Below are 57671 nucleotides of genomic sequence, written 5' to 3'. Positions count from 1 at the left end.
GGCTGCCAGACCACGCCCGTGCACGGCCTGACGGCCGAGCAGATCGCGGCGCTGAAATCTGAAGGCTTTACGCAAACCGAAGACGGTTGGGAGTTCGGCTTGTCCGACAAGGTGTTGTTCGATACCGACGAGTTTGTGATTCACGATGCGGCGCGCCAGACAGTGGCTCGCATCGGCCGCACGCTCCTGAAGGTTGGCCTGAACAGCGTGAGTGTCTATGGTTATACCGATTCAGTGGGCAGCGATACCTACAACGAGCAGCTTTCCGCCCGCCGCGCCGACGTGGTGGCCAACGTGCTGGTCGAGGCGGGCATGCAGCGTGCAGCCATTCAGACGATCGGGGCAGGCAAGCGCAATCCCGTTGCGGATAACAGCACGGCGACCGGCCGCGCCCAGAACCGGCGTGTTGCCATCGTGATCTCCACGCGCTGAGCGACGACACATCCCGTTTCGCTCTGCCAAACCTGGGGGGCCGTGGTCCCCTCGGTAGTGACGTCAACCTTTGCCAGCGACCACAATCAGGCACAATGGCGGCTGCCGCCGGGCGATTCCGGCTGAACTGCCCACGTTGTCCCGATGCTCCCGACGTTTCTGATTTCCCGGTCTTCCGCTGCCGACGGTATGCCTGCCCGCCTGCGCCGTGCGCGACCTGTTGTCCTGATCCGTGCACTGCTCGCTATCGTGGCGACGGCTGCGGCGACGACGGTCTTCGCGCAGAACGCGCGCGTCGGCGTGTGGGCGACGGCACCGCAAGCGGTGGCGCAACATCCAGCGGCGCCGTCGTTCAACCGAGCGCCGGCCGTGGGCGGGCGTACCGTGCGTCAGATCGTCTATCCAACACTCTCGGGCAGTGAAGTCCGCGTGCGTTTTTCGAACGCTTACGGCACGCAGCCGCTGGTGATCGAGCGGGCGAGCCTCGCTGTGGCACTACGCGGCGCGGCTGTCGATGCCGGTAGTCTGCGCGAGATGACGTTCGGCGCTCAGCCGACGGCGCGGATCGCACCGGGGGCCTCGCTCGAGAGCGACCCGTTGCCGTTCGCAGTTCGCGCCGGAACGCCACTGGCGGTCAGCCTGTTCACGCGCGAAGCCACCCCCCCGACGACTTGGCACAAGATTGCGCAGGAGACGGCGTTTCTGAGTGGCGCCGGTGACTTTGTCGATGCGGCACAGGCATCGGCTTATCCGAAGCGCTTCACGAATACACTTTGGCTGGCCGGCGTCAGCGTGGTGCCGGAGCGGCCCGCACAAGCGATCGTCGCCATCGGCGACTCGATCACGGACGGCATGCGCAGCACGCTGAATGCGAATCGGCGTTGGCCGGATGGGCTGGCGCGGCGGCTCGAGAATGCCGGACGGCGCGATATTGCCGTGCTCAATCTCGGCATCAGCGGCAATCGCCTGCTGCACGATTCGGCCTGCTACGGCGAGCGGCTCGTCGCTCGCTTCCGGCGCGACGCGTTGGAACAGCCCGGCGTGCGAACCGTCGTCGTGCAAATCGGCATCAACGATATCAATTTCGGTTACGTGCCGCCCCATGCGGGGCTCGACTGCGATGTGCCGCATGTGATCGTGACCGCACCCGAGATGATCGCGGGGTATCAATCGCTGATCGCCGCCGCGCGCTCGCGCCACGTTCGCATCCTCGGCACGACCATCCCGCCGGGCAAACTGCCGCCCGAGCGCGAGGCGGTGCGTGACGCCGTCAACCAATGGGTGCGAACGAGCGGGGCCTTTGACGGCGTCATCGATTTCGACGCCGCGCTGCGCGATCCCGCCCAGCCCACGCGCATGTTGCCGCGTCTCGATAGCGGCGACGGCACCCACCCCAGCGATGCGGGCTACGCCGCCATGGCCGACGCCGTGCCCCTGCCGCTGGTCCTCGGCGGGGCGAAGTAAGCGCAAGACAACGCGTTGTCAGCCCTCACGCCTTACGCCGATCGTGATGTGTTGCAAGCGCTCGACATCGGGCGAATGCAACCACGCCGGATGAGCGAGGCAGTGGCGGAACAGCGCAGTCGCGTCGTCTCCCCAATACAGCACCCCGTCGAACGCGAACGTCGGTACGCCAAACACGCCTGCGGCCATCGCGGCGTCAGTGTTTTCGCGCAAGGCGGCCTTGACCGCCGGAGCTTCCGTCAGGGCGACGGCTTCGTCGGCGCGCAGCCCAAGGCGTTCGCTTAGATCCTGCCAGCCCTGCGGGTCGGTGACATCGCGCCCTTCGGCCCAAATGAAACGGTAGATCGTACGCACCACGTCATGGGTCGCGCCGAGCGCTATCGCCAGGCGCAGTACACGGATCGGATGAAATGGGTGGACGGGCGGCATTCGGTACTTAATGCCGTCTTGCTCGGCGCGGAACTGCGCCATGCGGTACGTGAAGAGGCGTTTGTGCGGTGTCTCTGCCGGCCCCTGCGTTTGCAGATGCGCAAGGATCGCGCCGAGCACGATCGGCTTGAGGTCGATGTCGAGCCAGCGCGGCAGCGTGTCGAACCGCTCGAATTGCAGGTACGAGAAGGGGGATGCGAAATCGAAATACCACTGTGCGCGGCGCGCGGGGGTGTTGGCAGCTTGCGACATGGGGCTCGGTCTCCGGGGTAGGGGGTCTGATCGACGCTTCTCGGGTTTCGGAGAGTGTAGCGGCTCACGGCAGGGGTTGGCTTGCGGTGTCATGCGCCAGTGCAGGCGCAAACGCGGGGGGAACAGCGCCTTCGATTCGGGACGTGACGTGCGGCGGGGATAATTATCGCAATTTTAGATAATTCGTATCCGATATAACGATTTTTATTATTGAATAGACGTTCGTAGACTTGTAGTCATTCCAGAAGAGAGGCTGCGATGACAACAAAAACCGATACGACTCACCCCCCCACGGCCAGCCGTCCCAACGCGCTGGTACCGGATCGTCAGAATCCGTGGGCAGGTCTGATTCTCTCGACCGTCATCGCATTTGTCGCGCTGTTGCTGGGGCGTCAGATGCCGTTGGTCGGCGGCCCCGTGTTCGGCATTTTGCTGGGCATCGTCGTTCGTAACGTGTTCTCGCCCGGTGCACGCTATGAAGCGGGTATCCGGTTCGCCTCGAAGTATGTGCTTCAGTGGTCGATCATCGCCCTCGGCTTCGGCCTGAGCCTGTCGCAGGTCGCCCATACGGGACTGGAGTCCCTGGCAGTCACGGCCGTGACGGTCACCGCCGCCGGTCTGTCGGCCTGGGCGCTGGGCCGCGCACTGGGCGTGGGCGGCAAGCTCAAGCTGCTCATCGGCATCGGCACGGCGATCTGCGGCGGATCGGCCATCGCGGCCGTCACCCCCATCATCAAGCCGGACGACCACGAAACGGCGTTCGCGATCTCGACGATCTTCCTGTTCAATATTGCGGCCGTGGTGCTGTTCCCGATGCTCGGTCACCTGTTGCATCTGTCCGATCTGGGATTTGGTATGTGGGCGGGTACGGCGATCAACGATACCTCGTCGGTGGTCGCTGCCGGTTACAGCTACAGCAAGACCGCAGGCGACTACGCGACCATCGTCAAGCTCACGCGTGCCACGCTGATCATCCCTATCTGTCTGGCGCTGGCAGCGATTGTGGCGTACCGCGCCAAGCGTGCCGGGGCCGCCAACTTCAGCCTCGCCCGCATCTTCCCGTGGTTCATTCTCGGCTTCCTGGTCGCATCGGGGGCGCGCACGGCAGGGTTTGTGCCGGCTGAACTGCAACCCTGGATTCACGATGCGGCCGAATTCCTGATCATTGTCGCCCTCACGGCCATTGGCCTGTCATCGAACCTGCGTCGCATGGCATCGACCGGCCTGCGTCCTATCCTGCTGGGGCTGGGCGTATGGGCCGCCGTGTCGGTGAGCAGTCTGGCGGTGCAGCTGGCCATGGGGCAGCTCTGACGCGCCGGCAGACGGACGTCATGCTCAAGTAGGGCGGATCCGGCGGTCGAGCCGGGTTACGTCGCCTAGAATGGAATCACGGACGGCCGCGGGTCGTCCGTGATGCCTTTCGGGAGGCCGTCATGACAACGTCTTTTGGTGAGATGTGGTACACGATCGGTGCCCTGGCCGTGATCGTGCTGCTGGCCGGGATGGTGTGGGAGTTGGGGCTGTGGTGGACACGTCACCCCAATCATCGCGCGGTGCAGCGAGTCGAGCACGCGTGGGCGAGAATTCGTCACCCTCGGCATTGATGGTCGGACATTCGGTGTTTCGGACCATTCGCGCTGGATTCACGCCCGTCGGCTGACGTGCGTCGGCCGACGGGCGGGCGTTGGCTGCGCCGCTCAGTCCAGCTTCAAATGCTGCGGCACGTTGGGGTCCCAGCGTTCGAGATCTTCGAGCGGATAAGGCTTGCTGCCATGCAGCGCGCGCTTGATGCGGCTCTTGCCGCTGGGGCGGGGGACGTTAGGCAGCGCGGCACCGGCCGGCGTACCGGCCAGATCGAGGTAGTCGCGCTTGAACTCGGCCTGCGTCATCCCCCACTTCATCAAGAACTCGCGACTGCCGCGATTCTTCACCACACGTCCGGTCGAGCGGCAGCCGAAGTGATACACGACGCTTTTGCCCACGATACGGAAGGTGCGGCAGCCGAGGAGCCACAACTTCATCAGAAAGTCGTCGTCGCTGCTCATGCCCGGCCCGAATTCGATGCTGTAGCCGCCGACCAGATGCCATAGCCCGCGGCTCACCAGCGTGGGCTGCGTGGGCACGCCGTTCACGTCGCCGCGGTTCAGCGAGGCGGCGAAGGCCAGCAGGGCGGTTTCGTCAAACGACTGCGGGGTCGTGCCGAAGTCGTGCGATACCACTTGTTTGCTGACGCCGGCGTTCGGTTCGATCATCACCGACGAGAGGTAATAGATCGGCGTGTCGAGCGTACGGGCGGCGTCGATGAGCGCGGTGTCCCAGCCGGGGGTGACGAACATGTCGTCGTTCAGGAAGAGCAACTGATCGTGCGATGCCAGTGGCGCAAGCTGATTCAGCGCGAGGCAGACCCCCACGTTGCCGACGCTGTGCGTGTGACGCAAGCCCTGTTCGCGCACCCACGCCAGCGTGCCGTCGCTCCCATCGTTGACGTGCACGAGGATTTCATGCGCCTCGCCGGAATGACGGCGAACGCTATCGATGCAAAGCTTGAGGAACGGCAGGTTGTTCCAGGTCGGGATCAGGATGCTTAGCATGGGGGAGGGCGTGAATGCCGGGCGACTGAGGCCTTGTCGTTGGCCGTGTCGACCGAAGGGTCGACAGGATAGGCGAAGGCTGCGAACAACGCCAACATCGTCGAGTAGAAACCGACGGTGACCTTCAGATTGAACGTCTCGACGGTCAAGCCGAAGATGGCAAAGGCAACGGCGGTCATCAGTCCCATGAGGGCGGCTCGCTGCTCGGCATGACCTTCGCGAACTCGTGCGGCGCGACTGAAGAAATAGGCAGGGCCAAGGTAGACCCCAAGAATGCACAACACACCCAGCAAGCCGTAGTCAACGGCGTAAGCCAGGATCTGATTGTGAACCTCGCCCTTGCCGTAGTCGGCCGCCAGCGGTGTCAACGTACCCGCCGCTGCCATCGCGGGCATGGCGTCTCGATAACCATGCGCGCCTAATCCCAGCACCGGTCGCTCCTCAATGAGCTTGCCCGCCGCTTTCCATAACTCAAGCCGGATGCCGACGGACGTATCGGGTTTGCCGGCCGCCAGACTGATCAGGTCCGTCCGGACCTCTTCAAACCGATCGCGAACCATTTGCGACGCGAAGGTGCTCGCCAGCAATAGGGCGACGACGAGCGCGATCCCACGTCGACGTGACAGGCTGGACGGATGCCTATGCCATAGTGTCCAGACGGCCAGCAAACAAGGCAACGCAATCCATCCTCCTCGGGATTGGCTGGCCCAGGATGCGTATCCGCCCGCGGCGGCACCGAGCACCTTGAGGGCGACGATCCACGGCCTGTCATGCGATAGCCAATGAATCGAGACCAACGAGAGACTGCCAAGCAGCAACGCGATGTCGCCGAAATGAATCGGGTTCAGAAATGAGCTCTCGGCGCGTGCGGCGAGGAGGTCGGTCGTCGAGTACAACGCGAGGATGGCCGCCGCAATGGCCCCAACGCCGAAGGTCAGATCAATCCACTTCGGCATGACGTCGACAATTCGGCGTAGTCCGAAAAAAACGATGACTGCGAGGAGAAAGCGCACGGGAGAGTCGAGCGTATTGGCGACAATCTTGCCGTGGAGCGTTTCGACGATCAGGACGGCGAAGAACGGCAGGCACAGCGAGAGGACGAACACGCGAACCGGGCGGTTCGCCTTGATAAGCGAGCAAACTTCCCCTCGCTGACGATCCGTCATGAGGATGACGGCGCCCAGTGCCACGGTCAGGAACATGATCGTGTTCCCGCCACGCTGAATCGCGAGCGCTGCGGCGGGGAAAAGCACAATCAGCGTGCCGAAAATCTTCGCATAAAGATGCCGGTTCGCGAGAGGCACCGGCGCTACGGACTTGCTCATGGGATAACTGGCGGACTTCGGGAATTTGCTTTGCACGAAGTATGCCAGAAATGCTCGGCCTGCCCCATTTTCGTCGACGGTGCCGAGCCTCCCGGGCGCAAATGGGAGGTGACGGAAACACGAGCACTACAAATTCATCGCCCCCAGCACGCCGCACAGATGCAGCGCCACGTGAGTCCAGGCGGCTTCATCGTACGACTGGCCTTCGCGGGCCAGCCGCTGTGCCTCGTGAAAGGCGCGCCAGAGGGCGGCGGCGCTCGACGGGGTGCCGCCGGCCAACTGATATTGGCGTTGCAGGGCCTCCGCCAGCCATGGCTGCTCATGGGCACAGGCCTCGGCGTACGCCTCGACCGCGACACGGGCATAAGGGTCGCCTGCGGGATCCAGCACGACCGGCTGGCGGGGGGCCGAGCGCGGGATAGCGGACAGGATGTGGCGCTCGACGGTGCTGTGGCGGGTGGCGTGATGTTTCATCAATGAAGATCTCGTCTCGTTGACCGCGCCAAGGCCGCTGGCGCGGAATCGCTTGCGCGGACTCAGTCGCTTTCCATCTCTCGGATGAACAGCATGGCGGCATGCTTGGCCTGATCGATGCTGGTGAAGGTCCGGCCGTCCATGGGCCAAACGTCGACCAGCACCGCATAATTGCCGGGCTGATCGGCCTGCATGATGCGTATGTAATGCTGCCGGAACACGCAGCGAGCAAGTTCCACGGTCGGATGCGGTCGGTGGAAATGGGCGATGGCCATGACAGTCTCCAGAAATTCGGCCCTCCGGCCTCGACGGGCCGTTGCAAGACATGCAGCAAATCTCGTGCCAAGCCTCTCGAGACGATTAAGTGCATGATTTGTAAGGGACGCGGTGCCGCTTGCCACCGACGCCCAACGTAAAACGTTACGGAAACGAAACACGGCGGGAACGCTCGGCCGTAACAACCTTTCCCGGATGTCGCATGCCAGGCCATTTCGGGTGCCGGTTTTCTGTTCCCGCTAGAATCAGGGACTCCCGGCACTCACGACCGCCCATCACACCGCATGAACCTGCGATTTCTCGAAACCTTCGTCTGGCTCGCCAAGCTGCGTAATTTCCGTCTGACGGCTGCACGTCTGCACACCACGCAGGCGGGTGTGTCGAGCCGGATCGCGTCGCTGGAGCAGAGCTTCGGGGTGCGTCTGTTCGACCGCAGCGCCCGGGAGGTCACGCTCACGGCGGCCGGGCAGAAGGCGCTGGCGTATGCGGAGCGCATCGTCATGCTCGGGCAGGAGATGAAACGCGAGTTGACCGATCCCGACATGCCGCCGGGGGTGCTCAAGATCGGTGTGGTCGAGTCGATCGTCCATAGCTGGTTTCCGGATCTGGCCGCGCGAATTCGCCATGAATACCCGCAACTCGAGATCGAAGTCACCAGCGAGACGACCATTCGTCTTTGCAAGCAACTCGAAGCCGGTACGCTCGACCTCGCGTTGCAAACCGACGTTCTGCACGGTGCCGGTATCGAGAATTTGCCGTTGGCCGAATTTCCGATGCGCTGGGTGGCGAGCCCGAAGCTCAATCTCGAAGGCGAAACGCTCGATGTGGCCGATCTGGCGGCGTACCCGCTGGTGAGCTTTTCGCGCAACTCCGGCCCGCACAAGACCCTTGAACGCATGTTCTCGGTGGCGGCCGAGCGGCCCGTGCGCGTGAACTGCATGACCTCGGTCGCGGCCATCATCCGGCTGGTCGTGGACGGCTTCGGCGTGGCGATGCTGCCGCCAGCCATCATTCAGCGCGAACTGGGCGAGCACAGCCTGCATTTGCTGCGCGTGAACGCCCATTTCCCCAATCTCTCGTTCGTCGGGTCGTTCCGCCAGGGCGCACTGCTCGCCGAAAACGTGGCGCGCCTCGCGCAACGCACGGCCAGCGAGTTTGCCCTGAACATGGGGCCGGATATCGCCATCCCGCCCGCTGCCGCCATGACCGCCCCGGCCTGGGGCGCCATCGAATCCTGAGCCTTGCGCGCTTGGCGCTGACCGTCGCGATGCCGGGTGCGCACCTGCCCCGCGCAACCGGCGTCCGACATCAGTCATAAGAATTTGCTGTCGCGGCGAATTTGATTTCTTGTTGGACGCGTTTTCCCCCGTTTTGCACACTCGGCGAGACGGTCGACCCGCTTGTATGGCGTGTTGGCCGGCCTCCCGATTGTTGAAACCGATGGAATGCCTCATGACTGCGACTGCTCCCCGCGCCCAACTCTGCATCTGGACGAATATCGATCCGGCGTTCGACGCTGACTTCAACCGCTGGTACGACCGCGAACACATGCAGGAGCGTGTGGCCATCCCGGGCTTCCAGTTCGCTCGTCGCTTCAAGGCCCTGCACGACTGCGCGCGTCCCTACCTGGCGCTCTATTGCACGCAACACGCCGCCGTCTTCACCAGCGACCCTTACGCCCAAGCTTTCCAGCATCAGACCGAATGGTCGCTGCGCAACTTCGCGCGCATGCAGGGCACGCAGCGCCGTGTCGGCACGCTCGACGTCGAGGCGGGCGAAGGCCAGGGGGGCATGCTGGCCATGTTCGTGCTGAGCGAGGCGGTCGTCGCCCAGGCACATGCGCGGCTGGGCGCGCAGCTCGCCGAGCTCGCTCAGGGCGACGGTATTGTCCGCGCCACGCTGCAGGTCACCGTGCCGAGGCTGTCCGTCTCGCTCACCGCCAAGGACGCGCCGCTGCCACCTGCCGATGCCGTCGTAATGATCGAAGGCACGGACCAGGACGCGGTGCGCACCGCCGCGCAAACGCTCGCCGCCGCCTACGGGGTCCCGGCCGGTGAAGTCACCCGCTTTGCCATGTTGTGGCGTCTCGGCGCCAACGACGACTGACGTCCCGCCATCCTCTCGCGAGATCCGGCCGTCCGGTGGGTCCCGCAGACACTCTGGAGCCATCCATGACAACGTATTCCGATACCCGCGACGCTCGGCAAACCGACGCCGTCACCGCCTCCACCGCTGCCGCCACCGGCCATGCGAGCCCGAAAAAAGGGCGGCTCGCGACCGCCAGCATGGTAGGTACCACGCTCGAGTGGTACGACTTCACCGTCTACAACACGCTGGCGGCGCTGGTGTTCAACCATTTGTTCTTCCCGTCGGTCGACCCGCTGGTCGGCACCATTCTCGCCCTGTCGACCTATGCCGTGGGCTACGTGTCGAGGCCGCTTGGCGGCTTCGTGTTCGGCAACCTCGGCGACAAGGTCGGACGGCGCGCGGTGCTGGTGCTCACACTCGTGGTGATGGGCCTGACGACCGGCCTGATGGGCGTGCTGCCCACGTACGCGTCGATCGGTATCTGGAGTCCCGTGTTGCTCGTGGCGCTGCGCTTCGTGCAAGGCGTCGCGCTCGGCGGCGAGTGGGCGGGTGCGGTGTTGCTGTCGGTCGAGCATGGCGATCAGCGCAAGCGCGGCTTGAATGCGTCCTGGACGCAAGTCGGCCCATCGTTCGGCACGCTGATCGCGACGGGCCTCATCGCGCTCATCACGCTGTCGATTTCACCCGACGACTTCCTCGCGTGGGGTTGGCGCCTGCCGTTCCTGCTGAGCCTCGTGCTGGTCGGCTTCGGTCTGTGGGTGCGTCGCGGTGTGGAGGAAACGCCGATGTTCGAAGCGATGCAGCAGTCGGCGCGTCAGGCGGACATGCCGATTGCCGAAGTCTTCCGTTCGCACTGGCGTAACCTGCTGGTGGCCGGCGGCTCGCGCATCGGCTCGGACGTCCTCTACGCGATGCTGGTCGTCTTCACGCTGACGTATGTCACGGGAACGCTGCACCTCTCGCGTCCGCTCGCGCTCACGGCCGTGCTGGCCGGCACGGCGTGCAACGCGCTGACGGTGCCCCTGTTCGGCGCACTGTCCGATAAGCTGGGTCGCCGCCCGGTGTATGGCTTCGGTGTGCTGTGCGCGGTGATCTGGGCATACGGCTTCTTCGTGCTGCTCAATACGTCCCACCCGGCACTGATCGTGCTGGCGGTGGTGATCGGATTGGTGATTCACGCGATCATGTACGGGCCGCAGGCGGCCTTCGTCACCGAGCAATTCCCGACGCGGGTGCGCTACGCCGGTTCGTCACTGGCCTATACGCTCGCGGGGATTCTCGGGGGCGGCTTCGCACCGCTCATCATCGTGACGCTGTACAAGACATACGGCACGACGATTTCGGTGTCGCTGTACGTCACGCTGGCGCTCGCCGCCACGGCCGTCGCGCTCCTGGCCGCGCGCGAGACGGCACACCAGCCGCTCAAAGACTAAGGGGACCGGCTTCCCGAGTCAGGCTCACGGCACGCCCTCGGGCGTGCCGTTTTCGTTTGGCGGGCGCCTAGTGGAACGTCGATGCCGCAGGGGCCTGGCACAGCGCGGTCAGTCCGGCCAGATCGCCACGCTGCGCGAGTTGATGGACCTGCCGCGCAAAGCCATCGAGTGTCGGTACGTGATCGCTCAGTTCGCGTGCCCATTCCATCAGGTCGGTCATGGCGCCCATCGCAATCAACTGCCGGGCCTGATGCAGATGCTCGCCTGACGGACGCGCCCAGGACGTATCGCGCATCGGGCTCGCCTCGTCCCGGTCCGCGCCGCCTTCGTGCGCATCGGTACGCGCGAGACCGAGCAGGCGCGCGAGCGCGTTGCGCAGGTCGGCGAGTTCGATGGGCTTGAGCAGGCACGCGTCGTAACCGCTGCCCTCGACCATCTGCGGCGAGGCGGAAACGGCCAGCACGGGCACGTCGGGCCAGCGGCGGCGCGTGGCATGCGCCACGGCCAGCCCGTCGGCGTTGGGCATCATGTGATCGGTGAGCACGAGGTCCGGCGCCGTCTGATGCGCATTGCCCAGCGCGGCGATGAGCGCCACGCCATCGCCGAACGTGCGCACCGTGAAGCCCAGGCTCGCGAGTTCGTCATGCAGGAATTGCCGGATCTCCGGTGAATCTTCGGCGAGCCAGACGTGGCGCCCATGACCGTCGATCGGGGGCAGCGTATGGGGCGCGCCGGTGGGCCATGGCGGCACGAGATCGGCCTCGCGCGCCACGCGCAACGGCAACGTAAACGCCACACGCGTACCGACATCGGGCGTGCTGTCGACGGTGATCGTGCCACCCATGCGTTCCACCCATTGGCGCACGATGGCAAGCCCGAGGCCCACGCCGGGCAGGCGTCGCGCCCGGTCGAGTCTCGCGAACGGTTCGAAGACGCGCGGCAGGTCGTGCTTGGCGATGCCACAGCCAGAATCCTCGACGCCGAAACAGACCTGCATGAGATCGGCGCGCGTCGCGTCCGGCGTTGCTGAAAGCGAGAGGGTGATCGTTCCGTTGGCGGTGTACTTCGCCGCGTTGTCCAACAGATTTCCGAGCACCTGACGCACGCGCTTGGCGTCGAACGCGAGCAGCGGCGGCAGCGGCGCACGCACGTCGAGCAGGAAGGCGTTACCGTGCTTGCTGGCGAGACTCATGCCCTCGTGCGCCACGCCGTCGACGAACGCATGGGTGTAGACCGGCGCGACATGCAGCGGGTCGGCCGCGCCGCCGCTCGCGTATTCGATCAGGTCGTTGATCATGGCAAGCATGTGATGCGCGCTGCGGCGGATGATGCGTCCGCGGTCGGCGTCTTCGCGCCCGCCCGACTGCACCAGGTCGGCAAAGCCGATGATGGACGTAAGCGGCGTGCGCAGATCGTGACTGATGCGTGCAAGGAAGTCGCTCTTGGCGCTGTTGGCTTCGTCCGCGGCGATCAGGGCGGCCTGCAACTCGCGCGTGCGTGCGTCGACGGCGTTGGCGAGCCGCGCCTGCTCTTCGCGACGCGTCTGCAACACTTCGCGCTGCGCTGCGCGCTGTTCGCGCACGAGTTCGCGCGAACGTCCCGCCACGAGCATGGTGAGCATGAGCAGCACGGAGATGTTCGTGCTCCACGCCATCGCGGTATTGGCCAGCCAGTCTTCCGGCAGCAGGCCGTTGATGATCGCCAGCCGCCAGAACAGCACGAGGCAACCCGGCGAGAACGACAGCAGGCACAGCCGCGCGTTGGCGAAGCCGCGTCGCCAACCGTCTGCCAGCGACGCGACCCAGATGACGTTGAAGACCATGAGCAGTTGCAGGTGCGTGAACGCCGCCGCCCGATGATCGCCAAGTGCGACCCAGACGGCCATGACGGCCATGAGCCCGATCATGACGCGATACGTCCAGCGCCAGAGCCGCACGCGGTTCAGTCCGGCGAAGATGGTCACCATGGCGCTGAAGCACGCCACGGTCAGCGTCGAGAAGAAACTCGGCGCCCGCACGACGCATTCACCCCCTTGCGGCAGGAGATAGCGATACAGGAAGCCCTGAAACGCCATGTCCTGCGCGACCTGCGTCATCGTCGTGAGCGCGAGCAGCACGAACACGGGATCGCGTCGCGCAATGCCGAGCACGAGGGCGTACATCGCGACGGAAAGCATGGACCCCACCAGCAGCATGGCGATCATCGCATTGCGCGATTCGGCCAAGCGAAAGTCGTCCGGCCGCCAGAGCTGCGGCACCATGCTCACCGACGATCGCGATTCGACGCGCACAAGGAATGTCAGATGCTCGCCCGGCGCAAGCGTGATGGGGAAGACGGAGGTCTCCGACGCGATCGGGTGCCGGTCGAGCGGGACGGTGTGACCGGCCCGCCACCGGATCTCCGGCTCACGGCTGCCGACCGGCATCGCGTAATAGCGCACGTCTTCGAGCCGCACGATGCCGACGCTCAACCAACGCGTGAGCGGTGCCGTGCCGCGATTCTCGACACTGCCCGTCAGCCAGAACGCCGAGCGGCTGTAGCCCGGATTGAGCATGCGCGGAACGACCTGTCGCCAACCGGGCGCGGCCAGTGCCTGCGCGGCGTCGAGGCGACCGGACGGGTCTTCCAGCAAGCGCAATTGGGTGTCGAGCGCCAGCGGCGACGCCGCGTGCGCGAGATCGATGGGCGCGCTCGACGCAGGCGAGGGCGGTGCGGCCATGCTGGCACTGGCGCGCAGTACCAGAGCGACGAGGATAGCCGTCAGGGCCAGCCAGACGACGACTGTCCGGCGCAGCCCATGCGTCGGCAGGCGCAAGGACAAGACGTTCATGGGGCGGGCGGTGCCCCCGCGGTCTCGGACAGGTGTGGGACTTGCGCGGCCTGCTCGCGAAAGCCGCTTGGCGGCATGCCGAAGCGCTCGCGAAACGCGGTCGCGAAATTGGCGGCGCTCGCGAATCCGACGGCGGCGGCGATGTCCTGCACGTCGAGCGACGTCTCCGACAGCAAGCGGCGCGCTTCCTTCATGCGCTCCTCGCGCAGAAAGTCGAACACGGTCACGCCGACGCACCGTCGAAACGCCAGGTTGAGCCGGCGCGTGTTGGTGCCCACCGCGCTGGCGAGGCCGGCGAGTTCGGGCGTGGCGTCGAGACGGTCGAGCAGCAACGCGCGCGTGGCGCGAAACAACACGGCGTCGAGCGTATGCGCTTGCACGGGCAGCGGCGCGAGCTTGCTGCCGTCGCCGGCCGCGCTCGGCACTGGAACGGGCGTCGTTGCCTTCAGGTGGATCGACAGACGCAGGCGCACCTCTTCGAAATCGTAAGGCTTGGTGATGTAATCCACCGCGCCGGCCGTCAGTCCCGCCACACGTTCGCCGGGCAGGGCGGCCGCAGTCAGGAAGATCAGCGGAATGTGCCGGGTGCCGGGGTCGGCTTTGAGCAGGCGGCAGGCGCCAAGCCCGTCGCACACGGGCATGCGGATATCCATGAGAATCAGGTCGGGCTGCACGGTGCGGGCCTTGGTGTAGCCGTCGCGTCCGTCGTGCGCGATGTAGACGCGACAACCCTGCTGGCTGAGGAAGTCCATCAGCAGCATGCGGTCTTCCTGGTTGTCGTCGACGATGAGCACGCGCGCGCCCGACAACTGACGGGCATGCGGTGTGGCCGGCCATGCGTCGGCCGAAGGAAGGGCGACATGCGTGGCAAGCGGCTGTGGGGGCAGGGGGCGATCGCTCATGATGGCCGCCATTCTTTCACATTCGTCGATCGCGCTGCGCCGGGGTGGCGTGCGTGTCGGCGGGGGGTAAATAAATTTCCGTCGGGCAAACGTCATGTGCCGTCGGGCAAAGGTGCGATGATCGCCTGCGCGAGCGGCTCAGGTAAGGTCATTCGTCGGGTTCGTCGGGGCGAAGACCGGTGTGGGGCGATCGGGGGGTCGTCTACCGCCGGCGTGTCCCGTAGGGCGAGCCCGGCCCCCCCGGGGGGGCCGGCAAACGACACGAGCGCACACCCAAGGGCGGGCTTACTCCTGCGGCGTCCAGACGACGTTCGCGCCCACCGAGCACAGGTTCTCGACGAAGCGCGGATGCGCGCGCCGGATCGGATCGGCGTTCTTGATCGTCGATTGCCCGTCGATGCTGGCCGCCACCATCAGCAGCGCGATCGCCACGCGGATGATGTACGGACTCTCCACGACGGCGGGCGAGAGCGGCACGCCACCGAACGTGATCAGGCGGTGCGGATCGGACTGGAACACATGGGCGCCGAACTTCGACAACTCGGTCGACCAGCCCATCGCCCCGTCATAGACCTTGTTCCAGAACATGGCGCTGCCTTCGGCCTTCACCCCCAGCGCGATAAAGATCGGCAGCAGGTCGACCGGGAAATACGGCCAAGGCGCAGCTTCGACTTTCGTGAGGATGTTCTGCGTGAACGGCGCTTGCACCTTGAGCTTGCCCTGCGCGGTGGCTGTCGACCAGCCGTCGCGATGCTCGACTTTCACCCCGAACTTCGCGAAGGTGCGGTCGATGAGCGGGAACTGGTCCGGCGCCGTGTTCTTGACCGTGATTTCGCCGCCGGTGATGGCGCCGAGCGCCAGAAACGTCGTGATTTCATGAAAGTCTTCGGCGAAGCGGAATTCGCCGCCGCCGAAGCGCTCCACGCCTTCGATCGCGAGCTGCGACGTGCCGACGCCCTCAATGGGCACGCCCAGCATCTGCATGAAGCGGCAGAACTCCTGCACGTGCGGTTCCGACGCCGCGTTATTCAATTGCGAGCGGCCCCTGGCCGTTGCCGCGCACAGCACGAAGTTCTCCGTGGTGGTCACCGACGCGTAATCGAGCCAGTGATGGATCGCGGGGCGCGCCTCGTCCGCATGGATGAGCAGCGAGCCTTCGGTGCGCTCGACACGTCCGCCGAAATGCCGCAGCACTTCGATGTGCGGATCAATCTCGCGTACACCGAGCGTGCAGCCCTTGATGTTGTCTTCGATGCGCGCGACGCCAAAACGCGCGAGCAGCGGCGGCACGAGCATGATCGACGAGCGCATCTCTTCCGGCAGATGGTCCGTGCGCGGATCGAAGCGGGTATCGCGATGGTGGATGTCGAGCGTGCCGGCGCCGAAATCGACGTTCACCTCGCTGCCGAGCTGACGGAAGATGTCGAGGATCTTGCGAACGTCGGTGATCTCGGGCACGCCGATGAGGCGCACCGGCTGATCGGTAAGCAGCGTGGCGCACAGCACCGGGAGAACGGCGTTCTTGTTGGCGGAGGGGGTGATGCGGCCGCGTAGCGGCTGGCCGCCGTGGACTACCAGATGGGACATGGGCTTCCTTCGGGCTTCGTGCTTGAGTGTGTCAGGCGGGGGCGAAAGTAGCGTGCGGGCGCAGGCCCGTCGCGAACAGGCGCAATATACCCCCGATTCAGGGGAGTGTGCCAGGCGACCCCCATGCCCGTGGCGGGATTGCCGCGCCGCTTGACGGGCGACGGCTCGACGTGTCGTGGGGGGCGCCATCGCGGCGCCGGGGAAAGCCTATGCCCCCGTGCCCGCGAACGCCTCGGCAAAAATGGCGCGGAAGTCAGGCGTCTCCGCGGCGGCGGCGCGGGTGAGCACGCGTGCTTCGAGTTCGTCGAGGTGCGCCGTGGCGATCGCAATCGCCGCCTGCGTCTTGCCGTCACGCAACTGGCCGACGAGTTGGGCGTGCTCCGTGGGCGCGCAATGCATGAATTCCGCCGGATCGTACAGCGCCTTGTAAAGCTCCGTCTTGGCCACGAGCTGGCGCGCAAACGTATCGAGTTCGACACTCTGCGCCATGCCGATCAAGGTCAGATGAAACTCGCCCGCCAGGCGAATCGAGCGCTCGTGCGTGCCCTGCGCATGCGAACGGGCTTCCAACGCGACGTGCGCGTCGAGCGCCGCGAGCTGCGACGCACTCAATTGCCCGCAAAGGCTCGCAATCACACCGCTCTCCAGCACGCGGCGGGCGCGGTAGGTCTGCCGGATGGCGTCGAGCGACGGTTGCGGGACGAACGCGCCCCGGTTGGGTTCGAGCACCAGCTTGCCTTCGAAGCCGAGCCGGGCGAGCACCTTGCGCACGGCGCCGCGGGTGCAATCGAGCGCCTGCGCCAGGTTGCGCTCGCGCAGCGGCATGCCCGGCCGCAGCTTGCCGGAGAGCAGCGCCTGCGAAATGGCCGTGTAGACGCGCGCCTCGATCTGCTGTCCCGCGCTGCCCGACGTGCCGTCGTCGCCGGCCGCCAGGCCCGTGGCGGTCTCGGTCGCGGCTTTGGGGCGTGACGCGTCGCGCGGCGACGCCGGTGCTGCAGTGCGGCTCAAGCCTCATCTCCTGAATAGACGCGGTTCGCGTGGGTGTGGGGCGCATTGTACCCGGCCCCCTTCGCCTGTCGGCGCTGCCTCCCGGAAAACCCTCGGTTTCGGCTGTGCCGCGATGGCAACCTTGCATTTCGGCAAATCGTTGCCGATAATGGTCAACAAAAATGGTTAACCATTTGTTTGTGTGTGGTTGATAATATGGCGAATCGATCTACTGCGCCATGACACCGAACACCACCGAATTGGCCAAGCCAGCGGGGCGCCCACGGCGACGTGTGTGCGGCCGACCATTGAATTCCCTAGGGTCTGGAGACGTCATGAAACCTGTGCATTGCCTGGCCGCGCTTCCCATCGCGGCGTTTTACAGCGGCGGTTGGCTGGCCGAACATTTGGGCACCCGTTTGGCGGGGCTGCCTTTCCTGATGGCGTGGAATATCGTCTGGCTGCTGCTCACGTCGGCGGTCATGGTCGTGATGTTCCGCTTCGACGGTTCGCGCGAGTCTGCGCAGGATGCGCGCGAACACGACGGAGCGACATCATGAACGCCGCCCTGACCGTCATTGCGGCGTTCCTCGCCTTTGCGCTCTTCATCGGACTGCGCGCGCGGCGCGGTCGCACGATGAGTCTGGAGCAGTGGGCCGTGGGTGGCCGCGGCTTCGGCACGCTGCTTGTCTTCCTTCTGATGGCCGGCGAGGCGTTCTCGACCTTCACGTTCCTCGGCGCGAGCGGATGGGCGTACAGCAAGGGGCCCCCCGCCTTCTACATCCTCGCTTACGGCGCGCTCGCCTATCTGCTCGGCTACTGGATGCTGCCGGCGGCGTGGCGTCACGCAACGCGACATGGCTGCGTGTCGTTCTCCGACTTCTTCGCGACGGCCTACCGCTCGCGCGCGCTGGGTGTCGTCGTCTCGGTAGTCGCCGTGCTCGGCATGAGCGCGCTGCTGATCATTCAGTTGCGCGGACTGGGCATCATCGTGTCGGAAGCGTCGTACGGCACGGTTCCGCCGGTGGTCGCGATCTGGTGCGGCGCGATCGCGATGGTGGTGTACATCACGGTGTCGGGCATTCACGGTTCCGCGAGCATTGCGATCTACAAGGACATCCTGATTCTCGTCATTGCCGTGTTCCTCGGCGTCTATCTGCCGCTGCATTACTTCGGCGGATTCGGCGAGATGTTCGACCGCATCGAAGCGGCGCGGCCGGGCTTTTTGCTGATGCCCACAAGCGGCCTGACGCTGTCCTGGTACAACTCCACGATTCTGCTCACGTCGCTGGGTTACTACCTGTATCCGTACGTGTTCACGTCGGTGTACGCGGCCAAGACCGAGAACGCCGTGCGCAAAAACACGATCTTGATGCCGCTGTACCAGATGGTGATCGCGTTCATGTTCTTCGTGGGCTTCGCGGCCATTCTGCAAGTGCCTGGCCTGACCGGCGCGGATTCGGATCTGGCGTTGCTGCGCATCGTCAAGCAGACGTTTTCGCCGTGGTTCGTGGGCGTGATTGGCGGCGTCGGGGTATTGACCGCGCTCGTGCCCGGTTCGATGATCCTGCTCAATGCGTCGACGTTGATCGCGAAGAACATCTACCGCGACGGCTTTGCGCCGCATGCGAGCGATGCCTTCGTGGGCAAGCTCGCCAAGCGTGTGCTGCCGGTCTTCGGGCTGGTGGCGGTGGGCTTCGTGTTGCGTGGCGGGGCGACGTTCGTGGCGCTCGCGCTCTTCGCGTCGAGCCTGCTCACACAACTGTTCCCGTCGTTCGTGTCGAGCTTGTTGCCGCGTCCATTCGGCAACAAGTACGGTGCCTTCGCGGGGATCGGCGCCGGCGCTGTCGTGCTGGCGGCGGCGGTCGGGTTCGACGTCACCCTGCGCACGTTGATGCCGGGCGCATCGGATACCGTCGGATCGATCAACATGGGGCTGGTGGCGCTGGCGGTGAACGCGCTGACGTTCGTGGTCGTGAGCTTGCTCACGCGCTCGCGCAACGTGGCGGCAGGCGTCCCGCAGGGCACCTGACAGGAACCATTGAGGAAGGCATGACAACACTGGACATTCGCAACGCGCGCGGCCTCGATGGCGCGCCGCTCGACGTACGCGTCGAGAACGGACGGATTGCGGCACTTGCGCCGTCGTTGCCCGGCGCGCCGGGCAGCGGCATCCGTCTGATCGATGCGGGCGGTGCGCTGCTGCTGCCCGGTCTCGTCGAGGCACACACGCATCTGGACAAGACCGTCTGGGGCATGCCGTGGTACGAGAACGCGTGCGGCTCGCGGCTGATCGAGCGCATCGACAATGAACGTCGGTGGCGTGCCGAGAGTGGGCATGACGCGGGGGCCGCGTCGCTCGCCCTCGCGCGAGCATTCCTCGCGGCGGGCACCACGCGGCTGCGCACTCACGTCGACATCGATACCGACGCGGGCCTGCGTCATCTCGACGGCGTACTCGCCACGCGTGAAGCGCTGGCGGACACCCTCGACATGCAGATCGTGGCGTTTCCGCAGTCGGGCGTATTGGATCGCGAGGGCACCGTTGCCTTGCTCGACGGCGCGCTCGTGCGGGGCGCGGACGTGCTCGGCTGGCTCGATCCGTGCGCCATCGATCGCGACCCGAAGGCGTCGCTCGACGCCATGTTTGCGCTGGCCGACAAACACGGTTGCCCCGTCGACATCCATCTGCACGAGCCGGGCGAGATGGGCGTGTTCTCGCTCGAACTGATGCTTGAGCGCATTGCCGCGCTTGGCATGCAAGGCAAGGTCGTGGTGTCGCATGCGTTTTGCCTGGGCGAGTTGGACGCCGCGCGCGCCGAGACGATGCTCGCGCGCCTGGCCGATGCCGGCGTCGCGCTGATCACCACCGCGCCGCCGTCGCGTATCGTGCCGCCGCTCATGGCCTGCCGGCGAGCCGGTGTGCCGCTGGCGGGCGGCAACGACGGCATTCGCGACACGTGGACGCCCTATGGCTCGCCCGACATGCTCGAGCGCGCCATGATGATCGGGCTGCGCTACAACCTGCGTCGCGACGATGAACTGGACATAGCGCTCGATTGCGTCACCGATCAGGGGGCGAGGGCCTGTGGGTTCGACGACTACGGCCTGCGCGTGGGCGCGCGCGCCGACCTGGTGCTCGTCGATGCCGTGAATGCTGCGCAGGCCATCGTCACGCGTGCGCCGCGCCGCTGGGTGGTGGCGAACGGGCATGTGGTGGTCAGCGACGGTGTGGCGGTATGACACTCTGGCTGGCCATCGTCGCGGTCGGGCTGACGCTGCGGCCGACGCTCACGTCCATCAGTCCGCTGCTGCCCCAAATCCGCGAGGCTACGGGGATGACCTATCCCGTGGCGGCGTTGCTCACGTCGCTGCCGGTGCTCGCAATGGGCGCGGGTGCCTTTGCGGCGAGCGGGCTGACGCGCCGCTGCGGTGAGCGGCGCGGGGTGCTGCTCGGACTGGCGGCGCTTGCGCTCGCCTGCGGCATGCGTTTCGTGGCCGACGATACCGCCACGATGATCGCCACGGCGCTCGCGTCGGGCATCGGCATCGCCGTCATCCAGGCGCTGCTGCCCGGCGTGGTGAAGGCAAACTACAGCGCGGCGCGCATGACGGCGATGATGGGTTTGTACTCGGCGGCGCTCATGGGCGGTGGCGGACTTGGCGCCGCAATCAGTCCGTGGGCGGCGTCCGAGGCGGGCGACTGGCGTGTCGGGCTGGGGATGTGGCTCGGCGTTGTCTGCGCGGCCGCGCTGGCCTGGTGGCGTGCGCCGCTGGTTCAGGCGGTGGCGGCACCACCGGGGGCCGTGACGTCGGCGGCGGATCTGCGCGCGGCGTGTCGGGCGGCGGGCGAGCGTGTTGCGTCGGCGACCGGCGCTGCGCCGTCGATGTTCGTGTTGCTACGCAAGCGTCGCGCCTGGACACTGGCCGTGTACTTCGGTCTCATCAACTGCACCTATACGACCATGGTCGCTTGGCTGCCCCCGTTCTATCAGCAACACGGCATGAGTGCGACGCGCAGCGGGGCATTGCTGGCCGGGCTGACGGCCTGTCAGGTCGCCGCCGCACTGACGCTGCCCTGGCTGGCGCGCCGTCACGCCGATCGCCGTCGCTGGCTCACGCTCGCGCTTGCGTCCACGCTTGGCGGACTCATCGGGCTGGCGCTCGCACCGGTCGCCGCCGCGTGGGCGTGTGTCGGCGCCATCGGTTTCGGGTTGGGGGGCACCTTCTCGCTTGGACTCGTGCTTGCGCTCGATCATCATGCGCATCCGCGTCATGCGGCGGCGCTGGCGGCGTTCATGCAGGGCGTGGGCTTTTGCATCGCGGCGCTGGCGCCGTTCGCCGCTGGCGCGGTGCTCGATCGCACGGGCAGCTTCACGCCGTCGTGGATCGGACTCATCATGCTCAACGTGGCGTTGATCGCGCTGACGTGGCGCTTCGATCCCGCGGGCTATGCGTCGGCGCTTCGCTTGTCGCGCGACACGCCCGGCGGTCACCCTCAGCGCGCATGAGGCGCGCTGAATGCGCGCTCGACGCTCACTCGAAGCGCGCGCCCGGCGTATGCGCCGCACCTCTCGCGCGTTGCGCACGCGAGACACGTATCCCTTAGGCAAAATTCCTGCGGAGTCCCTACGCAATCCGCGCTAAGATGGTTCGTCGTGTGATGTCGCAGCGGGACGTCGGCGCGAGACCGTGATGCCTGGCCGATCGGCTGGATTCGGCCGGGCGCGTGCACCGCTGGATACCAAGGGAGAACGGATGCTCGGAATGTCGCGCGGGGCCGTGGGTCGATCGTTCGGGACGATGCTCGTCGCGCTCGGTGCCTGCAGTGTCGGCGTGGCCTTGCTCGCGTCGTTTCCCTCTCTGGCTGCGGCGGCGGACACGATCGTGCCGCAGCATCCGACCCTCGACGCCGCACCGACCGCGGCGCCTGTTTCCACGCCGAAAGCTTCCTCGCCGCCGACCGGCATCGACCAGCGCGTGCCGCGCAGCGATGGGGCGTATGCCAATCTTCATGTCTTCCGGCCCTCCTTGGCCTGTCGTGGCGTCGCGGTGCTGAGTCCCGGGGCGGGCGACGACCGCGACGCGCTTTCCTGGTTGGGCCGCGCGCTCTCGCAATACGGGTGGCTGACCGTGACCATGGCTCACAAGGAAAGCGGGCACGACTCCTTGCGCGATCGGGTGCGCAGCGGTGGATTGCGCGACGGTTTGCTGGCACTCACTACGGATCCCGAAGCTTACGGCGACCGTCTCGAAGACACCGGGGCGGCGCTGCACTGGGCGCGAACGCAGTGCCGCGCGGGACCGGCCGTCTTCGCGGGGCACTCCATGGGGGCGGCCACCGTGATGATCGAGGCCGGTGCGAAGAACAAGCTCGGGCTCGACAGCAACGACCGTTTCGATGGCTACATCGCGCTCTCCCCGCAGGGGCCCGGCCCGATCTTTCCGTCGGGCGCCTGGCATGACATTCGCAAGCCCGTCCTGTTGGTGACCGGCACACGTGACGCACCACTCGATGGCAAGTGGCAGACGCGCACCGAGCCCTACGCGGATCTGCCTGCCGGTTGCCACTGGCTAGCGGTCGTCGACAGCGCCACGCATTTCAATTTCGCCGGTTTCGGCTATGGTCACGGTGACATCGAGGCCAAGGTACTGCCGCTGATCCAGCGGTTTCTCGACAACGTGCGCACGCAACGGTGTGCCGTCCCCACGCCGGCGACCGGTGTGAAATTCGAGGCGAAGTAACGCGGGTCCGTGCCCGCCCGAGGGCGAGCCGCTACCGGATGCCGTCAATCGAAGCACCGCTGCGGCATCGGCCGTGTGGGCAGGGGGAATGGGTGGGAGAGGGCGGGAAAGGCGGTGAAAGCCTTCCGTTTTGCCTATCGGTCACAAATCGTCACAAATTTGTGATGCGCCTGGAGCAGTGTCCCAGCGGACGATTGAGATAATGTGAGTGCCCGCTTCGAAGCTTTTGCGGATGTATCTTTCGTCAATCGGTAAATGAGCGGGTAAAATTGCGCGTTCGGCGCAAGCTGGCTACGGTCGGCACGCGCGTTTCACGCTATCTCCAATGCCGATGGAATTCCTGCTCAATTTCGTTTCCCGCATGATTTCCCGCCGTGCCTTGCGCCTGGCGCTCGCCGGCGTACTCAGTGGGTGCGCTCTGGTCAGCGGCGCCGCGCATGCCTTCTCGTTCGACGACGTTGCCAAGCAGGCGCGCACGCTTGCGAACAGCCGCTACAAGCCGAAGGATCCGAATCTGCCGAAGGCGCTGCAGAACCTCTCGTACGATCGCTATCGCAATATCCGCTTCAAGCCCGAAAAGGCGCTGTGGCGTGCGCAAAAGCTGCCGTTCGAGCTGATGTTTTTCCATGAGGGCTCGTACTACGACCGTCCGGTGAAGATCCACGAATTGGCCGGCAACAGTGTGCGCGAACTGCGCTACAGCCCCGACATGTTCGATTTCGGCGCGCTGAAGGTCGATCCCAAGCAGTTGCGCGGGCTCGGCTTCGCGGGGTTCCGCATCCACTTTCCCGTGAACACCCCGAAATACAAGGACGAAGTGATGGTCTTCCTCGGTGCGAGTTATTTCCGCGCGCTGGGCAAGAATCAGACCTACGGCTTGTCCGCGCGCGGGCTGGCACTCGACACCGCGCTCAATTCCGGCGAGGAGTTTCCGCGCTTCACCGAGTTCTGGATCCAGCGTCCGGCCCCTGGCGCCAAGGAGCTGACGATCTACGCGTTGCTCGATTCGCCGCGTGCGACAGGCGCCTATCGCTTTACGCTGCGTCCGGGCGTCGATACGACGGTGGACGTGAAGGCCGAACTGTTCCTGCGTGAGAACGTCACCAAGCTGGGCATCGCGCCGCTCACGAGCATGTTCTTCTTCGGCGAGAACCAGCCCGCGGCGGTGCCCGACTATCGTCCGGAAGTGCATGACTCGGATGGCCTGTCCATCGAGTCGGGCACCGGCGAATGGATCTGGCGTCCGTTAGTCAATCCGAAGCGTCTGCTCGTCTCTTCCTTCGCGTTGACGAACCCGGCCGGATTTGGGCTGCAGCAGCGCGACCGTGACTTCGGCGACTACCAGGATCTGGAGGATCGCTACGAATCGCGCCCGAGCGCCTGGGTCGAGCCCAAGGGCAAGTGGGGGCCGGGCCGGGTGGAGTTGGTGCAGATCCCGACCCCCGACGAGACCAACGATAATATCGTGGCGTATTGGGTGCCGGATGCGCCGCCCAAGCCCAAGCAACCGTATTCGATCGAATACCGGCTGTCGTGGCAGAAGGACAACGACAAGCGCCCGCCGATGGCGTGGGTGTCGCAAAGCCGGCGGGGGCACGGCTACCGGGGAAAACCAGACGACAGTCAGCTGTTCGCGCTCGATTTCGAAGGTCCGGCGCTCAAGAAACTGCCGGAAGATGCCAAGGTCGAAGGGAACGTATCCATCGATGGCAATGGCAAGATCCTCGAAGTGCAGACGCAGCGCAATGACGTCACGGGAGGCTATCGCGTCATGCTCCGCATGCGCCGCCTCGATGCCGAGAAACCCGTCGAAATGCGCGCTTACCTGCGCAACGGCAGTAATACCCTATCCGAAACGTGGAGCTACCTGTTACCCCCCGAATGAGCGACCGTTCCGACATTCCGGTCGACGAGTTGTACGTCGACCGGCTGCCACTGCCCGCCGAGAAGCGCCGCGCCCTGTTGGCTCAAGCCAGGCGTGACGGCGGCGATTCGCTTGACGTCCTCACACGCTTGCAGCGTTTGCTCGCCGCGCGCGCTGTGAACGGCGCGGGCGATGTGCCGCCTGATGCCGACGATGCCATGGCCGATGCCGCCAGCGCGGCGCTCGCCGAGGCCGCGGGGCAGACCGCCGCGCAGGCCGACATACCCGTTGCCACGGTCGGCGTGGCGACGGCCGCGTGGCATGCGCACAATATCGAGGAGATCGAATCCGGCAGCGACGCGGTGCTTGCCTCGCAATCGGTGCGTCTCGCGCTCACCGACGGCGGATCGCTCGCCGCCGCTGCCGGATTGAACGAAGTGCGTGGCGTACAAACCTTGCGCACCGCACCGCCGGTGCGCCGCACGTCACTCATTCCGCGCGCCTGGTCACTCAATCCGCTCGCGCGACTGTGGCGCACACTGACCGGCCGCGAAGATCCCGATCCGCTCGTGCGCGACGCCCCGGATCCCAAAGGACGATGGTCGCAAGCGGGCCGGCGCCGTCGCTGGACGCTGCTCGTGCTGATGATCGCGCAGACGGCGCTGGCCACCCATTTCATGGCGTCGGTGCTGCCGTATCACGGGGCCGATCCGCTCGAATTCTCCGTGCTCGTGCTGTTCGTGCTGCTCTTCGGCTGGGTTTCGGCCGGGTTCTGGACGGCGATCTTCGGCTTCTTCGTGCTGCTGTTCGGCGGCGAACGCCACATGATCTCGAAGATGGCCGCGGGCGATGCGCCGATCGCACCGGAGGCGCGCACCGCGCTCGTGATGCCGATATGCAACGAAGACGTCGGCCGCGTGTTCGCCGGGTTGCGTGCGACCTACGAATCGCTGGCCAAGACCGATTCGCTCGAACGCTTCGATTTCTTCATCCTGTCCGATTCGAACGAGGCCGACAATTGCACGGCCGAAGTCGATGCGTGGCAGGCGCTATGCCGCCAAGTGAACGGCTTCGGCCGTATCTTCTATCGTCGCCGTCAGCGTCGCGTGAAGCGCAAGAGCGGCAACCTCGACGACTTTTGCCGCCGCTGGGGCAGTGACTATCGCTACATGCTCGTACTCGACGCCGACAGCGTGATGAGCGGCGAATGTCTGACGAAACTGGTGCGCATGATGGAAGCGCACCCGAGCGCCGGCCTGATTCAGACCGCGCCGCTCGCCGCCGGACGCGAAACGTTTTACGCGCGCCTGCAGCAGTTCGCCGGTCGCGTGTACGGCCCGCTGTTCACGGCCGGCCTGCACTATTGGCAATTGGGCGAATCGCACTACTGGGGCCACAACGCGATCATTCGCATGGCGCCGTTCATGGCGCATTGCGCGCTTGCCCCGCTGCCGGGCAAAGGCGCCATGTCGGGCGCGATTCTCTCGCACGACTTCGTCGAGGCGGCGCTGATGCGACGCGCCGGCTGGGGCGTGTGGATTGCCTACGACCTGCCCGGCAGCTACGAGGAAATGCCGCCGAACCTGCTCGACGAACTCAAGCGCGACCGCCGCTGGTGCCAGGGCAACCTGATGAATTTCCGGCTGTTCCTGGCCGAGGGCATGCACCCGGTGCACCGCGCGGTGTTCGTCACCGGGGCGATGGCCTACGTGTCAGCGCCGTTGTGGTTCATCTTCCTGATCCTCTCGACGTGTCTGCTCGCCAAGCACACGCTGGTCGTGCCCGAATATTTCACGGCGCCGCGACAACTGTTCCCGGTCTGGCCGGAGTGGCATCCCGAGCGCGCGCTCGCATTGTTCTCGGCGACGGCCACGCTGCTCTTCCTGCCGAAGATCCTCGCCGTGGTGCTGATCTGGGTAAAGGGCGCGAAACGTTTCGGCGGGGCATTCGCGGTGACGGTGAGCATGTTCATCGAACTCGTGTTCTCGGCCGTGCTCGCCCCGGTGCGCATGCTGTTCCATACACAGTTCGTGCTGGCGGCGCTTACCGGCATTGCGATTCAATGGAAGTCGCCGCCGCGTGAAGACGCCGAGACGCACTGGGGCGAAGCGATTCGCCGCCACGGCCTGCATACCCTGATCGGGCTGGGGTGGGGGGGCATCGTCTACTGGCTCAACCCGGACTTCATTTGGTGGCTGATGCCCATAGTCGGATCGATGGCGATCTCGATTCCCGTGTCGGTGTTCTCCAGCCGGGTGTCGCTGGGGCGCGCGCTCAAGCGTGCGCGGCTGTTCCTGATTCCGGAAGAGTCATGGCCGCCCAAGGAGCTGCGCATGACGGAAAAATACACGGAGGACGCGCGCCAGCATGTCACCTTTGTCGACGCCGTCGTCGACCCGATGGCCAACGCCCTCGTGGCCGCGAGCGTGGTGCCGACCCTTGACGACGCGAAGCGCGACGCCCGGCGTGCCGGCCGTGTCGAGACCGCGTTGCTCAAGGGACCGGCGAAGCTGACGAACACGCAGAAGTGGGAGTTGCTCAACGACCCGCGCGCGCTCGCAGCACTCCATCTGCTCGTGTGGACGGACCCGCGTGCGCATCGCGATTGGCGCGACGCGCGCACCGATGGGCTGTCGCAGGGCTTTCTCGCGTCGGCCTGACCGGCAGACAGGCAGAGGCTGGCGGCAAGGAAAAAACGGCAAGGCATCGCGCCTTGCCGTTTTTTTCGTTTGCGGTACTCGCCCGTCGGGAGAGACGGGCCGCAGTACTGAACTATCGCGAGGGCAGGAAGTCGCGGGGGTTGAACGGCGTGCCCTTCTGGCGCACCTCGAAGTGCAACTTGACCGTGCCATGCGAGTCGGTGTCGCCCATCTCGGCGATCTTCTGGCCCTTGCTGACCGACGCCCCTTCCTTGACCAGAATGGCGCGGTTGTGCGCGTAGGCGGTGAGGTACCCGTTTTCGTGCTGCACCATTACCAGGTTGCCGTATCCGCGCAACCCGCTGCCTGCATAAACCACCTTGCCGGCGGCTGCCGCATAGATCGGGTCGCCCGCTTTGCCGCCGATATCGACGCCCTTGTTGCTGCTGCCATTGAAGTTTGCCAGCACCGGGCCATTGGCGGGCCAGACCATCGGAATCCGGTTGGTCGCCGTGCGTGGGGCAGCGGGCGCGGGAGCCGGCTTCGGGGTCGGGCGGGCTTGCGGCGCGGGTCTGGCGGCGCCGGACGCGGCGGCCGCCGCACCGGCCGGCGGCACGACACGCAGCACCTGACCGACTTCGATCTTGTCGGGATCGGTCAGGCCGTTCCAGCGCACCAGATCGGCGGCACTGGTATTGTTGGCGCGCGCGATGCCATAGAGGGTGTCGCCGGACTGCACGCGATAGCTTCCGGCGGGCACCGGGCCATAGGTCGGTGACCCGGCGCAGGCGGCGAGCGTCAGGCAAATGGCCAGACTGAGCGCGTGCGTGCGGCAACGGGACACCCAAGCCGGTTGGCTTGGCGTACGAGCGTCAGACGGCGACGGCGAGGGGCGCATGAGGCGAGTAGACTCCATCCGTAGGCGGGTATGGGGGTTGAGTGGCGCGGGCGCGGGAAAAAACGCCCATTGTACGGGCAGCAACCCTGGCTCGAACACCCGAAGCCCGCCCAAATCTCCCGCGAGGGCGAGAAATTGTTACGAGATTTGCAGGCCTTACCCTGTTGACAAACGACGCGTCTACACGTATAAAACCAACTGCAGATTGTCAAGCCGCGAAGTTGTTGTCAGACGTAGTTTTCCTGCTTCTCGCTGGTTTCTAGTCCTTCATTTTCCCTTGATTGTCAGCGCTCACGGGGTTATTTCGACCTCAAGCTATTGTTTTATTAGGAAAAAATATGGAAACCGGTATTGTTAAGTGGTTCAACGACGCAAAGGGCTTCGGCTTCATTACCCCGGACGCCGGCGGTGAAGACCTGTTCGCTCACTTCTCGGAAGTGAAGGTTGACGGCTTCAAGTCGCTGCAAGAAAACCAACGCGTGTCGTTCGAAGTCAAGACTGGCCCGAAGGGCAAGCAAGCTGCGAACATCAAGCCCATCTAATTGGCTTGAACGCATTCCCGTGATGCCGCGCCAGCCTTAGGCGAGGCGGCGTCCCGAGATCAGCAGGCCCGATGACGAAAGTCATCGGGCCTGTTTGTTTTTTGGCGTCTTTTTCGATTCGCATGGGACGTGCACGCGGACGATGCGACTGTCGCGGTTCGACGCTACAATGCCTGATCGAATTCGCGTGAGCCCTCGCGTGAGCCCTTTTCCGAGGCAATCATGAGCTTGCAAACATGGTGGCTGTATGTCGTCACCGTTTTTTTCGTCTCGGCGACGCCGGGACCGAACATGTTGCTCGTCATGACGCATGGCGCGCGTCACGGGCTGCGTCCGTCGCTCGGCACGATGGCCGGCTGCATGACGGCACTCATCGCCATGATGTCGGTTTCCGCGGCCGGACTGGGCGCCGTGCTCCGCGCGTGGCCGATGTTGTTTGACACGCTGCGCTACGTCGGTGCGGCATATCTCGTCTATCTCGGCTACAAGAGCTGGCGCTCACCCGTGGACGCGAATGCCGCGGCGCCGTCCGACGTGCCCGCCACGGCCGTGGATTCGAGCTTCGGCAAACTCTTCAAGTCGGGCTTCCTGGTCGCGGGCAGCAACCCGAAGGCCATTCTCTTCGCCGCGGCGTTCCTGCCGCAGTTCATCGACCCAACTGCCGCCAAACTCCCGCAGTTCTCGATTCTGCTCGGCACGTTCGCGGTGATCGAGGTGAGCTGGTATCTGGTCTACGCCACCGGCGGGCTACGCATCGCGCCGTACTTGCGCGAAGCGCGTGTGCTCAAGGCATTCAATCGCATCAGCGGCGGCGTGTTCATGGGTTTCGGCGCGTTGATGGCCGCGGTACATCGCTGATCCGACGGTAGCGTGCGGCAAAGGTCCGAGGGCGCGTCCGGGGTGTGGCGCGCGACACGGGACACCGCAAGTTTGTGGGCCGGAGCCCTCAATATTCCGGCCCAGCGACCGTTAACGTTTTTGACCAGATACATGAGACGGTGCACCAGCGCTGACAGAGACACGCATTCGCACAGTGACGTCGTGAGGCGTCACGTGTTGCCGAGACTTTAATACGTACGGCTTGCGCCGCCCGGCGCGGTCCGTCACGGGGACAATTAGAAGATCAGGTATGGAAATGACAGAACCGCAGGTGACACCGGCGCCCACGGACAACGAAACGCAACTGCATGATTCGTATCGCATCAGCAATCCGCTGGAAATTGGCGGCGTGCTGCGCCATCTGGCGACCCGTGGCGATTTCATGACGGTGTACTTCGCGAACGGGCAGCGGCAACTCGTCACGCGCCTGCTCAAGGTCGAGCCGCAAGTGCGCGGCTTTTATTTCGACTGGGGCGGTGTGGAGGCGGAGAACCGGGCGCTGCTTGCCAACAAGCGCGCGCTGTTCGTTGGCGTGCCCGAAGGCATTCAGGTGCATTTCCCCATTGGCGATGTCGAGGAGCGCGAGTTCGAAGGGTATCCCGCCTTCTACGCCTCGTATCCGGAAACGCTCGTGCGTTTGCAGCGCCGCGATTACTTTCGCGTGAAAACGCCGATCCTTGATCCATACCCGTGCACGGTCAAATTCCCCGACGACACGCCGATGCGCCTGTCGGTGTTCGACCTGTCACTCGGTGGCGTTGGCTTGCGCACGAAGGCCGATGCGGCGGCCGAAATTCCGAAGGGCTCGATGCTCATGCACGTCGAGATCGAATTGCGCGACTACGGCACCGTCCAGGTGGACCTGGAAGTCTGTGCCATTCGCACGGTGCCGTTGGCGAAGGACGTCGAGTATCACATCGGCTGCCGCTTTATCGCGCTCTCGCGTACCGCCGAGTCGCGCCTGCAAAAGCTCATCACGCAGCTCGAACTCAATCGCAAGGCATTCGCGCGCGGCTAAGCGTTCGGTGTAATGCGATCCAACCGGCGCGTGCCTCTGCGGCGCCGGTTCGGTTCGCCGAGCGCCGCTGCGGGCGCGTCAATCGTCGCGTTGCCGGGTGACAGCGTGGGGCGGTTCGCCACGGGCTTCTCGTACCCCGTCGGGATAGATGCGTACCAGCACGATACGCGGCCCCTGCATCTTCTTCACGACAACGGAGAAGCCTTCGAAGTCGACCTTCTGGCCCTCGTGCGGCAAGTAGCCCAGCACGTCCATGATCAGGCCACCCACCGATTCCGCGTGCTCGCTCGGGATCTCGATGCCCAGCGAGCGTTCCAGCGTCAGGATGGGTAAGCTGCCCCGGCCGATAAGCGTGCCATCTTCCATGTGGGTCCAGTCGTCTTCCGTCTGGCGGAATTCGTCGCGGATCTTGCCGACAAGCGCCGAGAGCAGGTTGTCGAGCGTCAGGAAGCCGATAGGCTTTTGGTCCGGCCATCCCACGATCGCGAAGTGGGGTGCGCCCCGGCGAAATCGGCGGAACAGCTCACGCGCCGGCATGTCGGGTTTCACGCGCTCCACGGGCCGCGCCATACTGCCCAGATCCTCGATCGATTGACCATGATGCTCCGCGAGGAACAGATCTTTCAGGTGCACCACGCCGAGCACGGTTTCGCCATCGTTGTCGAAGAATGGGTAGCGGCTGTAGCGGTGACGATAGGCCGTATCCATGTTCTGCGCGAACGTTGCATTGCGCCGGAAGCTGGCCACTTCGCTCATCGGATGCATGAGATCGGAGACGGTCAGATCGCTGAAGTCGATGGCGTAGGCGACCACATTCCAGTCGTCGCGCGACAGTTTCTCGCTCGATGCCCCCCCGGCGCATGATCAGCTTGATTTCGTCGGCCGAGTAATGGGCATCGGTGCCGTGCGACGGATCGAGACCTGTCCAACGCAGCAGGCGGTTGGCGCTGTGGTTGAGAATCCAGATCGCCGGATACATCAGCCAGTAAAAGCCATAGAGCGGGGCGGCTGTCCAGACGGAGACGATTTCCGGCATGCGCAGGGCCATCGACTTCGGCGCGAGTTCGCCCACGACAATGTGCAGGTACGAAATCGTGAAGAATGCGATGAAGAAGGCGAGCGCATGAATCAGCTCCGCCGAGTTGACCCCCAGCGCGGCGAACAGCGGCGTGAGAATGCGCGCAAACGCGGGCTCACCGATCCAGCCCAGACCGAGCGAGGCGAGGGTGATGCCGAGCTGGCACGCGGAAAGGTAGGTATCGAGCTGGCTGTGAACCTTGGCCAGGATACGGCCGCGCCAACCGCGTTGGCGGGCGATGACATGAACGCGCGTCTGGCGCAGTTTGACGAGGCCAAATTCCGCCGCCACGAAGAAGCCGTTGAGCAACACCAGCAGTATCGCAGCGACGATCAGTAAAAAGTTTTCCAAAATATATGAAATGGGACATCAGGCCCGTCAGTATAAGTGACATTCGCCCGCGGAAATCAATTGCCGTGACGTTCCGGTGTGTTGTCGGTTAATTGCGTGGGATTCAAGGGGCTTTCGCTGTGGATGTCGGCAAGACTGCGCGACTCAACGGCGGTCGATGGCCCGCCAGCCGGGCATGGCAAAGGCGTCGACGAGAAAGTCGATGAGGGCGCGGACCTTGGCGCTCAGGTACTTGCGCGAAGGATAGACGACGTAGACACCCATCTCGCCCTGCGTGTATTCGGGCAGGAATTCGACGAGCCGGCCGTCGCGCAAGGCGTCTTGCACGAGAAACGCCGGTTGCAGGATGATGCCCGCCCCGGCAACGGCGGCGGCCAGGCAGGTATCGCCGTTGTCGGCGATCAGCCGCGCGCGCGTGCGCACGGAAACCGGGCCGTCAGGGCCGTCGAAGCGCCATTCGCGCCGATGCGAGAAGTAGCTGTAGCCGACGGTCTCATGATGGGCCAGTTCGCTGGGATGCGGTGGCGTGCCATGCTGCGCGAGGTAGCCGGGCGAGGCGCACAGCACCAGCCGGGTACCCGCGAGCCGCCGATGCACCAGCGACGAATCGGGCAGGCGCGTGATCCGAATGGCCAGATCGTAGCCTTCGTCAACGATATCGACGAGGCGATCGCTCAGCGTGATATCGAGCGAGACTTGCGAATGTCGCGAGAGAAACGTGGGCCAGAGCGGCGCGAGATGCAGCACACCGAAGGTGTGCGGGGCGTTGATGCGCAGCGGCCCGGCCGGCAGACCGTCCTGCTCGCCCGCCATGGCATCGGCCTCGTCGAGTTCGGTGAGGATCTGACGGCAGCGCTCGACGTAACGCTGGCCCGGCTCGGTGAGCGACAGGCGTCGCGTGGTGCGTTGGAGCAAACGCGTGCCCAGACGCGCCTCGAGATCGGCCACGTAACGCGAGATGGCCGTCTTGGAGATGCCCAACGTTGCGGCGGCCTTCACGAAGCTGCCCGACTCGACCACGGCAATGAAGCTCTCGATCTCGCGAAGTTTGTTCATGCCGGGGCGAGGCTCCTCAGGAATGCGCACCGCGATGCGCGATCAGGCCGGTGGCCGGACAGGCGACGGCGCCGACGATGCCGCGACGGACAGGCCTGTCGCGACACCCCCGGTGCCGATGTCGTTATTGTGCCAGCGCGCTCACTTCGGCGAGCGACGGGGCGGCGTTGCCGAACGCGAACGCGTCCATGCGCAGCGCGCCGTAGGTGGCGCCGGTGTCGAAGTGCGTCTGACGGGCGGCATTGTCGGCTGCGCCCAGGGCAATATAGAGCGGTAGCAGATGCTCATCGGTCGGATGAGCGCGCTCGGCGTACGGTGCGCGGGCGCGATAGTCGAACAGGGCATCAAGGTCCATCGCCGCGAGATGCTCGGTGAACCAGGCGACGAATTCGGCCAGGTAGGGCGCGTCGGCACGGTCCTCCGACGGGGCGCGGAACACCTCGTGCAGGTTGTGGGTGAAGCTGCCCGACGCGAGGATGAGCGTGCCGTCCTGCGCGAGCGGCGCCAAGTGCTGTCCGAGCCGATATTGCTGCTCGGGACGTTCGTGCCGTTGCAGCGACAACTGGGTGACCGGGACATCCGCATCCGGGTAGAGGTAGCGCAGCGGCACCCAGGCGCCGTGATCGAGACCCCACTGGTCGTCGGTCGTCGCGGGCAGACCCGCGTCGCGCAGCATTTGCACCGTGCGCTCGGCGAGCGCGGGCGCTCCCGCGGCCGGGTACTCCAGTGCGTAAAGCTCGCGCGGGAAGCCGCCGAAATCGTGGATCGTGCGTTGTTGCGCCAGACTGCCCACGCGCAGGGCCGGCGTCGACCAATGCGGCGAAATCACGAGGATCTCGCGCGGACGCGGCACCGCACGCCCCAACGCCGTCAACAGTGGGCCGGTACGGCCCGGATCGACCGCGAGCAACGGCGAGCCGTGGGAGACGAAGAGGGTAGGAAGGGCAGACATGGCAATGACTCCAGCAAAAGAACGCTAACGAGAACCTGACGAGGCTATCAGGCGGTGCGAGCGCGGCGTACCGCGCAAGCGCCGTCCCCGAGCAGGGCCAGAACCAGCAGCGCCACCAGCCAGAACGCGGGGAATTCCCAGCCGCCGCCCTTGTTGGTGAACATCCAGCCGTTGTGGCCGTGCACCGATACGATGGTGCCGAGCATCAACGCCGCCAGCGGCAGCGCCGCCCAGCGCGCATAGAAGCCCGTGATCAGCATCAGGCCGCCGATCAGTTCCAGCGCCATCGTGACATACGCGACGAACGGCGGCAGGCCCAGCGAGCCCATGAAGCCGACAAATCCGGGCACGGTAAATACGAACACCTTGAGCGACAGATGGGCGAGGAAGAGGATACCCAGCGATACGCGCAGCAACAGTGCGGCGTAGGGGGCGGTTTTGTTGTCGATCATGACAGGCTCCGGCAAAGGAATCGAAGTAAGGGTCGGCTCAGCCATCAATGCGATGACTGACTTGGCTTCGATTTTAGGGAGTGCCATCGTTTAGATAAACGGGCATATTGGGGATTGATTGTCCCTTGCATGGGGACAATCAATCGTTGCCGCGGAGGTGAATCGGGATGATCGCGCCGGCGCTCAGGCCGACGCGATCATCCGGTCGAGCAGTTCGATCCAGTGTTGAACCGGCGCGTGATCGCGCGCGTGCTCGCCCTTGGCGGTCGCCTGCAAATGACAGATGCAGCCGACGTTGGCGGAGACGACCAGTTCGGGCTCGAGGGCGTCGAGCGCCTTCCACTTCGCGTCGCGCAGTTGATGCGACAACGTTGGCTGCGTGACCGAATAGGTGCCCGCGGAGCCACAGCAGATATGGCTGTCCTGCGGCAGCATGACGCTCACGCCAACCCCGGCGAGCAGCTTCTCCACCACGCCCTTGAGTTGCTGGCCGTGTTGCAGCGTGCAGGGGGGATGGTAGGCAATCTTGCCGGTTTTGCGGCTCGGCACGCGCTGTTGCAGGGCTTCCAGGTTATCGAGCAGCACTTCCGACAAATCTCGTGCGAGTTCCGAGACGCGTTGCGCCTTGCCTGCGTATTGCGGATCGTGACGCAGCAGATGGCCGTACTCCTTGACCGTCGCGCCGCAGCCCGACGCGTTGATCACGATGGCTTGCACACCCGCTTCGATCTCGGGCCACCAGGCATCGATGTTGCGGCGCGCATCGTCGAGACCGTCGTCCTGATAGTTCAGATGCAGGCGGATCGCGCCGCAGCAACCGGCGGCCGCCGGACGCACCATTTCGATCTCGAGTGCGTCGAGCACGCGGGCGGTGGCCTTGTTGACGTTCGGCAGCATGGCGGGCTGCACGCAGCCTTCGAGCATCAGCATGCGACGGGTGTGCGTGCCCTGCGGCCAACTGCCCGAGCGCTGGCGATGCGGCACCTTCTCGCGCAGCGAGCGCGGCAGCAGTGACCGGAACTGCTGGCCCAGGCGAAGGGCAGGCGAGAACAGCGTACGATTGGGCAGCACGCGGGCGAGCGTCCAGCGCAGCGCGCGCTCACCGGCGGGGCGACAGACCTTGGCGTCGACATGACGGCGGCCGATGTCCACGAGCCGGCCGTATTGCACCCCCGACGGGCAGGTTGACTCACAACTGCGGCAAGTCAGGCACCGATCCAGGTGGCGCTGCGTTTCACGCGTCACGGGCTGGCCCTCGACCATCTGCTTGATGAGATAGATGCGCCCGCGCGGGCCGTCGAGTTCGTCGCCCAGTAATTGGTAGGTCGGGCACGTGGCGGTGCAAAAGCCACAATGCACGCATTTGCGGAGAATGGCTTCGGCTTCGTCGCCGTCTGGCGTTTGACGGAGAAAGTCTGCGAGGTTCGTTTGCATCGTCGTCTTTAGCGGTACAGCCGATGGCGGTTGAAGATGCGGCTCGGGTCGAACGTGTGCTGCAAACGCTTGCCGATAGCGTGCAGCGCGGCCGATGGCGGGGTAAATACGCCAGCCGACTTGTCGCCGTGGCGAAACAGCGTAGCATGCCCGCCCACCGCTGCGGCAATCGCGCGCACATCGGCGGCGGCGCGCGGTGTGATCCACCAGCGTTGCGCGCCCCCCCATTCGATCAGGTGCTCGTCGCCGTGGGCGAGTGGCGGCGTGGTCGAGGGCACCGACAGACGCCAAAGCGGTTGGCCGTCTCCCTTGATCGGCGCGCTCGCGAAGAACGGGTGCGTCTGCTCGCGCAGGGTCTGCCAGAACGCATGCGCTTCGAGGGCATCGACAGGTTCGCCACCCATCGTGGCGCGCGCTGCGGCGATGGCCGCCGCGGCACCGCCAAGGCGCACGCGCAGCACGCCGTCGTGCCACGCCGAACCCATCAGGGGCAGCGGCTGAGCGGCCCAGCGGTTGAGTTGCTCGATGGCTTGTGCCTGCGGCAGTTCGAACTGCAGCGTGGCCTCGGCCACCGGGCAGGGCAATACTTTGATCGAGAGTTCGAGCAAGACGCCGAGCGTGCCGAGCGCGCCGGCGAGCACCCGGGAGATGTCGTAACCCGCGACGTTCTTCATGACCTGCCCACCGAAATGCAGCACTTGGCCCTGACCGTTCATGACGACGGCGCCGAGGACAAAGTCGCGCGGTGCGCCGACGTGCGGCCGGCGAGGGCCGGCAAGGCCGGCCGCAATGCAGCCGCCGAGCGTTGCCCCTGACCCGAAATGGGGCGGCTCGAACGGCAGAATCTGCCCGCGCGCGCCCAGCGCCGATTCGATCTCGGTCAGTGGCGTGCCCGCGCGGGCGGTGATCACCAGTTCGGCCGGATCGTACGAAACGATGCCGCGATATGCACGCATGTCGAGCGGCTCGCCCGTGGGCGTCTGGCCGTACCAGTGCTTGGTGCTGCCACCCTGGATGTCAAGCGGTGTGCCGCTGGCGGTGGCGGCGAGCACGCGCTCGCGTATCGCGGCGAGCACTTGCGCCGCCGCTTGCGTATCCACGTCGGGCAACGCGAGGGAAGGGGCTTGCGACATCAGAACCTCGGCAATTCGGGATGGGGCAACAGGCCGCCGCGCACGTGCATCTTGCCGTACTCGGCGCAGCGCGCACGTGTGGGAATGCCCTTGTCGGCGTTGAGCAGGCCGGCGGGGTCGAAGGCACGCTTCACGCCAAAGAAGGCATCGCGCTCTTCCGGCGAAAATTGCACGCACATCGCGTTGATCTTCTCGATCCCCACGCCATGCTCACCGGTCACCGTGCCCCCCAGCGCCACACAGGCTTCGAGAATGTCGCTGCCGAACGCTTCGGCGCGGTGCCACTCGTCGAGATCGTTGCCGTTGAACAGAATCAGCGGGTGCATGTTGCCGTCGCCGGCGTGAAAGACGTTGATACAGCGCAGGCCGTATTGCACTTCCATCGCTTCGATGCGCTTGAGCAGCGTGCCGATGGTCCGGCGCGGGATCGTGCCGTCCATGCAGTAATAGTCCGGCGAGAGTCGTCCGGCGGCGGGGAAGGCGTTCTTGCGTCCGGACCAGAAGCGCAGACGTTCGGCTTCCGATGTGGACACCTGGATGCGCGTGGCGCCCGACGCCCGCAGCACCGCCGAGACCCTTGCGATTTCCTCCGCGACTTCTTCGGGCGTGCCGTCCGACTCGCACAGCAGAATGGCGGCCGCGTCCAGATCGTAGCCTGCGTGAACGAACGCCTCCACTGCCTGGGTGGCTGGCTTGTCCATCATCTCCAGGCCGGCCGGGATGATGCCCGCCGCGATGATGGCGGCGACGGCGTTGCCGCCCGCCTCGACATCATCGAAGCTGGCCATGATGACTTGCTGCACCTGCGGCTTCGGCACGAGCTTCACGGTAATTTCCGTGACCACGCAGAACATTCCTTCGCTTCCGATGAACACGGACAGCAGGTCGAGTCCCGGGGCGTCGAGGGCGTGCGAGCCGAATTCCACGATCTCGCCGTCCATCGTTACGGCGCGCACACGCAGGACGTTATGCACCGTCAGGCCGTATTTCAGGCAATGCACGCCGCCGGAGTTCTCTGAGACGTTGCCGCCGATCGTGCAGGCAATCTGCGACGATGGATCCGGTGCGTAGTAAAGCCCATAAGGCGCGGCCGCTTCGGAGACGGCGAGGTTGCGCACACCGGGCTGAACGGTGGCGGTACGTGCGTAGGGATCGACTTCGATAATGCGTTTGAATCGGGCGAGCGACAGCACGATGCCGTCGGTGATCGGCATGGCGCCGCCCGACAGCCCCGTGCCGGCGCCGCGCGGCACGACGGGCACATTGTGCGCGTGGCAGGCCCGCAGGATGCGGCAAACCTGATCCTCGTCGGCAGGCAATACCACGGCAAGCGGGAGCTTGCGGTAGGCCGCCAAGCCATCGCATTCGTACGGCGTGATCTGTTCGCGGTCGGTCAGCCACTGAGCGTCGGGCACGGCGGCACGCAGTGCCGCCAGCCGGGCGGCGCGCGTGGTGTCGTCAATCGTCTCGAAGACCGGCTCGTCGTCGACGCGCATGGGCACCGGCGGCGAAGCTGACGACGACGGGACCGGGCGCGGCGGACTCAGCGGCGCGGAGGGAGGCGGGGGCAACGCATTCGATGTCATCAGGCGGGCTCTCGGACCATCGTTAACGTGGGGCGACGTTTCGCGGATTGTTGGTCTACTGGTAGACTGGTCGACCAGTTGTCGAATGATGCTATCGTAAAGGGAATGATCCGATTTCGACTACAGGGTAAACCCTTGGTATGAGGGGCATCCCTGAGCGAAGCCGGGCATCTGGCTGCGCGCCTGCCCTGAGCGAAGCGTCATCCTGTATCGTCGTGTCTGTGATTTTTCCGTCGAGAACCGAAGCCGACATGTCGTCCAACGAGTCGTCCTTGCCTATGTCTTCCTTCCCTGCCAGCGAATCTTCGGGCACCGCCGCGAGTTTTGCGCCGGTCACGCCGCCGCCGCGTCTGCGTCTGTCCGACATGGTGTACGAACAACTGGAGACGATGGTCGTCGAAGGCCGGCTCGCCCCCGGCTCGGCGCTGCCGTCCGAGCGCGATCTGGCGCAGCAGATGGGCGTGTCGCGCCCGTCCCTTCGCGAAGCGCTACTGCGACTGGAGTCGCGTGGCCTGATCGTGGGGCGCGCCGGTGGCGGGTATCTGGTCGCCAATGCCAGCCAGCCGCTGCTCGCGGAACCGTTGTCTCAATTGATGTCGCGACACAGCAAGACCGTCGACGACGTGCTGGAAATGCGCGAAGTGCTCGAAGCCAAGGCGGTCGAGCTGGCGGCCGCACGGGCAACGCCCGAGGACATCGCGCGGCTCGCACAAGCGCTGGAAGCGCTCGAAGCGGCCTATGCCGCAGGGCGCGATGGTCTGGACGGCGAGGGCGAGGCCAAGGGACAGTCGTTGCTCACCCGCGTACCCGAACTCGACGCGCATTTCCATCTGGCGCTGGCGGAAGCCACGCACAACCTTGTGCTGGTGCACCTGATGCACGCGATCTTCGAGCTGTTGCGCGGCTCGGTGGTCGACAACTACCGCGCCATCGTCGGCCATGGCGCGGATCTGGCCGAGCTGATCGAACAGCACCGTCGCATCTTCACCGCCGTGGCGTCGCACGACGCCACCGTTGCGCAACGTTCGCTGCGCGAACATCTCACCTTCATTCGCAACCACTCAGGCGACGTCGAGCCGGTCTAACGCAATTTTTCTTGCCGGCGAGTCACCTCGCCGACGGTTGGCGGCCCCCCCCTAAAACATCATCGTTTTCCCTGAGCCTGCACCCGGCGGTGCGATACCGCCTGAGGGGGTGTCACGCCTCGTTCCGGCGCGCAATGTCCTGCAAGGCCCCGATTTCCGTGCGTTTGCCGGTTATCGGGCGCTTACCCCGACGCCGTCCAGGCGTCCGAATCGGGGCCGACGGCAACCGGAATGTGGGCGCTCTCGGGTTGACAGTGTCCCGGTCATGGACTACTTTTGGAACCATAAAAATACTTAATTCGATATATTGAATCTTGTATATCAGATGAAGAGCGTCAAAATGGTCCCGATAAGACTCGTGAATTCCTTCGGGCAAGGGCTGAATTGACGCCGTATTTTCTGGAGACATTCGTTGGGTAAGCACGCATTTCCTTTCGGGCAGCATTCATGCGACGGTTTATCCGCACCGGCTGCCCTGTCGTATCCGCCGTTGGCGTCTGAGTTGGTGGTTCAGCGCTACGGTCTTCCTCATCTCCCTGCCGCCCGTTGTGGGCAGGCGATCCGGCGATCACGCGTCTGCGAGGCGCGCTCGCCTGAGTGATGGGACGTGGCCTGCGATGTGACTCATGGGAATCCATCGCGACCCGCTGACAGCGCAGGCCGTTTCCCACTCGAATTGATTCACCCGTCACCCTTCGGCAGCCGGCAACTTGCCGGCGCGGGCCTAAAGCCTGCGTCGCCGCGCCGAAGTGGGGGCCGGAAGCGTCCTTTGGCGCTTCCGAAAGTCAGTCAGCCGGGGCTCAAGCCCTGCGAGCGCGCCGCCAGGCAGCGTTCCGTGATCAAGCGGCCACGCATGAGCCGCATGTAGCGCCAGGAGGCGTGTCGTATGCGCGATTCCCCCACGTTGGGGCGCGAGACGGCACGCGATGACGGCGGGTACCGCACAACGAAGCGCGGGCCGGCGTCAATCGTCTGACAGGAACAGGAGGCAAGTCATGCAAGCAAATGGACAACCGGAGGAGAAGACCTCTTTTCTGGGAGGGCGCTGGTCACAACTGGTGATCGGCATCATCTGTATGGGCCTGGTGGCCAATCTGCAATATTCGTGGACGTTGTTCGTCGAGCCGATGCAGGCGAAGCATCACTGGGGTGTCGCGGCCATTCAGGTGGCGTTCTCGATCTTCATCGTGGTGGAAACCTGGCTCGTGCCGATCGAAGGCTGGCTGGTTGACCGCTTCGGGCCTCGGCCGGTGGTGGCGGGTGGCGCGATTTGCGTTGGCCTGTCGTGGATCATGTACTCGTACGCCGAAACGCTCGCCGTGCTGTACACGGCGGCCGTGATCGCGGGTATTGGCGCTGGGTGCGTGTATGGCACCTGCGTGGGTAACGCACTGAAGTGGTTCCCGGACAAGCGCGGTCTGGCCGCCGGTCTGACCGCCGCCGGGTTCGGCGCCGGTGCCGCGATCACGGTGATTCCGATTGCCAATATGATCCGCGGATCGGGTTACGAGGCAGCGTTCTTCAACTTCGGCATCGTGCAGGGCGTGGCGATCTTCATCCTCGCGTTGTTGCTCGTGAAGCCGCGTGCGCCGAAGGGCCTGACCGTGTCGCGCCGCACTCTGTCGACGAAGGTGGACTACAGCTCGGGGCAGATGATTCGTACGCCGGTGTTCTGGGTGATCTATGTTTGCTTCGTCGCCGTGGCCGCTGGCGGTCTGATGGCGACGGCGCAGATCGGCCCGATCGCGAAGGATTTCGGTATTGCATCGATGCCGATGACCCTCTTCGGTGCGACGCTGCCGCTGCTCACGATGACGCTGTCGATCGACAATCTGTGCAATGGCTTTACACGCCCGCTGTGCGGCTTCGTCTCGGACAAGATCGGACGTGAGAACGCCATGTTCATCATCTTCCTGGGTGAAGGGCTGGCGATGCTGGGCTTGATGCACTTCGGTCAGAACCCGTACATGTTCGTGTTCTTCGCCGCGATGACGTTCCTGTGCTGGGGCGAGATCTTCTCGATCTTCCCGGCGCTGTGTGCGGACACGTTCGGTAGCAAGAACGCGGCGTCGAACGCGGGTACGCTGTACACGGCCAAGGGTACGGCATCGTTGCTGGTGCCGCTGGCCTCGGTGCTCGCCGTCGGCGGTCACTGGGATCGTGTGTTTATCGCGGCGGCGATCATCAGCATCGCCGCGGCCGTGGGCGCGAAGTTCGTGCTCGCGCCGATGCGCCGACGCTGGATTGAAAGCGTGAACAGCAACGAGGTGCAGGCCTCGGCGAATCGCCCGGTCGCGATGGGGGCGCCCGCAAGCGAGTAAGCACGTTGTTCAGGAAGTCAGAGAGCGGGGCGCCGGAGACGGTGCCCCGTTTTTGTTTGCGCGCTCGGCGGGAGGGGGTGTTCGATCGATGCTGCGGGCGCCACCGAAAACAAAAAAGCCTCGCCGATCGGCGAGGCTTTCTGCGTTTTGGCTCCTCGACCTGGGCTCGAACCAGGGACCTACGGATTAACAGTCCGGCGCTCTACCAACTGAGCTATCGAGGATCAAACTTGGGTGCCGCACGCCGCTGTCACGGCGCATCGACTAAAACAAAAGCCTCGCGAGCGCGAGGCCATCGCTTTGAAATGCTTGGCTCCCCGACCTGGGCTCGAACCAGGGACCTACGGATTAACAGTCCGGCGCTCTACCAACTGAGCTATCGGGGATCAAAAGAGAAAGAGATTATAGGGGCGGCGTTCGCACACTGTCAACACCGGGTGCGCATTTTTCTGCGCGTGGCGCGCGACGTCCGCCCAAGTCGCCCGAGGCTTAGCGCTCGAGCAAATGAAGCTTTTCGGTGACGTCCTTCCACTGATCCGCGTCGGGCAGGGACGGCTTGGTCTTGGTGATGCTCGGCCAGTTCGGGGACAGTTCCACGTTCAAGGCGATGAAGGCTTGCTGGTCGCCCGGCACGTCTTCTTCGGCATAAATGGCGTTCACCGGGCACTCGGCCACGCAGACGGCGCAATCGATGCACTCGTCCGGATCGATGGACAGGAAGTTCGGGCCTTCGCGGAAGCAGTCCACGGGGCAGACGTCCACGCAATCGGTGTATTTACATTTGATGCAGCTTTCGGTGACAACGTGCGTCATGCCAACAACTCCAGAGTAGGGCGCGAAACGGCTTCGAACGGCCGTTAAAGGCGTTATTGTAACGCAGCCAGGGGCGGCAGGTGCGAGAGCCGAAGCGCTTCGCGCGCACGCCGCGGCGTCACCCGGTGCCCGGCGCGGACGTCATGCGTGACACCGCTTTGCGGTACGATGTCTGCTCTTCCCGCGCGCCGCGTCGTGGCTGTCTTGCCGATCGGCAGCGTGCGCTGCTTTCTGTTGCGTGTTCCTCGCGAAGTCTGTCGTCATGATCATCACGTCGCTGCTCGATACCGATCTCTACAAGTTCACGATGATGCAAGTGGTGCTGCATCATTTTCCCGCAGCGCAAGTCGAATACCGCTTCAAGTGTCGCACCGAAGGTGTGGACCTCACGCCGTATGTCGACGAGATTCGCGACGAGATCCGCCTGCTGTGCGGGCTGCGTTTTACCGAGTCCGAACTTCGTTACCTCGGTGCGATGCGCTTCATCAAGAGCGATTTCATCGACTTTCTCGACCTGTTCCATCTGAACGAGAAGTACATCACGGTGCAGCCCTCGCCAAAGGGCAACGGCGAGATCGACATCACGATTCGCGGGCCGTGGCTGCATACGATCCTCTTCGAGATCCCGGTGCTCGCCATCGTCAACGAAGTGTATTTCCGCAACACACAGCGCAAGCCCGCCTACGACGAAGGCCGTCAGCGGCTCAAGGACAAGATCGGCATGCTGGCGGGCCGCGTCGATTATCGCGACTGCAAGATCGCCGATTACGGTACGCGACGCCGCTTCTCGAAGGAGTGGCACGAGGAAGTGATTCTCACGCTGCGCGACGAACTGGGCGAACAGTTCGCGGGCACGAGCAACGTGTACTACGCGCTCAAGCTCGGGCTCACGCCGCTCGGCACGATGGCCCATGAGTACCTTCAGGCCTGTCAGGCGCTCGGGCCGCGTCTGCGCGACTCACAGATCTTCGGCTTCGAGACGTGGGCGAAGGAGTATCGCGGCGACCTAGGCATCGCGCTGTCCGACGTCTACGGTATGTCCGCCTTTCTGCGTGACTTCGATATGTATTTCTGCAAGCTGTTCGACGGTGCCCGTCATGATTCCGGCGATCCGTTCGTCTGGGGTGAGCGCCTGCTGGCGCACTACGCAGAGAATCGCGTCGACGCGCATACGAAAACCATGATCTTCTCGGACGGCCTCGATATTCCGAAGGTCCTGCAGCTTTTCGAGCGGTTCCGCGACCGTTGCAAGCTCGCCTTCGGCGTGGGAACGAACCTCACCAACGATCTGGGCTATCAGCCGTTGCAGATCGTCATCAAGATGGTGCGCTGCAACGGTCAGCCGGTGGCGAAGCTCTCGGACTCGCCGGGCAAGAATATGTGCGACGACGATGCTTATCTGGCGTATCTGCGTCAGGTATTCGAGATCGCGCCGGCGTCAGCGGCCGGCGTGTGACGTTCGATGCCTGCCGCCTGGTCCGAGCGTCGCGCCAGAGCATTCCGATAGTGCGCGAACGTGCGTCGCGCCCGCAAGGGCAGCCGTTATAATTGCGCATCGCCCGCCGAACTTGCAACGGTGGCCTTTCGAGAGACGATAAGCGACGACGTTGGCCGCACACCGGCACGTCGGCTTCACAGGACAGCCCATGGATACCTCCGACGCCCGCAATCGCATCTTTGCCCGCATCCGCAATGCTCAGCATCGTCCCGATGCCGCGCGCGCGAACGAGCAGGCGGCGGCAGAGGACTACCTGGCACGGCATCCGCAGGGACCGCGTCCGGCCATGTCGGACGATCTCGTCGCCACGTTCATCGACAAGGCGCAGGCGCTCTCGACGACGATCGCGCGCGTGCCGGGCATGAGCGACGTGCCGCCCGCGGCCGCGACGTATCTGCAGGCCAACGGCCTCACGGACCAGGCGGTGGCGTGGCCGACCTTGCGCGAACTCGATTGGGCGAATGCGGGGTGTCGCGTGGAATTCCGCAAGCCGCAGGGCGACGATCTGGTCGGCATCACCGGTTGCTTCTGCGCCATCGCTGAAACCGGCGCGTTGATGATGATGTCGGGCCCCGAGACATTTGCGTCGGCCACCCTGTTGCCCGAAACGCATATCGCGGTTGTGCCCGCGTCGCGCATCGTCGCCGGCCACGAGGACGGCTTCGCGCTCATGCGTAGCGAGCGCGGTCAACTCTCTCGGGCCACGAACTTCATTGCGGGCCCGTCGCGGACGGCCGACATCGAACAGACGCTGGTGCTGGGCGCCCACGGTCCCTACCGAGTGCATCTCATCATCGTCGACGGTGCCTGAGGCACGACGCCGTCGCATCGGCCCGCGACCGCGGGCCAACACCCAATGACTCCTTGCACCAGCGCGAATGTCGATACGCGATGGGGGGAAGGCTTTCGAGAATCGCCCGCCCGCTTCGGTATTTGATCCGCCGGGCCGTGCGGGACCTTGGTTTGAGATATTTCCCAAGGTTGCGCCATTTCGGGCACTCCTGCTTTGCGGGCGACTCGTACATCGTCGACGATCAATCAATAGGAACCAAGAACAATGCATAAGGGGATAGGGCGCATATTGGGAGCGGCGGGGCTGGCATTGGCAAGCCCCGCGGCGTTTGCTGCCGGGCCGGACGGCGCACAACTCGTCGCCTGGTGGGGCGTGCCGTTTGCCGGACTGCTGCTCTCGATCGCGATTGGGCCGCTGCTGGCGCCGGCGTTCTGGCATCACCATTTCGGCAAGATCGCGGCGTTCTGGGGCGCGGCATTCCTGGTGCCATTCGCATTGGTGTTCGGCGTGGGCGCGGCCTGGTATGGCGCTGTGCATGCCGTTGTCGCGGAGTACATACCGTTTGTCGTTCTGCTTACGGCGCTGTTCACCGCGGCCGGCGGCATCTGCGTGCATGGCAACCTGCGCGGCGGGCCGTGGCTCAACACCGGGCTGCTGACGCTGGGCACCGTGCTGGCCAGCATCATGGGCACGACGGGCGCGGCGATGCTGCTGATCCGTCCGCTTATCCGCGCAAACGACAACCGCAAACACAACGTGCACGTCGTCGTGTTCTTTATCTTCCTTGTGGCGAACGCCGGAGGCTCGCTGACGCCGCTGGGCGATCCGCCGCTGTTCCTTGGCTTCCTGCAAGGGGTCGACTTCTTTTGGACGACCGCGCACATCTGGCCTGAGACGCTGTTCATCTGCGCGGTGCTGCTGGTGCTGTTCTTCCTGATCGATAGCTACTACTTCCGGCAGAAGAGCGAGCCTCTGATCGAGGCAATGGATCCGACGCCGCATTCCGCGCCGCTGCGACTCGAAGGCAAGCGCAACTTCGTGCTGCTTGCCGCTGCCGTGGGGCTCGTGCTGATGAGCGGGGTCTGGAAGCCGGGCGTCGAGTTCGACATCTTCGGTACACCGGTCGCGTTGCAGAACCTCGCGCGCGACGTCGGGCTGATCGTGGTGACGTTGATGTCGCTGGCGATCACGCCGCGCACGGCGCGCGAGGGTAACGACTTCAATTGGGCGCCGATGAAGGAGGTCGCCAAGCTGTTCGCCGGTATCTTCCTGACCATCATCCCGGTGGTTGCCATTCTGCGAGCGGGGGAAGCCGGCGCGCTTGGCTGGGTCATTCGTCTTGTCACGGGGCCGGGCGGTGCGCCGGACAACGTCATGTATTTCTGGGCGACGGGCCTGCTCTCGTCGTTCCTCGACAATGCGCCGACGTATCTCGTGTTCTTCAATACCGCTGGTGGCGATGCCGCAACGCTGATGACCACCGGTGCGGCAACGCTCGCGGCGATTTCGGCCGGTGCGGTGTTCATGGGCGCGAACACCTACATCGGTAACGCGCCGAACTTCATGGTGAAAGCCATCGCGGAGCAACGCGGCATTCGCATGCCGAGCTTTTTTGGCTATATGCTGTGGTCGGGCGCGATTCTGCTGCCGCTGTTCGTATTGACGACCCTGATATTCTTCTGAGCCGCGATGGTGTGACGCGGTCAACCTTTGCGAGACAACTGGTGAAACCGAAGATCCTGGTAGCCCGAGCCATTTTTCCCGACGTGATCGAGCGTCTGGCGCAGTATTTCGAGGTCGAGCGCAACGACGCCGATACCGTGTATTCGAGCGACGAATTGCGCGCACGTCTGGCCGACAAGGCCGGCGCGATCACCACGGCGAGCGAGCGCATCGACGCATCGGTGCTCGCCGGTGCGCCACAGCTGCGTGTGGTGGCCAATATGGCCGTGGGTTACAACAACTTCGATATCGAGGCGATGACCGCCGCTGGCGTCATGGCGACGAACACGCCCGACGTGCTCAACGAGACGACGGCCGACTTCGGCTGGGCGCTGTTGATGGCGACGGCCCGTCGCGTGACCGAGTCCGAGCGGTGGTTGCGCGAAGGGCATTGGGATAAGTGGGCCTACGATATGTTTCTCGGCGCCGACGTGCATGGCAGCACGCTGGGCATCATTGGCATGGGCCGTATCGGACAGGCGATTGCGCGCCGCGCAATGGGCTTCAACATGCGTGTTGTGTACCACAATCGGTCGCGTCTCGATGCGGCAACGGAAGCGGCATGCCAGGCAAGCTTCGTCGACAAGGATACGCTGCTGCGCACGGCGGATCACGTCATCCTCGTGCTGCCTTACTCGGCCGCAACGCATCACACGGTGGGTACCGCCGAGTTGGCCCTCATGAAGCCGACGGCAACGCTGGTCAATCTGGCGCGCGGTGGCATTGTCGATGACGCGGCGCTCGCGGCCGCCCTTGCGGGCCGGCAGATTGCCGCTGCGGGCCTCGACGTCTTCGAGGGCGAGCCGAAGGTGCATCCCGATTTGCTCAAGGTGCCGAATGTCGTGCTGACGCCGCATATCGCGAGTGCCTCGGTGGCGACGCGTCGCGGCATGGCAAGTCTGGCGGCCGACAATCTGATTGCGGCGTTGGGATTCGGGGCGGCGGCGGGCAAGCCGCCGTGCCTGCTGAACCCGGCGGCGCGCCGGTCGTAGCGGCACCCTGCAGGCATCGGCAGGTATGGGCCGGCATCGGCAGCAGGATCGAAGGGCATCAACGGGAGTCGCAACGCGATGGTAGAGATGGGGTGGGTGGCGCTGGCAGCGCTGAACTTGTTGGTGATGATCGCGATTGCGGTGAAGGTCTGGCAGCGCGGCGGCGATTCGACGTTGCGCGAGACGCTCGTCGACGCGCTGGCCCATGTCCGCGATGATTTGCTTCAGGCGGCCGATCGCAGCGAGCGTGGCCTGCGCCAGGAGTTCGCGGAAACGGCGCGTGCCGCACGCGGCGAGCAAAGCGCGCAGATGGCGCAGTTCCAGCAGACGCTGGCCGCGCAGATGACGAGCGTGGCGACGGTGCAGAACAACCAGATCGACGCGTTTGCACAACAGTTGGCGAAGCTTACCGAAACGAATGCTGCCCAGCTCGATGCGGTGCGTCAGAGCCTGGTGCTCAACGGACAGCAGATGCGCGAAGAGCAGGCGTCGACGTTGCGCCGCTTCGGTGAGGCGCAGCATGAACAACTCACACAATTGGCCGAGGGCAACGAGCGGCGCCTGGCCGAAGTGCGTGCCACACTCGAACAGAAGCTCAAGGACATCGAGGTCAACAACGCGGCGAAGCTCGAAGAAATGCGCCGCACCGTCGACGAAAAGCTCCATGCCACGCTCGAGCAGCGACTCGGCGAGTCGTTCAAGCTGGTCTCGGACCGGCTGGAGCAGGTGCATCGCGGCCTGGGCGAGATGCAGACGCTCGCCGCTGGCGTGGGCGATCTCAAGCGCGTGCTGACCAATGTGAAGACGCGAGGCATCTGGGGGGAAGTGCAATTACAGGCGTTGCTTGAGCAACTGCTGACGCCCGACCAGTTCGCCAAGAACGTTGCGACCAAGCCGGGCAGTGCCGAGCGGGTGGAGTTCGCGATTGCGCTGCCGGGACAGAACGGCGACAGCAACACGCCGGTCTGGCTGCCGATCGACGCCAAATTCCCGCGTGAGGATTACGAGCGCCTGCTCGACGCGCAGGAGCGTGCCGATTTGGCGGCAGTGGAAGAGGCATCGAAGGCGCTGGAGACACGCATCCGCCTGGAAGCGAAGTCCATCGCGGACAAGTATCTCGCACCGCCGCACACGACCGACTTCGCGCTGTTGTTCCTGCCGACGGAAGGGCTTTACGCCGAAGTGCTGCGGCGTCCGGGACTCTCGGATCTGTTGCAGCGCGACTATCGCGTGACCGTGGCGGGTCCGACAACGTTGACCGCGCTGCTCAACAGCCTGCAGATGGGCTTCCGAACGCTCGCGATCGAACGCCGTTCCAGTGAGGTCTGGCAGGTGCTCGGCGCGGTGAAAACGGAGTTCACCAAGTTCGGTGATGTGCTCGCGAAGACCAAGGCGCAACTGGAGACGGTGACCCGTTCGATCGACAGGGCCGAGGTGCGCACGCGCGCGATGGCGCGTCAGCTCAAGTCCGTGGAAGCCTTGCCCGGTGAACAGGCGGTCGAACTGCTCGGTGTGGAGATGGAGGCCGACGACGAGACGTGAGCGCCCGGTAGGGCGAGTCGCGCGGAGGCGCCTGCGGACGCGGGACGTTCAAGACGCGCCTGACAGTCCCGGCATGGATGACGTTCGCAGCGTTCCCGAATTTCCCAATCCGTGGCGTGCTCAGAACGCTCGGGGCGCTGGGGGTTCGCCGCGATTGGCGAACCGCTCGAGTGCTTCGCCTGTCATGCGCACCACGCGCCAGTCGGGCAGCACCGTCGCGCCTTGCGAGGTGTAGAAGTCGATCGCCGGCTGATTCCAGTCGAGCACGGTCCACTCGAAGCGTCCGCAACCTCGTTCGACGGCGATGCCGGCCAATTGACGCATGAGCGCCTGTCCTACGCCCTTGCCGCGCATCGACGGCTGTACGTAGACGTCTTCAAGGTACAGGCCGCGCCGTCCGAGGAACGTCGAGAAGTTGTGGAAGTACAGCGCGTAGCCGACCGCCTCGCCATCCCACTTCGCCATCAGGCATTCAGCTGCCGGCGCGGGCCCGAACAGTGCCTCGTGCACGCTCTGCGGCGTTGCTTCGAAAATATCCAACAACTTTTCATAGACGGCCAGTTCTCGCATCAGGCCGTAAATCGCGCCGACGTCGTCGGCCTTGGCGGTACACAGGGTCAAGGACATGGGGCAGGGAAATCCGTGTGAAGGTCAGCACTCTTCGTCGGGGATGTCGCTCAGGGCAACTTCGATGCCGCCGAAGCGCTCCGCCACCCAGTTGTAGGCATGGCAGGCGACCCAGAGCAGCACAAAACCGACGATGGCATTCAGGACCAGCGCGGAAATGAAGGCGAGACCCGGGAGTTCGCCGTAGCGGTAGAACGCTGCGAGGAAGGCCAGAAGCACCATCGGAATACTGAAAGTGAGATAGACCAGCACCAGCGCTTTGGCCGTCTGGCCAGGACTGATATACGTGATTTGCTTTTTTGTTGTCATTGACGTGTGCTTTCGGTTGGGTGCTGACATCGTCGAAGCGCCGACGCCGGCAATATATCGCAATTTCGCTGCTTCGCTTTAGGGGGGATTCGAGAGACTCGCGCTAAACCAATCCGTCGAACGCGATGACGTCGACCAATTCGCCCGCCGCGACATCGCCGCGAGCGGTGTCCAGCGTGACGAAGCAGTTCGCTTCGCTCATCGTGCGCAGAATGCCGGCGCTTTGTGCATCGGCCACCGTCACCTGCCAGCGGCCTTGCGCGTCGGCGGCGAGAATGCCGCGCAGGAATTCGGTCCGGCCGGGACGCTTGGCAATGGCCGTGGTCGTCGGCACCGGCAGGTTAGGCGTAACTTGCGGTTCGGCGCCCATCAGCGCGAACAGCCCGTCTCGAACCAGGTGGTAGAACGACGCCATCACGGCGGCCGGGTTGCCCGGCAAGCCGAAGAGCAGCGCGCGATGGCCGTCGGTCTCGAGTTCGCCGAAGGCGAACGGTCGGCCCGGGCGCATCGCCATCTTCCAGAAGACGACATTGCCCAGGCGCGTCATCATCTCACGGGTGAAATCGGCCTCGCCAACGGAGACGCCCCCCGACGTGATGACGGCGTCGGCGTCGCGGCAAGCGGTGCGCAGGGTGTCCTCGATCGCTTGCGGGTCGTCGCGCACGACGCCCAGGTCGAGCACCTCGGCACCCAGACGTTGCAGCATGCCGAACAGCGTGTAGCGGTTGCTGTCGTAGAGATTGCCCGGCGCGAGTGGTTCGCCCACCGAGCGGAGTTCGTCGCCCGTCGAGAAGAACGCGACGCGAATGCGGCGGCGCACCGGCACTTCGCCAATCCCCAGTGAGGCGAGCAGGCCGAGCGCGGCCGGGCGAATCCGCTTGCCCGCATGCAGCGCCGTGTGGCCGGCGGCCAGATCCTCGCCAACGTGACGCACGTGGCGTCCGGGCGTGACGGCGTTGGCCGCAAAGGTGACGATGTCGGTATCGCCTTCGCGCCGCACCTGTTCCTGGGGGACGACGGTGTCGCAGCCGGCGGGCAGCAAGGCGCCGGTCATGATGCGCACGCATTCGCCGGGCGCGGCCACGCCGTCGAACGGATGGCCAGCGAACGAGCGGCCGGCCACGCGCAGGCGCACGTCGCCCCCGGCGGCCAGTACGCTGCCGGCGAAGGCATAGCCGTCCATGGCGGCATTCTCGAAAGCGGGAACGTCGAGCGGCGACGTGACGTCGCGACCCAGCACACGGCCCAGCGCGCTGCGCACGGCGACCTGCTCGATGGCGGACACCGGACGCGCGGTGCGCGCAATGATGGCGCGCGCCGATTCGACCGTCATATGGTTGGGGTCGTAGTCCGGCAAGCCGGCCAGGGCTTCGTCAAGTGTAGTCATGGTGTGGCGTCGTCATCCGGCAAGTCCCCGGCATGAATCCCGTCAATGCGGTGGCGACAGATCGGGCCGCGTCGGTGTCCGCAATGTCAGGGCGCGCGCGGCGTGTCGGACGTATCGGGCCTATTGGAGGTATCGGGTTGGAGGTCGTCCAGCGTGTTGACATTGTAAAACGGACGCTCGTCGCCGAAGTGAACTTGTACGGCCTTGTGGCGTGCCAGCCACGCCCTGACGCGATGTTCGCCGGCCGCGAGCGTGGCGGCAAGATCGTCGGCGAGCGTGCGATGCAAGAGGGCGAAGACCGGATGCGGCCCCTGTGGCGTGACGGCATAGGCCGCCAGAGGCGGTGCGGCGGCGTCGGCGCCAGCGGCGCTCAACGCGGCCGCCAGTCGTTCGCCAAGATCCTCGGGGAGGTAGGGTGAGTCGCACGGTGCGGTGAGGAGGTAGTCCGAGCGCGTGGCGCGCAGGCCGGCCAACATGCCGGCGAGCGGGCCAGCGAAGTCCGGCGTCGCGTCGCACACGACTGGCTCGCCGAACGCGGCATAGGCATCGTGATGTCGATTGGCGCTAATCAGCAACGTCGCGACCTGTGGCCGCATTCGTTCGAGGACGTGCTCGACCAGCGTTCGGCCGGCGAATCGTTGCAAGCCTTTGTCGCGTCCGCCCATGCGTTGGCCTCGCCCCCCTGCGAGGACCAGGCCGGTCATGGCGCTACGAAGAATCGGCGCGGTAGTCATGGCGGCAGAATTCCAGGGCGATGGGCGGGCGGCGAACCGGTCAGGACCGATTGAGCGCGATGACGCGCCCGGACGCATCGAACCAGACGGCGCCGTTGCCCAGCATCACGCCCTGATCGCGCGCGAACATCAGGCGCGGCACGGCCGCGCCGATGGTGCGCACATAACCGTCGGTGAATATCTCGTTGTAGCGCGCGAGCAGCGATTTCGGGTTCCGAAGCATCATCGTCTTGCCGCGCAACGACACGCGCAACGGATAGCGAATCGATTGCGCAACGACGTCGCGCCGGTCGTCGAGAACCCCCTTGCGGAACTGCATGGCCGCACGATTGACCGTTTCGTCGTCGTCCACGCCGGCAACGCCGTAGAGGTGATCGAGCTTACCGTTCTGAACGCCGGCGAGCGCCAGCTCGAACGGCACCGAGCGCCCATTGCGAAGATCCTTCCATTGACCGGAAATGACCTCGCAGCTGGACGACACACCGCGTTGGCGGTCAACCTCGTCGTTGGCGGCGAAATCGCCGTCGAAGGTCGCTCGCGGCATGCCGCCCGCGTCGAACTCGGTCAGATGCAGACGCGACTTGTTCTCCAGCTTGCCCGTGAGGTACGTGTCGCCCAGCGATGAGGCATTGGCATAACGGCCTTCGAGCTTGCCGCCGAACGACGGACGCAGCACGAGCCGCAACGGATTGCGCTCGCCGAGCTGGCCGGTGTAGGTCATCACACGGTTTGCGACGTCGCGGCCGGCGGGGTCGCAATCGGCACGCGCCATCGCGGGCGCGAGGGCGGCCGACAACAGGGTCAGAGCGCTCAGGCTGACGGCGACGAAGCGTCGGGCCGCAAGGCGAGCGCGCGGGGGCGAGACACGCCGGGAAATCTTCAGGGAGTCTCGGACACAATGGGCGTCCGGGGCGTCAAAAATCATGAGTCGAGTGAGAGTTCGATATTACGAAAGCGTGCGGACGAGCGGACAGGCACCGTGCCCGGTCCGTTCAACCGCCGATGTAGGACATCTCCACTTTCGGAGGGGCGTTTTCGGGCAGGCCAGTCGCCGCCGTGCGCAAGGCGGAGTAACGGTCGGTGCGACCCTGCCAGATGTCGCCGATGACGGTCGAGATCTGCGCGTCGCTCGCGCCGTTGCGTAGCAGCGTGCGCAGGTCGTAACCGGCGCTCGCGAACAGGCATAGATACAACTTGCCTTCCGTAGACAGGCGTGCGCGCGAACAAGTGCCGCAAAAAGCGCGCGTGACCGATGAAATGACACCGACTTCGCCGCCACCGTCGCGATACTGCCAACGCTGGGCCGTCTCGCCGGGATAGTTCGGCTCGAGCGCCTCGAGCGGCAAGGCCTCGTTCAGCCGGGCGATGACGTCGGCCGACGGCAGCACTTCGTCCATCCGCCAGCCGTTCGACGTGCCGACGTCCATGTACTCGATGAACCGCAACATCACGCCGCTGCCGTGAAAATGCCGCGCCATGGGCACGATGTCGCCATCGTTGGTGCCGCGTTTGACGACCATGTTGACCTTGACCGGGCCCAGACCGACGCGTTGGGCTTGCGCAATGCCTTCCAGCACTGTGTCGACCGGAAAGTCGACATCGTTCATCTGCCGGAAAATCGTATCGTCGAGGCTATCCAGGCTGACCGTCACGCGCGTGAGCCCGGCATCCTTGAGCGATTGCGCCCGGCGCGCCAGCAGCGACCCGTTGGTGGTGAGCGTGATGTCGAGCGGTTTGCCCGACGGTGTGCGCAGGCGGGCGAGCATCTCGATCAGACGCTCGATGTGCTTGCGCAACAGCGGCTCGCCCCCCGTGAGGCGCAGCTTCTCCACGCCATGGTCGACGAACAGGCGCGCGGCCCGCTCGATTTCTTCGAACGACAGCAGGGAGGATTGCGGGAGGAATGCATAGTCCTTGCCGAACACGTCCTTCGGCATGCAGTAGACACAACGGAAGTTGCAACGATCCGTCACCGAGATTCGCAGGTCGTGCAGTGGCCGCGCCAGCGCATCTTCGAGATGGCCGGTGGCAGCGCGCACTTGCGCGGGCGCTTGCGGGGAATACGTCGCATAACGCGCGTCGCTACGCAGATCGGTAAGTCGGATGATCGTTTCGGTCATGGTAGGGCCTTGGCTTGCGTCTCCATTCTAACGAATTGGCCTGTTGGCCGCCGACGCCGACGAACTAAGCATCGGATATCGGTACCCAGGCATTCGCTGCGGGACGTCAAACCCGTTCTGAGCGTCACGATACGGGGCGGGCCGGGCGGGCACAAGTCGGGACAACGTGGGGTCGCAAGGCGAAAAGCGATCCCCAATGGCAAAAAAGGAGGCCGAAGCCTCCTTTTCCAACATCACGTCAGGCGGATGGTCGCCAGCGGAACGGGTGCCGCTGCCTGTGCGTCACGCTATGGCACGTTAGGCCACGTGATCCGACGAGCCGCGCGTTTCCACTTGCTCCATCGGGCCACTGCTGGCCGGCGTGGACGGACGGCGCTCGCGCGGCACATGCGGTGCCGGTGCAGCTTGCGCTGCGGCCTCCTTGGCGGCGCGGTGCTTGTCGGCGTCTGTGTGGACCCAGACCAGACCCACACTTGCGAGCGACGACTCCAGCTCGGTGCTTTCCAGCGCGGGCGCTACGGCGGCCGGGGCCGCCCGAGTCGTCGCGACTTCCGTCGCGGCAACGGTGGCTACCGCTGCGGTCGGTGCGGTCGGTGCCGGCGTTTGCACCGGCTTCGCCGTTTCGACCATCTCCACCGGCGTCGACGGTGCGGCGGGTGCCGTCGGCGCGGGGCTGACGTCTGCCGGGGTGCTGGCAATGGCTGCCGTGGCGGCGATCTCGGTCAGGGCCTCGGCCGGGACGGCAGGCTGCGCCGGGATCGGCGTGGCGGCAGGCAACGGCGCGCTGACCGGCGGGACCACCGGTGCGGCGACTTCCACTGCAGGCAGCGGTGCCACGTTGACCGGGGCGATCGGTTCGGCGATGACCGGCGACGAGACTTCCGGCAGCGCGAACGGCGCGGCTTCGGTCACGCGTGCCACGGGGACTTCCGCCGGCTCGACGTGAACCGGGGCGGGCGTCGATCCGACCTGCACCGTCGGCACATCGGCCGCCGTGACAGTCTCTGCCGCAATGACGGGCGCTGCAGCACGAGCCGGGACATCGATCGCGGTGGTGTCGACGGCTTCGTGCGTCAACACCGGGGCGTGCACACCTTCCTCGCCGGTCGATGTTGCGCCTTCGGCCTGCTCGCCTTCGCCATGGAGTTGCTGCTCATTGGCCTCACGCTCGCGACGGCCACCGCGGCGACCGCGACGACGGCTGCGGCGGCGCTCTTCACCCCCTTGCTCGCCTTCCTCGCCCGCGAGAAGCGCTGCGCCTTCGACCTGCGCCGTCAGACGATCCTGTTCGAGATCTTCCTGCTCTGCGACGAGCGGGGCGGCTTGGGCGATGCGTTGCGGCGTGGCTTGCTGGCCGTCTTCCCCTTCGGGCTGACGACGATCACGACGCTCGTTGCGGTCGCGACGATTGCCGCGTTCGCGACCTTCGCGCGGCTCGCGACCTTCCTCGGCACGCACGTCCTGAGCCGGCTGACGCGGCTGCGCTTCGTCGCGCTCACGCTTGTCACGGCCTTCCTGACGCTCGTTGCGATCACCGCGTTCGCTGCGCTCGGCACGTTCCGGACGGGCGGCGCGACCCTCACGGCCTTCGCGGCCTTCACGGCCCTCACGACCTTCACGCGCCGGTTGGCCGGCGTTGTCCTTGCCGGACTTGCTGTCGTCGCGAGCATTGCCACGACGGTTGCGGTTTTGCTGATGCGGACGTTCGTGGCGCTCGCGCGGCGGACGAACGTTAGGCTTGGCCGGTTCTTCGACCTGAACCGGTGCCGGGGCCGCAGGCTCGAGACCCAGCAGGCGCTTCACGAAGCCGATGAAGCCACCGCTGCGTGCGGGGGCTGCGGGCGCGGGCACGGTCGCGGCGACGGGGGCAGGACGCGGTTGCGCGGCCGGTGCCGGCTGTTCAGGCGTAATGCCCTTGACGGCGGCTTCCTGGCGCGGGCGCACGTCTTCCTTCTTCTTGCTGTAAGCCGCCGGATCCTCTTCCAGGGCACGCGCTGCCTCTTCGGCGAGGACGTAGCTGGCCCTCGGGGTATCCAGACGCGGATCGTCGAAACGCAGGCGCTCGAGCTTGTAGTGCGGCGTTTCGAGATGCTTGTTCGGGATCAGCAGCACGCCGACCTTGAAGCGTGCCTCGATCTTGTTGATTTCCTGGCGCTTTTCGTTGAGCAGGAACGCGGAGACTTCGACCGGCACCTGGCAGTGGATGGCTGCCGTGTGCTCCTTCATCGCCTCTTCCTGGATGATGCGCAGGACTTGCAGGGCCGACGATTCAGCGTCGCGGATGTGGCCGGTGCCATTGCAGCGCGGGCAGGTCACGTGCGTGCCTTCCGACAGCGACGGACGCAGACGCTGGCGCGACAGTTCCATCAAGCCGAAACGCGAGATCTTGCCCATCTGGACGCGTGCGCGATCGTGCTTGAGCGAGTCCTTCACACGTTGTTCGACTTCACGCTGGCTCTTGGCCGACTCCATGTCGATGAAGTCGATCACGATCAGGCCGCCCAGGTCGCGCAGACGCAGCTGGCGCGCCACTTCATCGGCCGCTTCCAGGTTGGTGCGAAGCGCCGTTTCCTCGATGTCGGCGCCCTTGGTGGCGCGCGCCGAGTTCACGTCGATCGACACGAGCGCTTCGGTGTGATCGATCACGATCGCGCCGCCCGAAGGCAGCGGCACTTGGCGTGCGTACGCCGTTTCGATCTGATGCTCGATCTGGAAACGCGAGAACAGCGGCACGTCGTCGCGATATTGCTTCACGCGATTGAGGTGATCGGGCATGACCACCTGCATGAAGTTACGCGCTTGCTCGGAGATTTCTTCCGTATCGATGAGGATTTCACCGATATCGGGTTGGAAATAATCGCGGATGGCGCGAATGACGAGGCTCGACTCGAGATAGATCAGCGCCGAGTCGCGCGGCAGTTCGATGTTGGTGGCGGCGCCTTCGACGGCGCGCCAGAGTTGCAGCAGGTAGTTCAAGTCCCACTGCAGCTCTTCGGCCGAGCGGCCGATGCCTGCGGTGCGGGCGATGATG

The 57671-nt window shown here is 65.1% G+C and carries 48 protein-coding genes, 2 tRNA genes and 1 pseudogene (2 of these 51 running past the window's edge); 24 read left to right on the top strand and 27 right to left on the bottom strand.

Annotation, left to right across the window (positions count from 1 at the left end):
- Positions 1–432, top strand: partial view of an OmpA family protein gene (locus OYT13_RS21095; RefSeq protein ID WP_261939756.1) — the 3' portion only. It extends 159 nt beyond the left edge of the window; 432 of the gene's 591 nt are visible here — the last part of the coding sequence; its start codon lies off the left edge, out of view; its stop codon occupies positions 430–432.
- A 189-nt stretch (positions 433–621) separates the two neighbouring features.
- Positions 622–1896, top strand: a complete 1275-nt coding sequence (locus OYT13_RS21090) for an SGNH/GDSL hydrolase family protein (RefSeq protein ID WP_017231528.1) — start codon at positions 622–624, stop codon at positions 1894–1896.
- An 18-nt stretch (positions 1897–1914) separates the two neighbouring features.
- Here the strand turns inward: OYT13_RS21090 and OYT13_RS21085 are convergent, their stop codons facing one another.
- On the bottom strand, positions 1915–2577 hold the full coding sequence (locus OYT13_RS21085; RefSeq protein ID WP_150563667.1) for a 2-hydroxychromene-2-carboxylate isomerase: 663 nt from the start codon (positions 2575–2577) through the stop codon (positions 1915–1917).
- 258 nt (positions 2578–2835) lie between these two features.
- On the opposite strand from OYT13_RS21085, the gene OYT13_RS21080 reads away from it, so the two are divergent.
- Positions 2836–3888: a YeiH family protein gene (locus tag OYT13_RS21080; protein ID WP_017231530.1), complete on the top strand. Its 1053-nt coding sequence runs from the start codon at positions 2836–2838 to the stop codon at positions 3886–3888.
- Between the two features lie 122 nt (positions 3889–4010).
- Positions 4011–4181 (top strand): hypothetical protein, encoded by a 171-nt coding sequence (locus OYT13_RS21075; RefSeq protein ID WP_157211307.1) that lies wholly within the window; start codon positions 4011–4013, stop codon positions 4179–4181.
- A gap of 93 nt (positions 4182–4274) precedes the next feature.
- Here OYT13_RS21075 and OYT13_RS21070 read toward each other — a convergent pair whose 3' ends face one another.
- From OYT13_RS21070 to OYT13_RS21055, 4 genes are all read right to left on the bottom strand, one after another.
- The gene (locus tag OYT13_RS21070; protein ID WP_268566885.1) at positions 4275–5168 is read right to left on the bottom strand and encodes a glycosyltransferase family 2 protein; all 894 of its coding nucleotides are present in this window, start codon (positions 5166–5168) and stop codon (positions 4275–4277) included.
- Entirely contained in the window at positions 5162–6493 is a 1332-nt protein-coding gene (locus OYT13_RS21065) for an O-antigen ligase family protein (RefSeq protein ID WP_268566884.1), read from the bottom strand. Before OYT13_RS21065 ends, OYT13_RS21070 begins: the two co-directional genes overlap by 7 nt.
- Positions 6494–6619: 126 nt before the next feature.
- On the bottom strand, positions 6620–6967 hold the full coding sequence (locus tag OYT13_RS21060; protein ID WP_017231533.1) for a hypothetical protein: 348 nt from the start codon (positions 6965–6967) through the stop codon (positions 6620–6622).
- 62 nt (positions 6968–7029) lie between these two features.
- Positions 7030–7242 (bottom strand): hypothetical protein, encoded by a 213-nt coding sequence (locus OYT13_RS21055; RefSeq protein ID WP_017231534.1) that lies wholly within the window; start codon positions 7240–7242, stop codon positions 7030–7032.
- Positions 7243–7527: 285 nt separating this feature from the next.
- On the opposite strand from OYT13_RS21055, the gene OYT13_RS21050 reads away from it, so the two are divergent.
- The 3 genes from OYT13_RS21050 to OYT13_RS21040 all read left to right on the top strand — a co-directional run bounded on the left by OYT13_RS21050 (position 7528) and on the right by OYT13_RS21040 (position 10764).
- Positions 7528–8481, top strand: a complete 954-nt coding sequence (locus OYT13_RS21050) for a LysR family transcriptional regulator (protein WP_017231535.1) — start codon at positions 7528–7530, stop codon at positions 8479–8481.
- Between the two features lie 214 nt (positions 8482–8695).
- Positions 8696–9349 carry a DUF4286 family protein gene (locus OYT13_RS21045; RefSeq protein ID WP_150563671.1) on the top strand — a complete coding sequence of 218 codons (654 nt, stop codon included), beginning with the start codon at positions 8696–8698 and terminating at the stop codon, positions 9347–9349.
- Positions 9350–9414: 65 nt separating this feature from the next.
- Positions 9415–10764 (top strand): MFS transporter, encoded by a 1350-nt coding sequence (locus tag OYT13_RS21040; protein WP_268566883.1) that lies wholly within the window; start codon positions 9415–9417, stop codon positions 10762–10764.
- Positions 10765–10831: 67 nt separating this feature from the next.
- On the opposite strand, the gene OYT13_RS21035 is transcribed toward OYT13_RS21040, so the two are convergent.
- From OYT13_RS21035 to OYT13_RS21020, 4 genes are all read right to left on the bottom strand, one after another.
- Positions 10832–13594, bottom strand: a complete 2763-nt coding sequence (locus OYT13_RS21035; RefSeq protein ID WP_268566882.1) for a hybrid sensor histidine kinase/response regulator — start codon at positions 13592–13594, stop codon at positions 10832–10834.
- Positions 13591–14355 (bottom strand): response regulator transcription factor, encoded by a 765-nt coding sequence (locus OYT13_RS21030; protein ID WP_232424480.1) that lies wholly within the window; start codon positions 14353–14355, stop codon positions 13591–13593. Before OYT13_RS21030 ends, OYT13_RS21035 begins: the two co-directional genes overlap by 4 nt.
- A 426-nt stretch (positions 14356–14781) precedes the next feature.
- On the bottom strand, positions 14782–16083 hold the full coding sequence (locus OYT13_RS21025) for a UDP-N-acetylglucosamine 1-carboxyvinyltransferase (RefSeq protein ID WP_017231540.1): 1302 nt from the start codon (positions 16081–16083) through the stop codon (positions 14782–14784).
- Between the two features lie 207 nt (positions 16084–16290).
- The gene (locus OYT13_RS21020; RefSeq protein ID WP_261939762.1) at positions 16291–17091 is read right to left on the bottom strand and encodes a GntR family transcriptional regulator; all 801 of its coding nucleotides are present in this window, start codon (positions 17089–17091) and stop codon (positions 16291–16293) included.
- A gap of 314 nt (positions 17092–17405) precedes the next feature.
- On the opposite strand from OYT13_RS21020, the gene OYT13_RS21015 reads away from it, so the two are divergent.
- From OYT13_RS21015 to mdoH, 7 genes are all read left to right on the top strand, one after another.
- On the top strand, positions 17406–17630 hold the full coding sequence (locus tag OYT13_RS21015) for a DUF3311 domain-containing protein (protein WP_017234774.1): 225 nt from the start codon (positions 17406–17408) through the stop codon (positions 17628–17630).
- Positions 17627–19102: a sodium:solute symporter family protein gene (locus OYT13_RS21010; protein WP_268566881.1), complete on the top strand. Its 1476-nt coding sequence runs from the start codon at positions 17627–17629 to the stop codon at positions 19100–19102. The genes OYT13_RS21015 and OYT13_RS21010 overlap by 4 nt, the downstream gene beginning before the upstream one ends.
- Positions 19103–19122: 20 nt before the next feature.
- On the top strand, positions 19123–20313 hold the full coding sequence (locus OYT13_RS21005) for an amidohydrolase family protein (protein WP_268566880.1): 1191 nt from the start codon (positions 19123–19125) through the stop codon (positions 20311–20313).
- Complete coding sequence (locus OYT13_RS21000) at positions 20310–21581, top strand: MFS transporter (RefSeq protein ID WP_268566879.1); 1272 nt, start codon at positions 20310–20312, stop codon at positions 21579–21581. Before OYT13_RS21005 ends, OYT13_RS21000 begins: the two co-directional genes overlap by 4 nt.
- A 184-nt stretch (positions 21582–21765) precedes the next feature.
- Entirely contained in the window at positions 21766–22815 is a 1050-nt protein-coding gene (locus OYT13_RS20995) for an alpha/beta hydrolase family protein (protein WP_261939765.1), read from the top strand.
- Positions 22816–23140: 325 nt separating this feature from the next.
- The gene (locus tag OYT13_RS20990) at positions 23141–24700 is read left to right on the top strand and encodes a glucan biosynthesis protein G (protein WP_410007576.1); all 1560 of its coding nucleotides are present in this window, start codon (positions 23141–23143) and stop codon (positions 24698–24700) included.
- Positions 24697–27339 (top strand): glucans biosynthesis glucosyltransferase MdoH, encoded by a 2643-nt coding sequence (gene mdoH / locus OYT13_RS20985; protein WP_268566878.1) that lies wholly within the window; start codon positions 24697–24699, stop codon positions 27337–27339. The genes OYT13_RS20990 and mdoH overlap by 4 nt, the downstream gene beginning before the upstream one ends.
- Positions 27340–27451: 112 nt before the next feature.
- Here mdoH and OYT13_RS20980 read toward each other — a convergent pair whose 3' ends face one another.
- Positions 27452–28216 carry a peptidoglycan DD-metalloendopeptidase family protein gene (locus OYT13_RS20980; RefSeq protein ID WP_017232469.1) on the bottom strand — a complete coding sequence of 255 codons (765 nt, stop codon included), beginning with the start codon at positions 28214–28216 and terminating at the stop codon, positions 27452–27454.
- A 338-nt stretch (positions 28217–28554) separates the two neighbouring features.
- Between OYT13_RS20980 and OYT13_RS20975 the strand changes: the two genes are divergently transcribed.
- From OYT13_RS20975 to OYT13_RS20965, 3 genes are all read left to right on the top strand, one after another.
- Entirely contained in the window at positions 28555–28758 is a 204-nt protein-coding gene (locus OYT13_RS20975; protein WP_010805153.1) for a cold-shock protein, read from the top strand.
- A 222-nt stretch (positions 28759–28980) separates the two neighbouring features.
- A complete protein-coding gene (locus OYT13_RS20970) occupies positions 28981–29616 on the top strand; it encodes a LysE family translocator (protein WP_017232470.1) in 636 nt (211 codons plus the stop codon).
- Between the two features lie 271 nt (positions 29617–29887).
- Complete coding sequence (locus tag OYT13_RS20965) at positions 29888–30655, top strand: flagellar brake protein (protein WP_017232471.1); 768 nt, start codon at positions 29888–29890, stop codon at positions 30653–30655.
- Positions 30656–30733: 78 nt separating this feature from the next.
- On the opposite strand, the pseudogene OYT13_RS20960 reads toward OYT13_RS20965, so the two are convergent.
- The 7 genes and pseudogenes from OYT13_RS20960 to OYT13_RS20930 all read right to left on the bottom strand — a co-directional run bounded on the left by OYT13_RS20960 (position 30734) and on the right by OYT13_RS20930 (position 38607).
- Positions 30734–32084, bottom strand: a pseudogene (locus tag OYT13_RS20960) (hemolysin family protein).
- 144 nt (positions 32085–32228) lie between these two features.
- Positions 32229–33140: a LysR family transcriptional regulator gene (locus OYT13_RS20955; protein WP_017232473.1), complete on the bottom strand. Its 912-nt coding sequence runs from the start codon at positions 33138–33140 to the stop codon at positions 32229–32231.
- A gap of 124 nt (positions 33141–33264) precedes the next feature.
- Positions 33265–34092, bottom strand: a complete 828-nt coding sequence (locus OYT13_RS20950; RefSeq protein ID WP_268566877.1) for a dioxygenase family protein — start codon at positions 34090–34092, stop codon at positions 33265–33267.
- 47 nt (positions 34093–34139) lie between these two features.
- A complete protein-coding gene (locus OYT13_RS20945; protein ID WP_017232475.1) occupies positions 34140–34544 on the bottom strand; it encodes a DoxX family protein in 405 nt (134 codons plus the stop codon).
- A gap of 183 nt (positions 34545–34727) precedes the next feature.
- Complete coding sequence (gene glcF, locus OYT13_RS20940; protein ID WP_268566876.1) at positions 34728–35978, bottom strand: glycolate oxidase subunit GlcF; 1251 nt, start codon at positions 35976–35978, stop codon at positions 34728–34730.
- A gap of 8 nt (positions 35979–35986) precedes the next feature.
- Positions 35987–37111 (bottom strand): glycolate oxidase subunit GlcE, encoded by a 1125-nt coding sequence (gene glcE, locus OYT13_RS20935; RefSeq protein ID WP_261939767.1) that lies wholly within the window; start codon positions 37109–37111, stop codon positions 35987–35989.
- Positions 37111–38607: an FAD-linked oxidase C-terminal domain-containing protein gene (locus OYT13_RS20930; RefSeq protein ID WP_150563709.1), complete on the bottom strand. Its 1497-nt coding sequence runs from the start codon at positions 38605–38607 to the stop codon at positions 37111–37113. The genes glcE and OYT13_RS20930 overlap by 1 nt, the downstream gene beginning before the upstream one ends.
- A gap of 368 nt (positions 38608–38975) precedes the next feature.
- Here OYT13_RS20930 and OYT13_RS20925 point away from each other — a divergent pair, with 368 nt between their 5' ends.
- Together OYT13_RS20925 and oxlT are read left to right on the top strand one after the other, a co-directional pair.
- The gene (locus OYT13_RS20925; RefSeq protein WP_017232478.1) at positions 38976–39782 is read left to right on the top strand and encodes a FadR/GntR family transcriptional regulator; all 807 of its coding nucleotides are present in this window, start codon (positions 38976–38978) and stop codon (positions 39780–39782) included.
- Positions 39783–40777: 995 nt separating this feature from the next.
- Positions 40778–42103, top strand: a complete 1326-nt coding sequence (gene oxlT, locus OYT13_RS20920) for an oxalate/formate MFS antiporter (protein ID WP_150563682.1) — start codon at positions 40778–40780, stop codon at positions 42101–42103.
- Between the two features lie 148 nt (positions 42104–42251).
- On the opposite strand, the gene OYT13_RS20915 is transcribed toward oxlT, so the two are convergent.
- The 3 genes from OYT13_RS20915 to fdxA all read right to left on the bottom strand — a co-directional run bounded on the left by OYT13_RS20915 (position 42252) and on the right by fdxA (position 42916).
- Positions 42252–42327 (bottom strand) — tRNA-Asn (locus OYT13_RS20915).
- An 86-nt stretch (positions 42328–42413) separates the two neighbouring features.
- Positions 42414–42489, bottom strand: a tRNA-Asn gene (locus OYT13_RS20910).
- A gap of 103 nt (positions 42490–42592) precedes the next feature.
- Positions 42593–42916, bottom strand: coding sequence for a ferredoxin FdxA (gene fdxA, locus OYT13_RS20905; protein WP_017232480.1), 324 nt, complete (start codon positions 42914–42916; stop codon positions 42593–42595).
- 262 nt (positions 42917–43178) lie between these two features.
- Between fdxA and pncB the strand changes: the two genes are divergently transcribed.
- The 5 genes from pncB (at position 43179) to rmuC (ending at position 49463) form a co-directional block, all read left to right on the top strand.
- Positions 43179–44372, top strand: coding sequence for a nicotinate phosphoribosyltransferase (gene pncB / locus OYT13_RS20900; protein ID WP_017232481.1), 1194 nt, complete (start codon positions 43179–43181; stop codon positions 44370–44372).
- A 190-nt stretch (positions 44373–44562) separates the two neighbouring features.
- On the top strand, positions 44563–45225 hold the full coding sequence (locus OYT13_RS20895) for a LutC/YkgG family protein (protein WP_017232482.1): 663 nt from the start codon (positions 44563–44565) through the stop codon (positions 45223–45225).
- Positions 45226–45471: 246 nt separating this feature from the next.
- The gene (locus tag OYT13_RS20890) at positions 45472–46890 is read left to right on the top strand and encodes a sodium:proton antiporter (RefSeq protein WP_026131691.1); all 1419 of its coding nucleotides are present in this window, start codon (positions 45472–45474) and stop codon (positions 46888–46890) included.
- A gap of 38 nt (positions 46891–46928) precedes the next feature.
- The gene (locus OYT13_RS20885) at positions 46929–47921 is read left to right on the top strand and encodes a 2-hydroxyacid dehydrogenase (RefSeq protein ID WP_026131692.1); all 993 of its coding nucleotides are present in this window, start codon (positions 46929–46931) and stop codon (positions 47919–47921) included.
- Between the two features lie 87 nt (positions 47922–48008).
- Positions 48009–49463: a DNA recombination protein RmuC gene (rmuC, locus tag OYT13_RS20880; RefSeq protein WP_017232485.1), complete on the top strand. Its 1455-nt coding sequence runs from the start codon at positions 48009–48011 to the stop codon at positions 49461–49463.
- A gap of 120 nt (positions 49464–49583) precedes the next feature.
- Here rmuC and OYT13_RS20875 read toward each other — a convergent pair whose 3' ends face one another.
- The 7 genes from OYT13_RS20875 to OYT13_RS20845 form a co-directional block, all read right to left on the bottom strand.
- Entirely contained in the window at positions 49584–50090 is a 507-nt protein-coding gene (locus tag OYT13_RS20875) for a GNAT family N-acetyltransferase (RefSeq protein ID WP_017232486.1), read from the bottom strand.
- A 24-nt stretch (positions 50091–50114) separates the two neighbouring features.
- The gene (locus OYT13_RS20870) at positions 50115–50399 is read right to left on the bottom strand and encodes a hypothetical protein (protein WP_017232487.1); all 285 of its coding nucleotides are present in this window, start codon (positions 50397–50399) and stop codon (positions 50115–50117) included.
- A gap of 103 nt (positions 50400–50502) precedes the next feature.
- Complete coding sequence (gene moeA / locus OYT13_RS20865; protein WP_017232488.1) at positions 50503–51786, bottom strand: molybdopterin molybdotransferase MoeA; 1284 nt, start codon at positions 51784–51786, stop codon at positions 50503–50505.
- A gap of 86 nt (positions 51787–51872) precedes the next feature.
- Positions 51873–52520 (bottom strand): molybdenum cofactor guanylyltransferase MobA, encoded by a 648-nt coding sequence (mobA, locus tag OYT13_RS20860; RefSeq protein WP_051060075.1) that lies wholly within the window; start codon positions 52518–52520, stop codon positions 51873–51875.
- A 40-nt stretch (positions 52521–52560) separates the two neighbouring features.
- Complete coding sequence (locus OYT13_RS20855; protein ID WP_268566875.1) at positions 52561–53445, bottom strand: hypothetical protein; 885 nt, start codon at positions 53443–53445, stop codon at positions 52561–52563.
- Positions 53446–53512: 67 nt separating this feature from the next.
- Positions 53513–54640, bottom strand: a complete 1128-nt coding sequence (moaA, locus tag OYT13_RS20850; protein ID WP_017232491.1) for a GTP 3',8-cyclase MoaA — start codon at positions 54638–54640, stop codon at positions 53513–53515.
- A gap of 297 nt (positions 54641–54937) precedes the next feature.
- Positions 54938–57671, bottom strand: the 3' portion of a protein-coding gene (locus OYT13_RS20845) for an Rne/Rng family ribonuclease (protein ID WP_268566874.1). Its footprint extends 491 nt past the window's final position; 2734 of the gene's 3225 nt are visible here — the last part of the coding sequence; the start codon falls outside the window, past its right edge; its stop codon occupies positions 54938–54940.

The organism is Pandoraea sp. XJJ-1, from assembly GCF_026802345.1.
GTDB lineage: Bacteria > Pseudomonadota > Gammaproteobacteria > Burkholderiales > Burkholderiaceae > Pandoraea > Pandoraea cepalis.
The sequence above is the reverse complement of the archived record's forward strand: the minus strand, read 5'-3'. Positions and strand labels throughout refer to the sequence as shown.

Excerpts from the sequence above, each read along its gene's own strand:
- oxlT (WP_150563682.1), top strand. The coding sequence starts at position 40,778 with ATGCAAGCAAATGGACAACCGGAGGAGAAGACCTCTTTTCTGGGAGGG.
- mdoH (WP_268566878.1), top strand. The coding sequence starts at position 24,697 with ATGAGCGACCGTTCCGACATTCCGGTCGACGAGTTGTACGTCGACCGG.
- OYT13_RS20945 (WP_017232475.1), bottom strand. The coding sequence starts at position 34,544 with ATGATCGACAACAAAACCGCCCCCTACGCCGCACTGTTGCTGCGCGTA.
- pncB (WP_017232481.1), top strand. The coding sequence starts at position 43,179 with ATGATCATCACGTCGCTGCTCGATACCGATCTCTACAAGTTCACGATG.
- OYT13_RS21050 (WP_017231535.1), top strand. The coding sequence starts at position 7,528 with ATGAACCTGCGATTTCTCGAAACCTTCGTCTGGCTCGCCAAGCTGCGT.
- OYT13_RS21045 (WP_150563671.1), top strand. The coding sequence starts at position 8,696 with ATGACTGCGACTGCTCCCCGCGCCCAACTCTGCATCTGGACGAATATC.
- OYT13_RS20995 (WP_261939765.1), top strand. The coding sequence starts at position 21,766 with ATGCCTGGCCGATCGGCTGGATTCGGCCGGGCGCGTGCACCGCTGGAT.
- OYT13_RS21075 (WP_157211307.1), top strand. The coding sequence starts at position 4,011 with ATGACAACGTCTTTTGGTGAGATGTGGTACACGATCGGTGCCCTGGCC.
- OYT13_RS21060 (WP_017231533.1), bottom strand. The coding sequence starts at position 6,967 with ATGAAACATCACGCCACCCGCCACAGCACCGTCGAGCGCCACATCCTG.
- OYT13_RS20970 (WP_017232470.1), top strand. The coding sequence starts at position 28,981 with ATGAGCTTGCAAACATGGTGGCTGTATGTCGTCACCGTTTTTTTCGTC.
- mobA (WP_051060075.1), bottom strand. The coding sequence starts at position 52,520 with ATGACTACCGCGCCGATTCTTCGTAGCGCCATGACCGGCCTGGTCCTC.
- rmuC (WP_017232485.1), top strand. The coding sequence starts at position 48,009 with ATGGGGTGGGTGGCGCTGGCAGCGCTGAACTTGTTGGTGATGATCGCG.
- moaA (WP_017232491.1), bottom strand. The coding sequence starts at position 54,640 with ATGACCGAAACGATCATCCGACTTACCGATCTGCGTAGCGACGCGCGT.
- glcE (WP_261939767.1), bottom strand. The coding sequence starts at position 37,111 with ATGTCGCAAGCCCCTTCCCTCGCGTTGCCCGACGTGGATACGCAAGCG.
- OYT13_RS21030 (WP_232424480.1), bottom strand. The coding sequence starts at position 14,355 with ATGCTGCTGATGGACTTCCTCAGCCAGCAGGGTTGTCGCGTCTACATC.
- OYT13_RS21040 (WP_268566883.1), top strand. The coding sequence starts at position 9,415 with ATGACAACGTATTCCGATACCCGCGACGCTCGGCAAACCGACGCCGTC.
- OYT13_RS20875 (WP_017232486.1), bottom strand. The coding sequence starts at position 50,090 with ATGTCCTTGACCCTGTGTACCGCCAAGGCCGACGACGTCGGCGCGATT.
- OYT13_RS21035 (WP_268566882.1), bottom strand. The coding sequence starts at position 13,594 with ATGAACGTCTTGTCCTTGCGCCTGCCGACGCATGGGCTGCGCCGGACA.
- OYT13_RS20870 (WP_017232487.1), bottom strand. The coding sequence starts at position 50,399 with ATGACAACAAAAAAGCAAATCACGTATATCAGTCCTGGCCAGACGGCC.
- OYT13_RS20930 (WP_150563709.1), bottom strand. The coding sequence starts at position 38,607 with ATGCGCGTCGACGACGAGCCGGTCTTCGAGACGATTGACGACACCACG.
- OYT13_RS20890 (WP_026131691.1), top strand. The coding sequence starts at position 45,472 with ATGCATAAGGGGATAGGGCGCATATTGGGAGCGGCGGGGCTGGCATTG.
- glcF (WP_268566876.1), bottom strand. The coding sequence starts at position 35,978 with ATGCAAACGAACCTCGCAGACTTTCTCCGTCAAACGCCAGACGGCGAC.
- OYT13_RS21010 (WP_268566881.1), top strand. The coding sequence starts at position 17,627 with ATGAACGCCGCCCTGACCGTCATTGCGGCGTTCCTCGCCTTTGCGCTC.
- OYT13_RS20895 (WP_017232482.1), top strand. The coding sequence starts at position 44,563 with ATGGATACCTCCGACGCCCGCAATCGCATCTTTGCCCGCATCCGCAAT.
- OYT13_RS21015 (WP_017234774.1), top strand. The coding sequence starts at position 17,406 with ATGAAACCTGTGCATTGCCTGGCCGCGCTTCCCATCGCGGCGTTTTAC.
- OYT13_RS21085 (WP_150563667.1), bottom strand. The coding sequence starts at position 2,577 with ATGTCGCAAGCTGCCAACACCCCCGCGCGCCGCGCACAGTGGTATTTC.
- OYT13_RS21090 (WP_017231528.1), top strand. The coding sequence starts at position 622 with ATGCCTGCCCGCCTGCGCCGTGCGCGACCTGTTGTCCTGATCCGTGCA.
- OYT13_RS20925 (WP_017232478.1), top strand. The coding sequence starts at position 38,976 with ATGTCTTCCTTCCCTGCCAGCGAATCTTCGGGCACCGCCGCGAGTTTT.
- OYT13_RS20955 (WP_017232473.1), bottom strand. The coding sequence starts at position 33,140 with ATGAACAAACTTCGCGAGATCGAGAGCTTCATTGCCGTGGTCGAGTCG.
- OYT13_RS20980 (WP_017232469.1), bottom strand. The coding sequence starts at position 28,216 with ATGCGCCCCTCGCCGTCGCCGTCTGACGCTCGTACGCCAAGCCAACCG.
- OYT13_RS21070 (WP_268566885.1), bottom strand. The coding sequence starts at position 5,168 with ATGCTAAGCATCCTGATCCCGACCTGGAACAACCTGCCGTTCCTCAAG.
- OYT13_RS20950 (WP_268566877.1), bottom strand. The coding sequence starts at position 34,092 with ATGTCTGCCCTTCCTACCCTCTTCGTCTCCCACGGCTCGCCGTTGCTC.
- fdxA (WP_017232480.1), bottom strand. The coding sequence starts at position 42,916 with ATGACGCACGTTGTCACCGAAAGCTGCATCAAATGTAAATACACCGAT.
- OYT13_RS21005 (WP_268566880.1), top strand. The coding sequence starts at position 19,123 with ATGACAACACTGGACATTCGCAACGCGCGCGGCCTCGATGGCGCGCCG.
- OYT13_RS21025 (WP_017231540.1), bottom strand. The coding sequence starts at position 16,083 with ATGTCCCATCTGGTAGTCCACGGCGGCCAGCCGCTACGCGGCCGCATC.
- OYT13_RS20975 (WP_010805153.1), top strand. The coding sequence starts at position 28,555 with ATGGAAACCGGTATTGTTAAGTGGTTCAACGACGCAAAGGGCTTCGGC.
- OYT13_RS20965 (WP_017232471.1), top strand. The coding sequence starts at position 29,888 with ATGGAAATGACAGAACCGCAGGTGACACCGGCGCCCACGGACAACGAA.
- OYT13_RS20990 (WP_410007576.1), top strand. The coding sequence starts at position 23,141 with ATGCCGATGGAATTCCTGCTCAATTTCGTTTCCCGCATGATTTCCCGC.
- OYT13_RS21000 (WP_268566879.1), top strand. The coding sequence starts at position 20,310 with ATGACACTCTGGCTGGCCATCGTCGCGGTCGGGCTGACGCTGCGGCCG.
- OYT13_RS20855 (WP_268566875.1), bottom strand. The coding sequence starts at position 53,445 with ATGATTTTTGACGCCCCGGACGCCCATTGTGTCCGAGACTCCCTGAAG.
- OYT13_RS21065 (WP_268566884.1), bottom strand. The coding sequence starts at position 6,493 with ATGAGCAAGTCCGTAGCGCCGGTGCCTCTCGCGAACCGGCATCTTTAT.
- OYT13_RS21080 (WP_017231530.1), top strand. The coding sequence starts at position 2,836 with ATGACAACAAAAACCGATACGACTCACCCCCCCACGGCCAGCCGTCCC.
- OYT13_RS21055 (WP_017231534.1), bottom strand. The coding sequence starts at position 7,242 with ATGGCCATCGCCCATTTCCACCGACCGCATCCGACCGTGGAACTTGCT.
- moeA (WP_017232488.1), bottom strand. The coding sequence starts at position 51,786 with ATGACTACACTTGACGAAGCCCTGGCCGGCTTGCCGGACTACGACCCC.